The 41,320-nt window shown below is 46.6% G+C and carries 38 protein-coding genes (1 of these 38 running past the window's edge); 19 read left to right on the forward strand and 19 right to left on the reverse strand.

Annotation, left to right across the window (positions count from 1 at the left end; genetic code table 11):
* The 3 genes from AC5JR3_RS03515 to AC5JR3_RS03525 form a co-directional block, all read left to right on the forward strand.
* Positions 1-249, forward strand: the end of a protein-coding gene (locus AC5JR3_RS03515) for a DUF4350 domain-containing protein (RefSeq protein WP_495843084.1). It extends 1,068 nt beyond the left edge of the window; only the last 249 of its 1,317 coding nucleotides appear in the window; its start codon lies off the left edge, out of view; its stop codon occupies positions 247-249.
* 85 nt (positions 250-334) lie between these two features.
* The gene (locus tag AC5JR3_RS03520; RefSeq protein WP_495843086.1) at positions 335-1,297 is read left to right on the forward strand and encodes an AAA family ATPase; all 963 of its coding nucleotides are present in this window, start codon (positions 335-337) and stop codon (positions 1,295-1,297) included.
* 35 nt (positions 1,298-1,332) lie between these two features.
* Entirely contained in the window at positions 1,333-2,640 is a 1,308-nt protein-coding gene (locus AC5JR3_RS03525; protein WP_495843088.1) for a DUF58 domain-containing protein, read from the forward strand.
* Between the two features lie 19 nt (positions 2,641-2,659).
* Here the strand turns inward: AC5JR3_RS03525 and AC5JR3_RS03530 are convergent, their stop codons facing one another.
* Complete coding sequence (locus tag AC5JR3_RS03530; protein ID WP_495843090.1) at positions 2,660-3,622, reverse strand: stage II sporulation protein M; 963 nt, start codon at positions 3,620-3,622, stop codon at positions 2,660-2,662.
* A 79-nt stretch (positions 3,623-3,701) separates the two neighbouring features.
* Here AC5JR3_RS03530 and AC5JR3_RS03535 point away from each other — a divergent pair, with 79 nt between their 5' ends.
* From AC5JR3_RS03535 to AC5JR3_RS03545, 3 genes are all read left to right on the forward strand, one after another.
* On the forward strand, positions 3,702-4,538 hold the full coding sequence (locus tag AC5JR3_RS03535; protein ID WP_495843092.1) for a DUF975 domain-containing protein: 837 nt from the start codon (positions 3,702-3,704) through the stop codon (positions 4,536-4,538).
* Between the two features lie 134 nt (positions 4,539-4,672).
* On the forward strand, positions 4,673-5,461 hold the full coding sequence (locus tag AC5JR3_RS03540; RefSeq protein WP_495843094.1) for an RDD family protein: 789 nt from the start codon (positions 4,673-4,675) through the stop codon (positions 5,459-5,461).
* A gap of 265 nt (positions 5,462-5,726) precedes the next feature.
* Positions 5,727-7,637, forward strand: coding sequence for an ATP-binding protein (locus AC5JR3_RS03545; RefSeq protein ID WP_495843096.1), 1,911 nt, complete (start codon positions 5,727-5,729; stop codon positions 7,635-7,637).
* A 227-nt stretch (positions 7,638-7,864) separates the two neighbouring features.
* Here the strand turns inward: AC5JR3_RS03545 and AC5JR3_RS03550 are convergent, their stop codons facing one another.
* The 5 genes from AC5JR3_RS03550 to AC5JR3_RS03570 all read right to left on the reverse strand — a co-directional run bounded on the left by AC5JR3_RS03550 (position 7,865) and on the right by AC5JR3_RS03570 (position 12,049).
* The gene (locus AC5JR3_RS03550) at positions 7,865-8,275 is read right to left on the reverse strand and encodes a hypothetical protein (RefSeq protein WP_495843098.1); all 411 of its coding nucleotides are present in this window, start codon (positions 8,273-8,275) and stop codon (positions 7,865-7,867) included.
* Positions 8,276-8,568: 293 nt separating this feature from the next.
* Positions 8,569-8,859: a cell division topological specificity factor MinE gene (minE, locus tag AC5JR3_RS03555; RefSeq protein ID WP_495843100.1), complete on the reverse strand. Its 291-nt coding sequence runs from the start codon at positions 8,857-8,859 to the stop codon at positions 8,569-8,571.
* A gap of 135 nt (positions 8,860-8,994) precedes the next feature.
* Entirely contained in the window at positions 8,995-9,792 is a 798-nt protein-coding gene (minD, locus tag AC5JR3_RS03560; protein WP_495843102.1) for a septum site-determining protein MinD, read from the reverse strand.
* A gap of 57 nt (positions 9,793-9,849) precedes the next feature.
* Complete coding sequence (gene minC, locus AC5JR3_RS03565; protein WP_495843104.1) at positions 9,850-10,635, reverse strand: septum site-determining protein MinC; 786 nt, start codon at positions 10,633-10,635, stop codon at positions 9,850-9,852.
* A 97-nt stretch (positions 10,636-10,732) separates the two neighbouring features.
* The gene (locus AC5JR3_RS03570; protein WP_495843106.1) at positions 10,733-12,049 is read right to left on the reverse strand and encodes a four-carbon acid sugar kinase family protein; all 1,317 of its coding nucleotides are present in this window, start codon (positions 12,047-12,049) and stop codon (positions 10,733-10,735) included.
* A gap of 399 nt (positions 12,050-12,448) precedes the next feature.
* Between AC5JR3_RS03570 and AC5JR3_RS03575 the strand changes: the two genes are divergently transcribed.
* Positions 12,449-13,006 carry a Uma2 family endonuclease gene (locus AC5JR3_RS03575; RefSeq protein WP_495843108.1) on the forward strand — a complete coding sequence of 186 codons (558 nt, stop codon included), beginning with the start codon at positions 12,449-12,451 and terminating at the stop codon, positions 13,004-13,006.
* Positions 13,007-13,126: 120 nt separating this feature from the next.
* Here the strand turns inward: AC5JR3_RS03575 and AC5JR3_RS03580 are convergent, their stop codons facing one another.
* From AC5JR3_RS03580 to crtO, 6 genes are all read right to left on the reverse strand, one after another.
* A complete protein-coding gene (locus AC5JR3_RS03580; RefSeq protein ID WP_495843110.1) occupies positions 13,127-14,332 on the reverse strand; it encodes an ATP-binding protein in 1,206 nt (401 codons plus the stop codon).
* The gene (locus tag AC5JR3_RS03585; protein WP_495843112.1) at positions 14,329-15,795 is read right to left on the reverse strand and encodes a WD40 repeat domain-containing protein; all 1,467 of its coding nucleotides are present in this window, start codon (positions 15,793-15,795) and stop codon (positions 14,329-14,331) included. Before AC5JR3_RS03585 ends, AC5JR3_RS03580 begins: the two co-directional genes overlap by 4 nt.
* 92 nt (positions 15,796-15,887) lie before the next feature.
* Entirely contained in the window at positions 15,888-16,286 is a 399-nt protein-coding gene (locus AC5JR3_RS03590; RefSeq protein ID WP_495843114.1) for a pentapeptide repeat-containing protein, read from the reverse strand.
* A 154-nt stretch (positions 16,287-16,440) separates the two neighbouring features.
* Positions 16,441-16,620, reverse strand: a complete 180-nt coding sequence (locus AC5JR3_RS03595; RefSeq protein ID WP_495843116.1) for a hypothetical protein — start codon at positions 16,618-16,620, stop codon at positions 16,441-16,443.
* Between the two features lie 357 nt (positions 16,621-16,977).
* Complete coding sequence (locus tag AC5JR3_RS03600; RefSeq protein ID WP_495843118.1) at positions 16,978-18,087, reverse strand: saccharopine dehydrogenase family protein; 1,110 nt, start codon at positions 18,085-18,087, stop codon at positions 16,978-16,980.
* Between the two features lie 270 nt (positions 18,088-18,357).
* Complete coding sequence (gene crtO, locus AC5JR3_RS03605) at positions 18,358-20,040, reverse strand: beta-carotene ketolase CrtO (protein ID WP_495843120.1); 1,683 nt, start codon at positions 20,038-20,040, stop codon at positions 18,358-18,360.
* Between the two features lie 103 nt (positions 20,041-20,143).
* On the opposite strand from crtO, the gene AC5JR3_RS03610 reads away from it, so the two are divergent.
* Both AC5JR3_RS03610 and AC5JR3_RS03615 read left to right on the forward strand, forming a co-directional pair.
* Entirely contained in the window at positions 20,144-20,272 is a 129-nt protein-coding gene (locus tag AC5JR3_RS03610; RefSeq protein WP_495843122.1) for a hypothetical protein, read from the forward strand.
* 78 nt (positions 20,273-20,350) lie between these two features.
* On the forward strand, positions 20,351-20,680 hold the full coding sequence (locus AC5JR3_RS03615) for an STAS domain-containing protein (protein WP_495843124.1): 330 nt from the start codon (positions 20,351-20,353) through the stop codon (positions 20,678-20,680).
* A gap of 98 nt (positions 20,681-20,778) precedes the next feature.
* Here the strand turns inward: AC5JR3_RS03615 and AC5JR3_RS03620 are convergent, their stop codons facing one another.
* A complete protein-coding gene (locus tag AC5JR3_RS03620; protein WP_495843126.1) occupies positions 20,779-21,918 on the reverse strand; it encodes a PP2C family protein-serine/threonine phosphatase in 1,140 nt (379 codons plus the stop codon).
* 266 nt (positions 21,919-22,184) lie between these two features.
* Here AC5JR3_RS03620 and AC5JR3_RS03625 point away from each other — a divergent pair, with 266 nt between their 5' ends.
* A complete protein-coding gene (locus AC5JR3_RS03625) occupies positions 22,185-22,637 on the forward strand; it encodes an ATP-binding protein (RefSeq protein WP_495843128.1) in 453 nt (150 codons plus the stop codon).
* Positions 22,638-22,811: 174 nt separating this feature from the next.
* Here AC5JR3_RS03625 and AC5JR3_RS03630 read toward each other — a convergent pair whose 3' ends face one another.
* Both AC5JR3_RS03630 and AC5JR3_RS03635 read right to left on the reverse strand, forming a co-directional pair.
* Entirely contained in the window at positions 22,812-24,170 is a 1,359-nt protein-coding gene (locus AC5JR3_RS03630) for a cytochrome P450 (protein WP_495843130.1), read from the reverse strand.
* A 124-nt stretch (positions 24,171-24,294) separates the two neighbouring features.
* The gene (locus AC5JR3_RS03635; RefSeq protein WP_495843132.1) at positions 24,295-25,737 is read right to left on the reverse strand and encodes a glycosyltransferase family 39 protein; all 1,443 of its coding nucleotides are present in this window, start codon (positions 25,735-25,737) and stop codon (positions 24,295-24,297) included.
* Positions 25,738-25,990: 253 nt separating this feature from the next.
* On the opposite strand from AC5JR3_RS03635, the gene AC5JR3_RS03640 reads away from it, so the two are divergent.
* The 5 genes from AC5JR3_RS03640 (at position 25,991) to AC5JR3_RS03660 (ending at position 30,637) form a co-directional block, all read left to right on the forward strand.
* The gene (locus AC5JR3_RS03640) at positions 25,991-26,185 is read left to right on the forward strand and encodes a hypothetical protein (protein ID WP_495843134.1); all 195 of its coding nucleotides are present in this window, start codon (positions 25,991-25,993) and stop codon (positions 26,183-26,185) included.
* Positions 26,186-26,215: 30 nt separating this feature from the next.
* The gene (locus AC5JR3_RS03645) at positions 26,216-27,007 is read left to right on the forward strand and encodes an SDR family NAD(P)-dependent oxidoreductase (protein WP_495843136.1); all 792 of its coding nucleotides are present in this window, start codon (positions 26,216-26,218) and stop codon (positions 27,005-27,007) included.
* Positions 27,008-27,447: 440 nt separating this feature from the next.
* The gene (locus AC5JR3_RS03650) at positions 27,448-28,470 is read left to right on the forward strand and encodes a chemotaxis protein CheB (protein WP_495843138.1); all 1,023 of its coding nucleotides are present in this window, start codon (positions 27,448-27,450) and stop codon (positions 28,468-28,470) included.
* 420 nt (positions 28,471-28,890) lie between these two features.
* Positions 28,891-29,607 carry a hypothetical protein gene (locus AC5JR3_RS03655; protein ID WP_495843140.1) on the forward strand — a complete coding sequence of 239 codons (717 nt, stop codon included), beginning with the start codon at positions 28,891-28,893 and terminating at the stop codon, positions 29,605-29,607.
* A 301-nt stretch (positions 29,608-29,908) separates the two neighbouring features.
* On the forward strand, positions 29,909-30,637 hold the full coding sequence (locus AC5JR3_RS03660; RefSeq protein WP_495843142.1) for a hypothetical protein: 729 nt from the start codon (positions 29,909-29,911) through the stop codon (positions 30,635-30,637).
* A gap of 112 nt (positions 30,638-30,749) precedes the next feature.
* Here the strand turns inward: AC5JR3_RS03660 and AC5JR3_RS03665 are convergent, their stop codons facing one another.
* Both AC5JR3_RS03665 and AC5JR3_RS03670 read right to left on the reverse strand, forming a co-directional pair.
* Positions 30,750-31,352, reverse strand: coding sequence for a Uma2 family endonuclease (locus AC5JR3_RS03665; protein WP_495843143.1), 603 nt, complete (start codon positions 31,350-31,352; stop codon positions 30,750-30,752).
* A gap of 116 nt (positions 31,353-31,468) precedes the next feature.
* Entirely contained in the window at positions 31,469-32,815 is a 1,347-nt protein-coding gene (locus AC5JR3_RS03670) for a cytochrome P450 (protein WP_495843146.1), read from the reverse strand.
* Between the two features lie 246 nt (positions 32,816-33,061).
* On the opposite strand from AC5JR3_RS03670, the gene AC5JR3_RS03675 reads away from it, so the two are divergent.
* The 3 genes from AC5JR3_RS03675 (at position 33,062) to AC5JR3_RS03685 (ending at position 37,413) form a co-directional block, all read left to right on the forward strand.
* Complete coding sequence (locus tag AC5JR3_RS03675; protein WP_495843147.1) at positions 33,062-35,263, forward strand: phosphoketolase family protein; 2,202 nt, start codon at positions 33,062-33,064, stop codon at positions 35,261-35,263.
* A 206-nt stretch (positions 35,264-35,469) separates the two neighbouring features.
* Entirely contained in the window at positions 35,470-36,333 is an 864-nt protein-coding gene (locus AC5JR3_RS03680) for an NgoPII family restriction endonuclease (protein ID WP_495843149.1), read from the forward strand.
* A gap of 15 nt (positions 36,334-36,348) precedes the next feature.
* A complete protein-coding gene (locus AC5JR3_RS03685; RefSeq protein WP_495843151.1) occupies positions 36,349-37,413 on the forward strand; it encodes a DNA cytosine methyltransferase in 1,065 nt (354 codons plus the stop codon).
* Between the two features lie 228 nt (positions 37,414-37,641).
* Here AC5JR3_RS03685 and AC5JR3_RS03690 read toward each other — a convergent pair whose 3' ends face one another.
* Positions 37,642-38,106 carry a hypothetical protein gene (locus AC5JR3_RS03690; protein WP_495843154.1) on the reverse strand — a complete coding sequence of 155 codons (465 nt, stop codon included), beginning with the start codon at positions 38,104-38,106 and terminating at the stop codon, positions 37,642-37,644.
* Positions 38,103-39,347, reverse strand: coding sequence for a cation:proton antiporter (locus AC5JR3_RS03695; protein WP_495843156.1), 1,245 nt, complete (start codon positions 39,345-39,347; stop codon positions 38,103-38,105). Before AC5JR3_RS03695 ends, AC5JR3_RS03690 begins: the two co-directional genes overlap by 4 nt.
* A gap of 380 nt (positions 39,348-39,727) precedes the next feature.
* Between AC5JR3_RS03695 and AC5JR3_RS03700 the strand changes: the two genes are divergently transcribed.
* Positions 39,728-40,825: a glycosyltransferase family 4 protein gene (locus tag AC5JR3_RS03700; protein WP_495843158.1), complete on the forward strand. Its 1,098-nt coding sequence runs from the start codon at positions 39,728-39,730 to the stop codon at positions 40,823-40,825.
* Positions 40,826-41,320 lie beyond the last annotated feature (495 nt).

The raw sequence follows: 41,320 nt of genomic DNA on the forward strand, positions 1-41,320 counted from the left end.
TTTGTTGTCGAAGTCGTAGGCAAAGAAGAACAATTGCAACTGCAAGCGCAACTGGGATTAGGTCAAACATTACTGGATGAGCAAACCCTGGTAGATGCTTGGGTGCAGCAAACTGGACGTTCGGGTGCGGAACTCAAACAACTACTACAAGTGGGGCGAAAGCGAAGATTGAGCGATACAGACTTGCTAAGGTGGTTGGATAAATGGCAGCACCATCGTCATCCTTTTAGAAGAAAGAGTGAAGGATGAAAGAAAAGATATTCGGCGTTTGCGATCGCAGCAAAGCCGTTGCTGTTCGTGCAGCGTTCTCCACAGGGGTAGTTAGGGAGCAAGGATGAAAGATGCAATTGATATAGATAACACGCTGTTTAACCGCCTGAGCCAAACTCTTAGCAAAGTTATTGTCGGTCAATCTTCCTTGGTGCAACAGTTGCTAGTCGCCCTATTGAGTGGCGGACATGTGATTATTGAAGGCGTACCAGGAACGGGAAAAACTCTGACGGTGAAGGTGCTGGCACAGTTGATTCAAGCTGATTTTCGACGGGTTCAACTCACCCCAGATATTTTGCCTTCGGATATCCTGGGGACGAATATTTTTGACATGGGTACCCGTGGCTTTACGTTAAAAAAGGGCCCTGTTTTTACAGAAATTCTCCTCGCTGACGAAATTAACCGCACGCCACCCAAAACTCAAGCCGCATTGTTGGAAGCGATGGAGGAGCAGCAGGTAACGCTTGATGGCGAGACATTGCCGTTGTCAGAATTATTTTGGGCGATCGCCACGCAAAATTCCCTGGAATTTGAAGGAACTTACCCGCTACCAGAGGCGCAGTTAGACCGCTTTTTGTTCAAGCTGGTGGTGGATTACCCCAATGCAGCCGCCGAAAAGCAAATGTTGCTCAATAGTCAGGCAGGATTTCGCCCTAAACGGCTCGATTTAGTGCGAATTAAACCCTTAGCCACGGTAGAGCAGATTTTGAGCGCTCGTAAAGCAGTGCAGGCGGTAAAGGTGGAAGACAAGGTAATTGATTACGTGTTGGCGTTAGTGCAGCGCACGCGACAGCATCCCGATCTCGCCTTAGGTGCTTCGCCGCGTTCGGCGGTGGCTTGGCTACAAAGCACTAAAGCTCAAGCTTGGCTAGCAGGACGCGATTATGTGACGCCGGATGATGTGAAGGATATTGCACTACCGCTTTTACGCCACCGCTTGATCCTAAAACCGGAAGCGCAGTTCGATTATTTACAGATTGACGCGGTGATTGCGTCGTTACTTAAGCAAGTAGCAGTACCCAGGTGAGTGCTGAGGGGGAATAATATAGGAGACTTAAACAAATGATTCCTACCGTTCGCCTTTATTTGCTGCTGCTGCTAGGGGTGGCGATCGCTGCTATAACTGCCCTGATCTGGAATACTCAAGTAAGTATCCTGACCACGCTGCTATTTGATGGCTTAATTCTCGCTTTAGCATTCTGGGATGGACGACGGGTAAAAGCTAACCGGGTGGAAGTAACGCGCCTTCCCTTACAGCGTCTTTCCATTGGGCGAGATAATCCAGTTGTGCTGTCGGTGCGATCGCCTAATCAAGTTGCAAAACTTCACCTGCGCGACTACTACCCGTTGGAATTTGCGGTTTCTTCACCCACACTAACGGCATCTCTGCAACCAAATAGCAGCGCTGAACTCACTTACACCGTCCACCCCAATCAGCGCGGTGAGTTTCCGTGGGGAGACATTCAGGTGCGACAACTCGGACAGTGGGGTCTAGCATGGCATGATTGGAAAATCCCCGCTAGTAAGACGGTGGCGGTTTATCCAGATTTGATTGGGTTGCGAGAACTTTCGATTCGCCTGGCGCTGCAAAATACGGGTACGATGCGCCAAGCCCGACGTTTAGGAGGGGGTACAGAATTTGCGGAACTGCGGGACTATAGCATTGGTGACGATACGCGCCTAATTAATTGGAAAGCGACGGCGCGACGCAATCGTCCTTTAGTGCGGGTGTTAGAACCCGAACGGGAGCAAACTCTGATTATCTTACTCGACCAAGGTCGCTTGATGACGGCACAGGTGCAGGGGTTGAAACGATTTGATTGGGGTTTGAATGCCACGTTGTCCCTAGCATTAGCGGGATTGAATCGCGGCGATAAAGTAGGCGTTGGCGTTTTTGATCGAGAAGTCACCACATGGATTCCTCCAGAACGGGGACAGCATCAACTCTCGAAATTAATTGAACGTCTGACTCCGATTCAGCCAGTGTTGTTAGAACCTGACTATGTAGGTGCTGTAACCAAATTCGTCAATCAGCAAACTAGGCGATCGCTAGTGGTTCTGATTACAGACTTGGTTGATATTACCGCTTCGTCGGAACTGCTGTCTGCACTCGCACGCCTGACGCCTCGCTACTTACCCTTTTGCGTAACGCTACGCGATCCGCAAGTTGATAAATTGGCGCACGCTCCCACTGAAACCGTTGAAACAACTTACACTCGTGCAGTTGCTTTGGATTTACTTGCTCAACGTCAAGTGGCGTTTGCCCAGCTTAAGCAAAAAGGTGTTTTAGTTTTAGATGCACCAGCCAATCAGATTAGCGAACAACTAGTTGAGCGTTATTTGCAACTCAAGGCGCGGAATTTGCTTTGAATTTTTCTAATTTATTGATTTATGCTCGGCTGGGTACTTTACAACTGCAATATATTATTAAAAGCGTAAATAATACTATTCCAACTAAATACTTAATTGGAGCTGGAACTACTGGACTCGGTGAGAAAAAGCCCTCAATTGTACCTGCGATAATTAGCATCGGCACAATGCCAAAAACTAATTGTGCGGCTTGGGAACCGTAGAGTTTCAACGCATCGGCACGGCGATATTTACCAGGAAATAAAATTGCTCTGCCAATTAGTAAACCTGCACCACCTGCTAAGAAGATAGCGGGCAATTCTAAAGAACCGTGAGGAAAGACAAACGCCCAGAAGGGGTAGGCTAAGTTATTTTGACCAACTAAAGTGGCGATCGCGCCGATATGCAATCCGTTGTAAGCCAGGATAAATGTAGTATATGCCCCCGCTGTTATTCCACCCGCGATCGCTGCAAAAGATACCTTCAAGTTATTGATCGTAATGTTGCTAGAAGCGAGGGGTTCAATCCCGACAATCGATCCCATCCACAATTCCCCCTTGTCGCGCACTTTCACAATTAAATCTTCCGGAACCACCAGCGACATAAACACCGGATCGCTCCAAGCGAACCACCAAGCCACCAGCGCCCCCAGTGCGAAAATCGCCGTCGCCAGCGCGATGTAGCCAAAGGTTTCTTGCACCACCGCCGGAAAACCCCAGCGATAAAACTGCACCGCTCCTTGCCATTCCGTGCGGCGCGAACCCTGATAGATCTGGCTGTAGCTGCGCGATGTCAGTCTTTGCAAGTCTTGTACCAGCGTGTTTCCCAGAGAATTTGTCCGCGCCCGCGCTAAATCTGCGGAAACTGAGCGATAAAGACTCGCGAGTTCCCTAATTTCTGAAGCTGGCAAGGATTTAAGCCCTTTTTTCTCCACTTGCTGCAAAAGCGCCTCCAATCTTCGCCAGTTTGGTTCTCGCCGCGCAATCCAACGTTGAACATTCATGACAGTTTCCGGAAATTCTACTAAATCTGGCTAAGATCTCGGCAAACTTTATTCTCTCTATAAACGGAGAAGTCTAGCCGTGTCTGGAAACCTAAGTTCTACCCAATCCATGGGGCCGCTCAGTGTGGGCAATGTTGTCAGTGCTGCTTTGCGGATTTATCGCGATCGCTTCAAGTTGTATTATCGTTTAGCATTCATCGCTTATCTATGGATATTAGTGCCAGTTTATGGCTGGGCAAAATTTACGGCAATCTCTGCGCTGATCTCGCGTCTAGTATTTGGTGAAATCACCGACCGTCCAGAACCCGTGAATGAAGCCCGTCGCCCTGTAGAGCGCAAGCTATGGAGTTTTTTAGGGGCGGGACTTTTAGTATGTTTGATCTTGATCGGGGTATGGTTGGGTTTCTCTATCGTTTTTGGTATTCTGGCAGGACTGCTAGGTACAATCTTGGGGCAGAATCCTACAGTGCTTCCTGTTTTGGCTCTCTTGGGAGTTGTTGCGTTCATTGCCTTTGTTATAGGATTCATCCGGCTTATCTCCCGCTTGTTTCTTGTTGAGGTGCCGCTAGCGATTGAGAACGATCTAGGTGCCACGTCAGCCATTAATCGCAGTTGGCAGTTAACTAAAGGTTATGTCTCGCGCTTGCAGTGGATAGTCTTTGTCGCCTTTTTGCTCACCCTTCCCGTATCGATTGCTATTCAAATTTTTCTTACCATCGTTCAGGTTGTCTTAGGGGCTGTATTATCAACTGAATCTGGCATTTTTGGCTTTCTCTATTTTGTGCTAGTTCTGGGATTGAGTTTGGCTAGTGGTGCGCTTGTGGTTCCCTTTTGGCAAGCCATTAAAGCCATCGTCTACTACGACCTTCGCAATCGTAAAGAAGGTATGGATTTAAAACTACGCAAGTCGAGGTAGTACGGTTCGCCAAGTAGGAGCAGAAACAACACTTGATCAGTGATGGAAGTGGAAATGCGATCGCCACTACTGGTCAACTACTAGTTTTTGGTGTAATAAAAAGGCAATCTCCCCGTTGTTTCTGCTTTACTACCATGCACTTTTTCAATCGAGTCAGGCTGCAAACTCCAGAAAGCGTTGAACTGGAATTTACCCTAGCCGGGATTGGTAACAGGGCTTATGCTCTGTTAATTGACTATATTGTTTTAGGCTTAATCTTAACTGGATTTACAACGGCTTGGGTTTATATTTCTTATCAACTGTCAGATATTATAGAAAATTTAGGCGTTAGCTCTAATACCCTGGGACTTTGGCTATTGGCCAGTTGGCTGTTAATTACCTTTTTTATATATGCCGGGTACTTTGTTTTTTTTGAAGCAATATGGCAAGGTCAAACCCCTGGTAAACGCTACACCAAAATCCGTGTTATTCGTGACGATGGTAGACTAATTGGATTACAACAATCTACTCTCCGGGCTTTGCTGCGTGCTGTAGATGAGCTTTTATTTATTGGCGTATTTTTTATTATCTTCAGTAAACGCGAGAAACGTTTAGGCGATTGGCTAGCAGGAACTATTGTTGTTCAAGAAGAACAGTCTATTAATTCAGAAAAATTACAAGTTTCTGACCAAGCAAAAGCCTTAGCAAAACAGTTACAAATAGAGGCAGATTTGTCTCGTTTGTTGCCAGAAGACTTTGCGGTGATTCGAGAGTATTTGCAGCGACGCCAGACAATGACCCTGGAGGCAAAAGTGGAGTTGAGCCGACAACTGGCTAATCAAGTTAAAGCGATCATTGCCTTAGAAAAAGTACCGAAAGATGTCACCCCCAATTTATTTTTAGAAGCAGTGTACTTCGCTTATCAGCAACAGTCTCTATACTGATGACTAAGCACCCGCTGTCCTAACCTGCGATGCTGCAAAGCGTTGAATTATCAACATGCAGCGATCGCTACATCTGTCAACAAGACTTTGATAGATGATAGAAAGGCGTTAATAAACCGCTGAAAGTGGGAGCCTGCGTCTCTAGGAGAGGCGAATGGCTCAACATCCAATACCCTCAGATAGAGGAAAATTCGCTGGAATTAACGCTAAATTCGACTACGGCAAGGCTGGGCTTTGGTGATACAAGTGAAGGGTTATATCTGAAATGATTGTAGATACAAGCACTGATGCATCTCGCGTCAATGCCAGAACTAGTGATGCCTTTGATATTTTTAATCTCAAGCATTATATGGGGCCAAACCCCTATTTAAATACGGCGGCGTTAGTATTTGACTTCGCTTTGACGGGATATCTAGCGCCTCGCCCACTGGAGGATTATATCTCCGCCGTTAGCGATCGCTATCCCCATATGGGTGAAGAGAAGTACGATTCTTACGTTCAGCTTTTTGCCCGCACCGTGTCAGAGATGGGAAAGCTGGATATGGGACTACACCTGAATCGCTGGAGTCTCAAACCCTATGAAGATTGCGTCCGAGTCAGCGTGCAAACACTTCATGCTCGTACACAGCGAACCGTAGCTTACGCCGTTTGGGACTGGTTTGAATGCATTACCCAAGACAAACCCTACGCCTTTGATGCCCAACTCAAATCCCTTCAGGATACCTTCCGGCGTTCTGTCTATGGCGGGCCTACGGTTTATGCCTTACTACGAACGGCTTACGACAAAGGCATTCCCAGCTTTTATTTGTGGGACGAAGGGTTGATGCAATACGGCTATGGGAAAAACCAAGTTCGTGGTGTGGCGACAACCTTTGACGGTGACAGTCATCTTGATTCTGATTTTACAACTCGCAAGGACGACTGTAAGGCGTTCTTGAATAAGCTAGGTTTTCCAGTCCCCAGAGGCGGAGTCGTCGTCTCCCGCGACGAAGCCTTGAGAGTCGCTGAAAAAATTGGCTACCCAGTCGCCGTTAAGCCCGTAGTGGGACATAAAGGCATTGGGGTGACAGCAGACGTACAAAATGAGGAGGAATTGAGCTTTGCCTATGGTAAAGCAGTAGAAGCGATCGCTGAAGATCAGCTGATCAGCATCATTGTCGAAAAAAGCATCAAGGGAGTCGATTTTCGCCTGCTATGTGTTAACGGCAGATTTGTCGCCGCCACAGAACGCCGTCCGGCGTCGGTTACGGGTGACGGACAATCCACCATTACGGAGTTGATTGACCGAGAAAATCGGACACCTGCTCGGATTGATAGCCCCGTGTCGCCCCTCGGCAAAATACAGTCTGATGAATCCCTACAGATGTACCTAGCAGAGCAAGGCTTATCCTTAGACGATGTGCTGGAACAAGGGCGCACCATCTCCCTCCGCAAAGTTGCGAATCTTTCCGCTGGCGGCTTGAGCATTGATGCGACGCGTATGGTTCACCCGGATAACATCATCTTGGCGCAAGACGTTGCTCAGCACTTCCGGCTGACTTGTCTCGGCATTGATGTCATTACTCAAAATCTTTCTCAATCCTGGAAATCTGGCAATTTTGGCATTTTGGAAATCAATGCAGCGCCAGGTATTTCCATGCATCTAAGACCAGCGGTTGGTGAAAGCGTCGATGTCCCCTCCCATATCCTAGAAACCTTTTACGAGCAGGGTACAGACGCTAGGATACCGATTATCACCTTTAATCGAATTTCGGTGCAAGAACTGCAAGAAACAATTGACCACATCTTGCTGCAACATCCCGATTGGGTGATTGGTGCTGTTTGCCGTGAGGCGATCTTTGTCAATCGTTCCGAAAAAATCCTCAACAAGGATTACAACAGTAATATCCAAAATTTGCTGCGTAATCCCAAGCTTGACCTATTGATTGTTGAGTATGGCTCAGAGGTTTTAGCCAGAGAAGGGATGTTTTATGAAGGTAGCAATATGGTTGTTTTGGAGAATCCTACAGAAACTGAGACAATCCTCCTCCGGGATATCTTTGATGACTCTACTATTGTTGTCAAGGAAGGAAACGATGTTTCTATCCGACGTAAGGGCTTGATGGAGCAATACACCCTTGGCTCAAATGAACCCTTCACACGGGTTTATTTGAAGGAAGTGGGGACAATTTTGTAATTCAGTAAACACCTCATGCGGTGGGTTAAGCTTCGTTAACTCACCCTTGTAGGGTGGCGCATAGCTAAAGCTAGAAAATTAGTCGGGCAATTTGCCAAATTTCAATGCCATTGATCTTAATAGACGAAGTGGTTTTTTCTGCTTATCTTTATAACTCCTCCAGAGCTTACGCCTACTCTGTAGTAATTCTAAAAAATTGTGCTACTAAAAACTAGGTTTTAGTGATTTTAATTATTAATAATTTTGTATGGAATTCCCCAAAAATTCTTACCGAGAATTTTTTTGAGCGAATCACAATCGTTTTCGCTAGGATGGCTAATCAAAATTATGCCTTTTCCCGCACAGTTGTTACTTTCTTGTACCTCTACAGTAATAAAGTTGGGGTTGACGTTTTTAATCTGATTGACTTTGCTTTTATGTTCATTCAAAACTTTTTCAGCCCCTGCAATTGTCGGCAACTGTGAACAAGGAGTATTTATAAACCCATAGTCTCCACAAGAACTTTGTGAACGGCTAATTTCACGAAATCCAAATTTAACTAGACCAAATCCAATAATTATAAGAATTATTATAGTAGCCACACTCAATATTTTTTTTCTACTGTTCATTTTTTTTACATTTATTGAGTTACGCAGCATTGCAAATCCGGCCAATTAGCAAGCTGAGTCAGGCTGGTTTTGAGAAAAGAGGAAGTAAGCGTACCGTCTCTTTCATGTGCCAGACAACTGTTAAGTAGAGTATATTAACTCTCATGCTGGTAAATAATTAAAGCTTTGTAGTTAGGGCTAAATTCCTCAAGAGAGAACCCAAACCCTAACTACGAAACAATTTTTAAAATTTACATTGCCACACAAAGTTTGACTTATTCTCAGCTACTCACTTAGCTGCGCCATGGTATTAGGAATTGAACTCGTTGCTGATGCAGCGATCGCTATCCCGTAGAATCCATACTCGTTTCGGTTTTAACGCGGCGGATGGGAAGATTGGCAATCAGTGCCGTTGCTCGTTGGTTGCTTTCTAGGGCAAACTCTAACCCATCGGAGTCGATCTCAACATAGCGAGAGACAACTTCTATGATCTCTCTACGCATTGACTCGATCATTTCCGGCGTCAGATCGGCGCGGTCGTGGGCGATCACTAGTTGCAAACGACGCTTGACTTCCGCCCGACTGTTACTAGGGCTAGTCCAAGGAAAAAGTCGTTCTATGAGTTCCATAATCATAATAGTTGTTAGCTGTGGGAAAAAATTTAATTGTTAGTTGTTAGCTAGGTACTTTCATCACAAACAAAAACCGATCGGTAGTTGCTAGCCAATGAGTGCGGTCTAAAAACTAACAACTAACACCTAACAACTAGATTAACTGCGAAACAATCGTCGAATGCGATTGAGGAGATTATCAGACGATGCCATTAAGTCTAGGAATGGCACCTTGTCCCCTTCCAAGCGCCGAGCGATATTCATCAGCGCGATCGCGGGAAGCGAAGGATTCTCTGCCAAAACCAGAGGTTCCCCCCGATTACTGGCGACAATGATCCGCTGATCATCCGGAACAACGCCGATGATCGGAATGGCAAGAATTTCCTGGACATCCTGCACCGACATCATGTCATTGACTTGTACCATCTCCGGTTTGAGACGGTTGACAATCAGGCGAATGCGCTTGATATTGTGGGCTTCTAGTAAGCCGACAACGCGATCGGCATCGCGCACAGCGGCGATTTCTGGGGTCGTGACGATCAACGCTTCCGATGCAGCCGCGATCGCATTTTGGAACCCCAGCTCAATTCCGGCTGGCGAGTCCACCAAAATGTATTCATACACCTTGGATAATGCCGCTAGCAGTGCCTTCATATGCTCCGGACTGACGGCTTCTTTAGTGCGAGTTTGGGCAGCAGGCAGCAGCACCAATCCCGGTTGGCGCTTATCTTTAACTAAGGCTTGCTCTAAGCGACACTGTTTGGCGATCACATCAATCGCCGTGTAGACGATGCGATTCTCCAGTCCGAGCAGTAAGTCCAAATTCCTCAGACCAAAATCCGCATCCACTAAAGCGACTTTGCGCCCCAATTGCGCCAAAGCCATACCTAAGTTTGCAGTAACGGTAGATTTGCCCACCCCACCTTTACCGGAGGTGACGACAATAATGCGACTCATGTTTGTTGTTCGTAATTAGTGGTTAGTTGCGGGTAGAATGCTTCCAACCTCCAACCTTTAGGAATGAAGAATCGGTTTTGAGAAATCAGCAGATCTAGCGATCCGAATCCCTTCCGGCGTGACATACGCCACTTCCGGATGAAACATTGTTGGTACAGTCTGCGGTGCCCTGGCAACAGCATCAGCAATGCGTAGTTGAGTAGGTTCCATTTGTAGCGCCATGATCCGGCACTCCGAGTTTCCTCTAGCACCCGCATGAGCGATTCCTCGTAGACGACCCCACACCAAAATATCTCCAGCGGCGATGACAACACCACCGGGATTCAAATCTCCCAGGATTACCACTGTACCAGGATGACAAACTTCCACGCCAGAACGCACTGTTGTTTGCAGATACAACGGGTCGGCTAAAGGGGAAGACGGCGGGACAGACTCAGACGCCGCTAGGGAGTGGGCAGGCGCTTCCTGTTCCACCGAGTACCCAGCGGTGGCGGCAGCGACAGCCGTTTGACGGCGGCTAGTGCAAACGCGCTTGAGTTGCAATTGCGACTCACTTAGTATGTCCGCGATCGTCTGAAGCTGGCGTCCATCCAACAAACGGTCTTTGGCGATCAAATGCACCACTGTTGTCGGCTGCCAGAAGCGTTCCCCCGCATTCAGACGATGCTGGAGTTGTTGCCAGAAATCAGACCAATTTGTCGCCGCCGGAGTCTGGGCTTCCGATGGCAACGTTAATGTCAAGTATTCTCCTTCACTTTTCAAGTGAATCTGCCAGTGGCAATCAACTACCGGGAGACTCTCAACAGGAGGAGTTGATAAAGGAAGGGCAGAATCAGAACTCATGCAACAATACGCCTCGCCTCTTGTGGCTACCGACTAACTAATCGACATCGTAATCGTACCCCAACCCACCGACCGTTGCATCCGAGGCTCAGTTTTCTCACCTCAGTCGTTGATAAGCGATCGCCAACGCGTCAGCATCCCCAACATTACCAGGAAACAAAACCACGGGGAGATCGGGGAACTGGGGATGATCGGCGGGAGTTTTCACAATCGAGCATCCCGGCAAAATCTGACCCAGTAACCGCGCTGACCTGAGGGCAAGACCTGTACTCAAAACATCATTCGAGGTGATGCCCCCCTTACTAATCAAAAATCCCAAATCCTCAGGCAATCCCCGGACAATATCCATCAGTAATGCCGAAACCGCTGCCCCAAACCGCAAGCGCGTTTGTACATCCTTAAAGGTCAACTCCTCCCGACTCGTATAAATCGCGGGAGTTTGCCCCTGACTGTGGACTTGATGAATTTTTTCAAGCAGGCTTGCCAGAAGCTGATCCCGCTGCGCGGCGGAGTCTTCTAGTAAGTGGGACACCTCCACCTCCACCCCCACAATATCCGGCTCTTGTAGCAACTGCTCTAACTGAGACGTGGTTTTTTTTACATGGGAACCCACCAACACCGCCCCCGGTTTACCCTCTCGCGTATATGCCGCCATATCCGTTGGGGCAACAGGCTGCTGTCCCAATGCGGCTAATGCCGTTAAGATGCTCGCCGCACTGCGAAATAGAAAGCGCTTCCCCTGACTCGCCACGGCTAAGACATCCGCCGCAAATCGATCCAAATCTGTCTGGGTTTCCCCATCCACCACTCCGCATTGGTTGCCAGAAAGCTGCTGTAAGCGATCGCGGCTCCCGGAACGGATATCCGACAAAACGAAGCGTTCCACCTCGCTGGCTTTGATGCGACCTTTGGTTTTTTCTTCCACGTAATCGGGTAGATAACTATGGTGATAACCAAAGACTGAATCCCGCGCAAACTCCGTTTCATGCACCGGAGTTTCTACCCCATCAATGAGTAAGTAATGCACACTATCGCGGGTAATGCGTCCCCCTTCAAAAAAGGCAGGAACGAGGAAATGGGCATCAAAGGGGCCGAGTTCTTCGGCAATCACATCTGTCTCTACGGGATAATGCCCCCGCAGGGTTGAGTCAGAGCGACTGACGATCAGAAAGTCTGTAATCCCTTCCGCTGCAATTGCCAGTTTGAGGTTGTGGCAAACTTCCCGCGTCACTGTTGCGGCTTCTTCTGGGGTAAGTGCTCTGGTGTTGGTGAGGATGAAGAAAATCGGCGAGTCGTCCGCTAACCCTAAGCGCAAGGTTTCCTCATCCCAGCGCGTCAGCAATAGGCAACTGTGGACGGTCTGGGAGCCTGTGGGGTCATCGTCTAAAACGATGATTTTCGGTTTTGTGGTCATTTTAAATTGGTAGATTTGACTACAAGCCCTAATTTACCGTGCTACAGCAGTTATGAAGAAAATGAACCACACCAGGCACAGAGGGCGCGGAGGAAGGAGAAGAGAGAATTTAGCTATAGTTTTACCCGATCGTTTTTTTAGGGTTGTATAACTGAAATTAAGCAGTTTTTAGTAGAGGTAAAATACAAAATTTTTGCTATTTTTTTTGTTTTTAGGTTTTATCAAATCATTTTTTTGGTATAATTTTATAATGGAAATATAAGTGTTTTTAAAATGATTAAACATATTTCCATTATAAAGTAAGTCTAGCAGAAATATTAATGAATTGGAAGTACTTGCTTTTAAAAAGATTCGTTCTTCTTCGGAATAATTTAAAAAACAGTGGAGGTAGCAAATCTCATGCAATTACTAAGGCGGAAATTCACAGTTGAGCAGTATCACAAAATGGTTGATTCGGGTATCCTTACTGAAGATGACCGGGTGGAACTGATACGGGGAGAGATAGTAGAAATGTCACCGATTGGTACAAGACATGCGGCTTGCGTGAGGCGTTTAAACACTTTATTTTCTAGGAAATTAGATAAACGTGCTCTCATTGATATTCAAAATCCAGTGGAATTAGATGATACTTCTGAACCACAGCCCGATATAGCCTTACTGCAACCTCGTGAAGATTTTTATGAGGAAAGGCATCCTCAGTCCAAGGATATCTTTTTGATTTTAGAAGTGGCAGATACAACGGTTAAATATGACCGGGAAGTGAAAATTCCTCTCTACGCTGAAGACAATATTGTTGAAGTTTGGCTAGTGGATATCAATGGGCGATGCGTGGAAGTGTACCGAGAACCGACGCCGGATGGTTATCAGACTATTCAAAAGTTTGAGCAGGGGCAAAGTTTGTCAATACAGGCGTTTCCTAATGTGAATATTACGGTTAATGAAATTCTCGGATTGTAAACTGTAGAACACTCTCTTCTCTCTTCTCTTTCCTCTGGTTTCTCTGTGCCCTCTGTGGTTCGTTTTTCTTCTGAATTTAAAAAACTTAGTTGGTATTTAGAGAATCTCGCCTCGCCTTCCTTAACCTTTCGGACTCCTCAGCCAGTTGCGGAAGCTGGAATGATAGAGGCTGTAACAGATTTGTCCGGCTATTTTTTCCTGATGTAAAAACTCAATCCAATTTTCCAGCACCTTCTCTACTTCATATTCATCTTGCTCAATTTGGGAAGCAATGAATTCTACTGAAGTAGGTTGATTTTGCTGCACGAGGACTTTCAAAACGGCGATCGCGTTTGACTGCTCTTCCTGTATTTCTGCTGTAAAAAGTGGAGAGGTTAGCTTTGCAGATGGAATCATTTTCTGCAAGTGCTGCTGATAATATGCCTGTAAACTAGGCGGGAGTCGATGGAACTGGAAGGGTTCGGGGTAGAAACCCTGAGCGATCGCCACTAAGATCTGGCTCAGGTACATGAAGTTGTTCTCGCTTTTGGCGGTTAGCTGGGCGATGAAGTCGGGTTGGCTGAGGTGGTGGGTGGTTAGCCAAGATTTGAGAGCCGCCGCCGTCTTTGAGGGAGAAGTGCGATCGCCTAATTCTGCTTCTGTTCTCCCTGGTTCATGGGGGGTTAAGCATTGTAGGTATAGCTGCACGTCTTCTCGGTTTTGTTGGGGGTAGTCTCCTAAATTCAGAATCTGGGAGGGGGTTTCGATTAATAAGCCGGATTTCTCTTTTGCAAAGGGGCGACGGGTGAGGAGGAAGTAGACGTTTTCGGGGAGATATCTGGGGAGGTAGAAGAGATTTGAGCCTGGGGGTTGGCTGTGGCGATCGCACTCCTCCAAGGCGTCAATGGCGAGGATTAGCCGTTGATGGGGTTCTAGGCGATCGCTAATTTTTTGCAGTAACAAGGACAAAAACCAACTCCCTTCTGTAGCGTCGGGGTTTGGGGGGACAGCGATTCCTAGTTGGGGGTAATGGTGGATCAGTTGAGTGCAGATTGTGGCGAGAAATTGGTCAGCTTGATTTTTGCCTGCAATTTGGGCGTTGTAATAGGCGATGGGGGGATTTTGGGTAGCGTAGTGGGCGAGGATGGCACTTTTGCCGCTACCGGGTGCGCCAACAAGGGTGAAGTAGCCGCGATTAGCTTCGCCTCCGTGCAAAAATTCATTGATGGCGGAAAAGACAAATTCACGACCAACAAAGTTCTGGCTTTTTTCCCGAATGACTTGCTGAAATTCTGTTGGGTAGGGGGCGGTGTTGATTGAGGTTGGGGATTGAGGGGGGATATTCATGGTTCTTTCATCCCTTCCCACCGCAGGAAATGCAGCCGTCCTGAGCTATCACCTGCCACAATTGTCAGCCCATCCGGTGCAACTGCACAGCAAAGTAACGGACTCTCCCCAGTGAAACTAGCAATCACCTCCCCAGTTTCCAAATTCCACACCTTGAGCGTGTTGTCATCAGAACCCGAAATCGCCTGCAAGCCATCCGGGGTGACAGCGACAGCATTTACGAAAGAGCTATGACCTTCCAGAGTCAAACCCAACTCCCCAGTTTCCAGATTCCACACCTTGAGCGTGTTGTCCCATGAACCCGAAATCGCCTGCAAACCATCCGGGGTGACAGCGACGGCACTTACCTCACCGATATGACCTTCCAGAGACAAGCGTAACTCCCCAGTTTCCAGATTCCACACCTTGAGCGTGTTGTCCCATGAACCCGAAATCGCCTGCAAACCATCCGGGGTGACAGCGACGGCACTTACCTCACTGATATGACCTTCCAGAGACAAGCGCAACTCCCCAGTTTCCAGATTCCACACCTTGAGGCTGCTGTACCCTGAACCCGAAATCGCCTGCAAACCATCCGGGGTGACAGCGACGGCACTTACCTCACTGATATGACCTTCCAGAGACAAGCGCAACTCCCCAGTTTCCAGATTCCACACCTTGAGGCTGCTGTACCCTGAACCCGAAATCGCCTGCAAACCATCCGGGGTGACAGCGACGGCACTTACCTCACTGATATGACCTTCCAGAGACAAGCGCAACTCCCCGGTTTCCAGATTCCACACCTTGAGCGTCCTGTCCTCTGAACCCGAAATCGCCTGTTTGCCATCCGGGGTGACAGCGACGGCACTTACCCCATAGCTATGACCTTCCAGAGTCAAGCGCAACTCCCCGGTTTCCAGATTCCACACCTTGAGCGTCCTGTCATATGAACCCGAAATCGCCTGCAAGCCATCGGGGGGGACGGCGACGGCACTTACCCCATAGCTATGACCCACCAAGGTGCGTAGTAGCAATCCACCAGGAGGAGTTAAGCTCGCTGTTAAGGGACGCAACCAAGTAGTTTTACTCTGCTTTGCCTGTGACAGCAACCCCTGAATCTCTGGCACATCAAAGCCCTGCATTCGCCCCCACAGTTGCCCAACGAGTTGCGTCTTATCCTCCGCCAAAACATGCGCCGACAGTTGCAGCGCCCCTTGAACCAATTTCAGCGCCTTGACCTTCTCTGGGTTGTACTCTGGGTGAGTTAATAATTCCGAATCAGAAACCAAATCATAATCTTCAATCAGCGCCTGCACCCCAAACTCAGGATGGTTAAGCTTTGCCGCCAGAAAATCAAAATTAGTTAGGGTTTGGTAGTACTCTTCTAAATTCCCTGACTTGACTAGGTTATAAGGAAATCCACCCAGATAAGCGCGTTGGTCGGCGGGACTTTTTGCCGCTAATTTATCCGCCAATTCCCCCATCTCAGCTCATCTCCCTATCTAAATAGTCCACAATTCGTTGATTAACTTCAGCTGCACCTTTGATCGCTGAGCAAGAGACAGCTATAAGTGGCTCATGCCTCCCAGTAAATTCTCTCATCAATAATGTTGCCATCCGGCATGATAGTATTACAGACCAAAACGTTTTCTAACAACCCAGAATAAAAGTTGACAGCACCAGTCAAATTGACATTAGTCAAATCTGTTGTGCGCCATTCAACCTCCAACAAATTAGTCCCGTTGAACTTGCAACCAATGAGCTTGACACCTCGCAGCTTGCTGCACGTCAAATCAGCACCAGTCAAGTTGCATCCACTCAAATCAGCACCAGTCAAATCAGCACCAGTCAAGTTGCATCCACTCAAATCAGCACCAGTCAAATCAGCATCAGTCAAGTTGCATCCACTCAGATTTACTCCACTGAAATCTCTCTCCCCAGCAGCATACCTTCTGAGCAATTTTTCTCTATCCATAATTCAACACCTCAAATATTGCTTGAACGCTTTAAAAACGAACTCACGACCGCAAAAGGTGCGAATTTTTTCTTCAATTAACGATTTAAACTCGTCAGGATAGAGAAATTTTGTATTAGATAATTCAGATAATTTTGCATCAACTGCTGAAAAACTATCTAGTTTCTTGAACTCCTCTAACATAAACCCCATCAAAATCTTTGGGTGGATGTGCCGGATCAAGGTTTAATTCTTTTAAGATTCTGATGACAGTTTCATTACGTTGAGCTTGATTGATGACTGGGTTGGTAGCAAAACGAGCAATACTCGTAATTGCTTTAATTAGGTCGATCATTTGTCATTACTGTGGGGAGGATAGAGATTGAGAGTTGTCCCCTATCCTAACCGCTGATTCAAAGATCATCACTTCACAAAGCCGACCCTGTAGAAAGCCGGAGATCCCCCCCAGCCCCCCTTAAAAAAGGGGGGAGCAAAGATCTTAGTCCCCCTTTCTAAGGGGGATTTAGGGGGATCGGACAACGTTGCTAATCTAATAGATAAAGAGGGGAGCAAATCGCCCCGGAGACCCCCCCAGCCAGGGTTAAAAAAGGGGGGAGCAGAGATGAGATCTTAGTCCCCCTTTTGAAGGGGGATGCAAGGGGTATCAGCGATCGCCACCACATTAAAATACAACACTCAGTACTGCTAAAAGTTACTCAGTAATCCAATCGGCGTGAATTTTCAGTCCGCGACTTTCCATCGCTTGCTCAAACAAATCTGTTGGTAAAGCTTGTTCAACAGGATAAACACCGGGTTTTTGCAGTTTTCCACTCAGGATCAGTTCCGCAATGCTACCTGTCCCCGCACCTGCGGCGATCGCCGTATTATCATGCACCAAAGTTGAGCAATACTGAGCAGGTTCCCCGCCCTTATTCCCCGTCACTTCCGAGCGAATCGCTACCCCAATCCCGCTAAAGCGATCGGTAACATCCGTCATCTTGTGACTCACCTGAGACAAAAACTCCATTCCGCGAGGGTTTTTAATCCAAGACGGCGGAAAAATGTGCGCCGCAATCCAAGTGAGATGGTTGTAAAAATCCGGTACTGAGCCAAATTTAGTCACAACCGTTTTCACCGGAAACGAATCAACCAGAGTAAACGCTTCTGGCATATCAAACCAGTACACCCCCGCATTGTCATAGGGAGGCGGAAACTTCACCGTTTCGCGCTGGCTATAGGGCTTCACCTTTTGCCATTGATTATCCAGCCAAGCATCAAACGGCTGCTGCAAGCCCAAAAACGTTGTCCGCATTACCGTAATCCCAGCCCCACCGGAACCGGACACGACATAACTGAGATGAATTTTGTCTACCTCATCTAGCTGCTCAACGTCGTGACGCACCATACTATTAGAGACGCCCGGAAAAATCCCTGTATTGATAATCGCCGTCACCCCCGCCGCCTCCGCCGCCTGGTGGTGAGACAGAGCTATCCGCGTAAAGCTACGATTATCGCTAACATCCAGGTAATCAACACCCTGTTCAATGCAAGCCTTCAAGACACTACCATCCCGGTAGACAAAAGGGCCAGCGCAATGAATCACTAAATTAGCAGCCGCGATCGCTTTCTTTAGCTTCTCCCCTTGGGCCAGATCCAGAGCTAGAAATTGAATTTTCGGCTCCGCCTCCTGTCTTTCTACTACACCGGGTGTCGTTGGACGACCTGTGACTGTAATCTTTGCCTGCGTGTGGGTAACTAAGTCTTGAGCCACCTGGCTGCCAATTCGTCCTCGTCCACCCAGAATTAAAACCTGGTCTGTCATCGCTCCTGCATCGGTAACGTCGTCCTATCTAGTCTGTAGTTAGCCTGAAAATCATTAGCGGCTAGACTAACGACCTCAGACAACTAACAGACCTAATACTAATCATTGCATCACTTTAAGTGACCTAGTTCATCGGTATCGAGGATGACATCCTTTCTATAAAAAGGTGGATTTTTCCGCGATCGCTTGTCGGATCTTCCCAGAGAAGAGAGTTAATTCTAAGGATTCCGAACCTCTATTAAGAACCTAGAGACGTTGCTTATAACATCTCTACGTATTCTTAAATACTGACATCAGAGAATCACCTGCATCCTTAAACCTCTGGCTAAACGGTTGCTGGGAACTCAATAAGACGCGGGCGCAGTTGCGTCCTGGCATTCCAGAGATAGAACCGCCGGGATGGGTTCCCGCCCCAGTCAGGTACAAGTTCTTAATCGGCGTCTTATAGTTGGCAATTTCCGGTAAGGGGCGGAAAAAGATCATCTGGTCGAGGGTCATATCGATGTGATAGTAGTTCCCCTTATAAGCCCCTAGGCGTTCTCCCAACTCCGCCGGACTCTCCACCCGACGAGCAATAACCGACTTTTTGACATTGGGGGCATACTCTGTCAACTTATCAATTACCCGGTCAGCGACTTTGTTTTTCAGCTCATCTGTCCAGCCTGTGCCATTTAGCCCTGTACCTTCTGCCCCAGCAATGTTGTAGGGTGCAAAGAACTCAATCCACATGGTGTGCTTCCCGTCAGGAGCCATAGAGGGGTCGAGCATCGTTGGCACATCCACGTACATCGAAGGGTCTTCATCCGCGATTTCTCCCATCTGAGCCAAGGCGTGAGACTTCTCAACTTGACGCACCGAGTCAGCAATCAGCACTGAACCAATTAGATACTCATCCTTGTGGTCGTAGGCTTCAAAGCGAGGTGCTTCTGACAAAGCGCAGTCAATCTTGAGGATTGTTTCGTTGTTGTTGACAATCCGACGATCTAGCCGCTCCCGCAGGTTCGGATTAGCCGTATCCAAATCCGTCGGCTCGACCATTCGCAAAAACAAGCGCTTGGCGTCGATATTGGAGATCACCGCTTTATTAGCGCGGTATTCCTTACCTCCCGCCACACGAACGCCCACTGCACGACCATCATCTATCAAGACTTTTTCTACCTGTTGGTCACACAGAACCTCGCCACCTTTACTTTTAACGAGCTTGAGCAAGGATTGAACTAGTGCGCCTGTACCACCACGGGGTCTTGCCATACCAGGGTTGTGGCGCATCGACATCATCATGGCTCCAATTGCCAGAGTTTTCTGGGAAGGTGGCGCGCCCATTTCGGCCGCTAGTCGTGCTAGGGGAGCTTTGACAAACTCAGAATCAAACCACTCGTTGAGGATATCCTCTGGGCTTGTAATCATAGTGCGGATAAAGTCTAGAGTTTTATCAACGCCACCGAGTAGTGAAAAGAGGTCTTGCAGATTTTTCAGCCCGTAGTTTCCAGCAACGTCAAGCAGGGACTTGGGCGGCGCGTTGAATATGGGAGTAATTGCTTTGGTGACGCGCTGCCAGTAATTCGTAAATTCAGCGTATTTTTCGGCATCTCTAGGACTGTAGCGAGCAATCTCGGCACAAGTCTTCTCGATCGAGCGGTGTCCTAAAAAGTACTTTCCGTCCGGATGGGGACAAAAGGCGACTGGATCGCAGAATAAGTATTCCAACCCATACTTCGTCAGTTCTAGTTCTTCAACAACAGGGCCAAGATGAATGAACTCGTGGTCAATCGCACAAAGATTGAACTTAAAGCCTGGTGCTTCTTCCGGGAGGCATTCCTCCGTAGTTGCTGCGCCGCCAGGAACTGAGCGTTTTTCTAAAAGCAGGACGCTATATCCGGCTTTGAGTAGATAGGAGGCACAGACCAATCCATTGTGACCTGCGCCAATGATGACGGCGTCGTATGCTTGCATGAATAATTAATTAAAAATTTGAAGACGGCTAACTCTACGATCTTAAATAAATTAGGTCAGCAAGCTGGTCTATCAAGGGAAATAAATACTCTATTCTTGGAAAATGACATCACAGCTATTGCAAAAAGTAATGACTGGTCAGGAGGCGATCGCTCATCGGCGGCGTAGAAGCTTCGCCTTTTGGCTCTGTTTGCCTACATTCGCCGTTCCTGGTTCTATCTGGAAGGGCTGAGTCTAGCCCAAAGCAGGCGTCACGGCTATACTGACTAAGTCCGGGTAGTAATTAAACTTGTGTTTCCCTAGGATATATATGAGCCCTGTTGTAAAAATTGTTGAACCTTCTGGCATTTTAGATGGCACGAAAGCAGGCCCATTTCGCCAAGAAATTAGTGATTTAATTGACGCAAATGCCGACATCATATTAATAGATTTCCAAAAAATCACCTTTATGGATAGTTCGGGTTTAGGAGCGTTAGTTTTAACTCTAAAAACAGTGCGAGCGGCGGGTGGCAAACTCTTTATCTGTTCAGTAAATGACCAAATAAAAATGTTATTTGAACTGACCAGTATGGATCGGGTTTTTGAAATTTTCTCCAACCGAGAGGAGTTTAATAATGCGATAGCTTCTATCAATAATTAGAGCTAAGACTTCATTTATAAAAAAAATGTCTTCTGCCTCCCCTGTTGTTACAAGTTACGAGGTTTGAACGTAACTCGGTATCAATAGGGGTACAGAGACTAGTCAAAGTTAATTTCCATCAAAGAGACATCATCATCAAAATAATCTTTCGGGTTCAACGCCTCTACAGAGTTAAGTATCTCGTCGAGATTGGCAACGCTGCTATGGCGGCAGTCTCTTAGCTGCTCAATAAAGGGGTCGATTCCCCAAATCGTGTCGTCAGGTTGATTAATTTCATAAATCCCATCACTGAAGATATAGAGGGTACTCCCTGCCTCTATGTCACAGCACTCGTCAACATAGTCCGTGTCAGGAAACATCGCCACAGGCAAGCCAGGAGATTTCAGAGGCGTTACCGTTGGTGTTGTGCCTAATTTTCCAGAAAGCAAGACGGCTGGTGGATGACCAGCACTGGAATAGGTGAGCTGGCGAGTCGTGCGGTTGTAGACGCCGTACCAAATCGTGAAGTATTTATCATTGCGCTGGGTCATTTGAAATGTTTCATTTAACCGACAAAGCACATCACTAGGTTGATAGTAGTTAATTTTTGGCAGAGCACGCGATCGCAATAAATTTAAGACCGATAGCGTCGGTAGAGCCGCCCGCAAACCATGCCCAGAGGCATCAAGCAGATAAAACGCCAAATGCTCCTCATCTAGCCAGTAGTAATCAAAACCATCCCCGCCTAACTGCCGTGAGGGAATAAATCGAGTATCAATCGTCACTGGCGGCTCCGTCATTTGATCCGGCAAAATCGAACGGACATACTCTGCCGCCTCTGCTAGCTCCGTCTCTAGTAACTGTTTTTGCTGCTGTAAGTCACGACTAACCTGGTGTAACCGCAAACCCGCCCTAACTCGTGCCTTCAATTCCGGCATTTCAATCGGCTTGCACAAAAAGTCATCCGCCCCTGCATCCAAGCCCTTTACCCGATCTTCTACCGAGCCTAAAGAAGTCAGCAAAATAAAAATAGTGGTAGACAGTTCTGGTGTCGCCTTGACTTGGGCACAAACCTCCAACCCACTCAGGCGGGGCATGATCCAGTCACAAATCACCAACCCCGGACGTAACTCTTGGGCTAGTGCCAAACCCTCCTCGCCATTACTAGCAACCGCGACCTCATAACCTTGATTGTGGAGCGTTCTTTTCAACAAAATTTGAATAGCAGGGTCATCGTCAATGATCAAAATTTGATTCATGGCAGCTTAGAATTACAAGTCGCTTGAGATTTGGGGCGTATACTTCTCCTCAGACCAACAACACCCTACACTCAAACTGAGTGTAGTCTAATTAAAAACTGATAGGCATTGAGTACTACTCCTCAATCCCCTATCCTACGCCTGGAATCGGCTTCGGGATGGTTCACATGGAGAAGAGGTTAGACATCGGTGCTAGAAGAATAAAATCTATTGCTATTGCTGCGTTATTTTCCCGGCTCGTATCTCCAGCCCTCATCTAAGGTTTTGTGCAATTGAACGTCCTCAAAAAATCTCTTCTACAAGTTTCTACTGACCTAACAATGTTAGACCCGGTTTTATCCTGGTTTAATGGACTAAATCAGCCCTTTATTCCCAAAAAAGTATGGCTTCAGTGCCAACTTGCCCTGGCAGAAGGGCTAACTAATGCCATTCGTCATGCCCATAAAGGTTTACCAACAGAAGCGCCGATTGATATTGAGGTGACTGTGTTTCCCACATCCTTAGAGATGCGAATTTGGGATCAAGGCCCCCCCTTTGATCTGGAACAGCGACTGCCAGATATGCAGCAAAAGGCTGACGAACAGGCAATTGGCGGTAGAGGAATTGCCATTCTACAAAAAATTGCCGACCAACTCAGTTACACCCGCACTGAAGACAACCGGAATTGTCTATTGGTGGTGAAGTCCTTTGAGAGAGAAGAGGAGGGGAATAAAGTATGAAGTATGAAGGGTGAAGTATGAAATAGGCGATTGGAGTAATGGCTAATCGTCGTCAATTATTCTCTCCCCTGCTCCTCATCTCCCCTGCACCCCTGCTCCCCTGCTCCCCTGCTCCTCATCTCCCCCGCTCCTCATCTCCCCTGCACCCTTACTCCCCTACTCAGGACTCAGGACTCAGCACTCAGGACTCAGGCATTTATGAATCACAACAGGTACGCCGCTAGAGGGGACAAAGGTAATGCCTCGGCGTACTGGACGTACTGGGCGATTGTCGGAGAGTGAAAGTTGAAAGCGCGACAAGATGGTGGCGAGAATTAGCTTCATTTCGTACCTCGAAAAGACGGTGCCAATGCAGCCACGAGAACCGCCGCCAAAGGGTAAAAACTCGTAAGGCGACAAGTCGCGGTCTAAAAAGTGCGTGGGGTCAAATTGGGTGGGATTGGGGTAGGCTTGCGGACGGCGATGGGCGAGGTAAATGCAGGGAATGAGAATGGTTCCCGGCTCGAAATCGTATCCCCTGATATTCAGGGTTTCTTTTACCATGCGAGGGACGCAAATCAGCGCAATCGGGTAAGCCCGCAAGGTTTCGGAGCAGACGGCGCTGAGGTAGGGAAGTTGCGCGATCGCTTCTGGAGTGCGATCGCTACCCAAGCCATCTAGTTCCTCCTGTAGCCGCTGCTGTACTGAGGCGGAGGCGTGTATCCAGTGAAATGCCCAGGTGAGAGAGGCGGCGGTGGTTTCATACCCTAGCAGCAGTAGGGAAACCAATTGATCGCGCAGCTCCTGATTAGTCATTTGCTCGCCGTCGGCATCTCGCGCCGCTATCAGCATACTGAGGATATCAGTGCTAGAGCGATCGCTATTAGCACGGCGTTCCTCAATTTCCGCATAAACCAGCTCGTCAATTTGCTGTCGTCGCCGCAGAAAGTTCCCCCACGGACTCCACGCCCCCAAATCTTTCTGCAAGGGGGGAAAGAAGAACTGACTGGAGAAAACAGGGGTGGTTACATCATCAAGAAGCCCACTTAGTAAGGCTTTTACCTGTTCATAGCGCGGCCCTGGTTCCAAGCCAAACACCACGCGTAAGATAATGCTGAGGGTAATATCTGGCATGTACTGGTGGATGAGGACAGAGGCTCCCGGTTTCCAGGATGAAGTAACTTCTTCGGTAATTTCGCAGATGACTTGACCATAGGCTTTCATGCGATCGCCATGAAAGGCTGGCATTAATAACTGACGGGTGCGCTGGTGAGCGCGTCCTTCCTGCAAAATTACCGAGCGATCGCCCATTAGAGGCTGGAAGACGTGGGTGGCGACTTGAAAGTCCAGCTTTTTGGCGGGGAGGGCGAAAATCTCTTGAATTGCTTCGGGTTCGCCAAAAAACACCACAGGTGGGGAATTTAAACCCAGTACCCTGGTTGTAAAGGGATCGCCGTAGCGATCGCGACAGCGATCTAAAAAGTCAGTCGGTTGAGCAACAAGCTGGAGCGTTTGCAACAGCGACGGCGTCCGAGGCCCATCAGGCAGTTTCATCTAAAATTTCTTGAGTCCGGGAATTACTACAAGCCTCGCAAAAAGGCTCTGTTCTATTCCTTATACTCTCAAAACTGACCCCGGAACTGCCAAAGGAAGTAATATCATTCGGGCTACTAAAGTTCTAAAGCCCTATGATTTGCCAAAGCTTGCCACGCTTATTAATATTTTTTAGCTGGTAATCTTTCTCCAAATCCTCTCGCAATTCTTGAGAAGGATTGTATAAAAATACTTCACCGAAGCGATCGGGAATTTCCGGTGTAGTATTACTCTTCGTCAAAATTAACCGCACTTTTTGATCGAGTAGATGACTCAACACTAGTACATCAACTGTGTTAAAAGAATTCGTGTCATTAAGTAGTAGAGGGCTACCTGCTTGATTAATTTGACGAGCAACTTCTGGCATATATTGGCTATGTCCTTTATTCCACCATGCCTCTGCTTGAGAACTGATTAGGCAAGACACGACGCCGCCAGAAATCAGTACTGCCATCACCGCTGACCAGATGCTGCGTTGCCAGAAACTGCGAGAGGTGATTTTCGTAGCCAATAGATAGGCAACAGCTATTTGAATTCCTAAATAACAGGGAATAAAATACCGAGACCTCATCGACCCAGATCCCCCCAAGATCACATCAGGTAAGATCGTCATCGCGGCTGTTGTTCCGATGAAAGTCAAGATAAATAGCCAAATCTTTTCTGAACTATTTTTGTACAGAAAATAAAGAGCATATCCTGCTAATACTAAAATAATAGGAGCTAAAATGTTTCCAAGATTCACATCAATAAAGACTTGTCCCAAATTCCGCCCCCAAGCTACTACTAAACTCGAAAATTCTGCTCTCTGTTGCGCTCCTGATGTTACTGCTTTTACACTGTCTAAGTTAAACAGAATCACCAAAACCCACGGCACGAAAGTAAGAAAACTGATTATCGAAGTAACTAAATAAGTAATAAAAATCTTATTGGATTGAAATCTTTCAATAATAAATACATAAATGGCATGTCCGAAAGCGATAAGCAAAAAGTACAGATGGCTATAAAATCCCACAATTAAGCTAAGGGCGTAAATTAGCCAACTGCGCTTAGTATCAACTCGTAATGCATAAAGAAGTGAAGCACTTGATAGCACGGTAACTACAGTCATTAAACTATACATTCGTGCTTCCTGGGCATACAGGACGTGAAACGGCGAGACGGATACCAGTGCCATTGCTATCCAGGCAACTAAGGGAAGCTCAAATAATTCTCGACATAGCCAATAGAGACAAGGAAAGACTAATAAGCTAGTTACAGCCGAAAAGCTTCGCGTAACAGCGATGGAATTACCAAATAACTGCATCCAAAATCTGGTTAGTAGAAAATAAAGGGGTGGATGGACGTTTCCTACTAAGCTTTTAACTGTACCACTTAAGTTTTTGTCAGAATTTGGCTGTTGATACTTCCGTAGGTTATTAACACTGATAATCTGATCGTTGAAGGATTCTTGAATAAACTCTTCTCTTGTGTAGCCAGAAACTCTTAAAGAAGTAATTGCTTCATCATACCAGTAGACTTTTTTACCCAAATTGACGAATCGAAAACTTATGCCTAATAATAAAGTTATGATCAGAAAAATTCGCAGCCAATTCAATTTACTGGGATAATTTGGATTGACTGTTTGTTTCTGCGGAGGATTTACTATTTGTCTCTGCATAGGTTGAAACCCAAATTTAGGAATTAATTAGATGTCGTTCGCTGCAGGCAAAGCACTAGCCGTTCAAGCCAGCAAAAAAGATTAATTCGGATTACTACGGAATGTTTACACAAACTTTATCCGTATGCCAAGGATTTTTCCGCGAATTTACATAAATTCTCTTTCAGAGACGCTACGCGATCGCTTGGACAATCCCGAAGATTTTGAGCAGATTCAGCAGACGGTGGAAATGTTCAAGGATGTTTTGCCGGAATTGATTGTACAAGATGCCCTATTTCACATGGGTCTGGCAAATCTTCAATCCGTCAGTAAACTTTGATTTAATAGAACAGCACGAAAGGAAAACAACATGGTTGCTACACCATCTCATACAAGCCAAACCTCAGAATCCAAGTTAATGCGCGATCGCGTCGTCCTAATTACAGGTGCGAGTCGCGGCATTGGTGCGGCTACCGCTAAACTCTTAGGACATCACGGTGCCGCCGTTGGAGTTAACTACTACGGCAGTGAAGAGGCGGCTCAACAAGTCGTTGAGGAGATTTCATCAGATGGTGGTCGCGCGATCGCTGTCAAAGCAGACGTCAGAGATTTTCAACAAGTCGATGCAATGGTGCAAAAGGTTTCAGAGGCATTTGGTGCAATTGATACGCTCGTTATCAATGCCCATGCTGGGTTTCCGATGGTTCCCTTTGTGGACTATCGCTGGGAAGATTTTGAAGCGAAATTACTCGGAGAACTCAAAGGTGCCTTTTTTCCTTGCAAGGCAGTTGTTCCATCCATGATTGAACAGAACCGGGGTTGCATCATTGCGGTGAGTAGTAGTTCATCTCGCAATCCTAGCCAGGGGTTCTCTGCCCACAGTACAGCCAAGTCTGGGCTGGATGCCTTTATAAAAAGCCTTGCCTTGGAACTCGGTTCTCACGGGATTCGTGCCAATGTTGTAGCACCCGGATTGACACTAACTGATGCAACAGCAGGTTTGCCGCAGGAGTATAAAGACGCATCCGCTCAAACGGTTCCAATGAAACGAAACGGACTACCGGAAGATGTTGCAAGTGCAATTCTGCTGCTAGCGTCTGAGGAAGCGAGATTTATCACAGGAGCTTATTTGCCTGTCAGTGGTGGTATTCAGATGCTTTAACGGTTGATGACTGGCGTCACCATAGCCCGATACAACCAAAGCTGTCACGCAACCTGGAGTTAGTCGAGTTACTGCGCCAAATTAGAGCACGACAGGGGTGATCGCAGCAGAGAGGTTGCGATCGCTCTATGCTGAGATATCTTGCGATCGCGGGGGCCATTGTCGGCGGACGCAGAACTTTTCCTAGATTGACTGACAAACAATAAGACCGTTGCTCTTAGCGACCATTTTTTCCTCTGCTAGACAAAGGCAAGTTCGTTAAGCTAGAAGAAGAGAACAAGAGCAAGCAGCCTATAAGTTTTTGTGCTTAGCAGTCACAAGATGATACGACCTCCTATTTTTACCATTGACAAAGGACTGGACTTAAGTGCGTAGTACGTTTTACTCTCGCTAAAAACCATTAGTTCTGCAAAGCAATCGCGTTTAGTAAAAAAAGATAAGTGATAAAGCCTGAGATCGTCGTCATTGGAGCATCGGCGGGAGGGATGGAAGCCCTGAAAAAGCTCGTTGCTCAACTCCCCTCCAATTTTCCATGTGCTGTTTTCATTGTTTGGCATATTGCCCCAGCGTATCCAAGTATATTGCCCCAAATCCTGGATCGGGTTTGCTCCCTGCCAGTCGCCCATGCAATTGACAAAGAGGAAATCAAACCGGGACGGGTTTATGTTGCTCCCTCAGATCACCATCTGATTGTCGATTGGGGGCATATTCGAGTCACGAAGGGACCGAAGGAAAATCGCTTTCGTCCCTCGATTGACGTCTTATTCCGCTCCGCCGCCCGGAGCTATGGAAATCAAGTGATCGGGGTCGTTCTAACTGGAATGCTGGATGATGGGGCATCTGGGCTGTACGCAGTGAAGGAGCAAGGCGGGAAAGCGATTGTCCAACACCCTTTTGATGCGCTTCACTCCTCCATGCCTATACAAGCGATGAAAGCGGTAGAGGTCGATCACTGCGTCCCCGTCGCGGAAATGGGCGCTTTATTAGTTCAGATGACAAACGAAGCCGTCGAGAAGAAAGGAGGACATCTAGTGTCTGAGCAGATGGACATTGAAGTCAAAGTGGCGCAGGAAGACAATGCTTTTGAGAGCGGTGTCATGAAGATTGGGAAGCTCTCTCCTTATACCTGTCCTGAGTGCCACGGGATGCTTCTGCAACTGCAAGAAGGCAACCGTATCCGCTTCCGTTGCCATACAGGACATGCCTATTCCCTGAATTCTCTGCTTGTAGAAGTAACGGAGTCTATTGAAGTCTCCCTTTGGAACACACTTCGCGGGATCGAGGAAAGCGAAATGTTAATGAGCCACATGGCTAAACATCTGTACGAAACGAACGATACGGAGATGGCGGAACGATTTTTGCAGAAATCTAAAGAATCAACAAGGCAAGCTAGCCTAGTTAGGCAGGCGGTGATGAGCCACGAAATCCTAAGTCAAGAAAAGATAGCTAACCCGGAGGAGTAGAAGTAGCAACTGACCAAAAACTTAGAATTCGCCTAGCTTTGCCGGAAAAAGAAGTGGGTTAACGCTTCTGAAAACGGTTCAATTTTGAGAGATAAGGGGCGGCGCAAGCTAGGCTGTTTCTCTCCTGCGGTTTTTCCAACTAGATCACGGGAACTGTCATCTGAAAATCGGAGTACCGTGGGTAAACTTTGGGCTTCAAGATTCCCCACCATAGTTGTACTCAGCTTGGTGGTGGGTAGTTTACTACAAGCTTTGGAAGTAGGCTTTGTTCTATTCCTTAGCATCAAGTTTATTAACCTTGCATCTTTTACCTTGCATAAGTGCTGAGGCTCCAGAGATATATGCTCTGCGAACGCTAGGAGTCAATCAATTATGCTAAGGCTAAGAAACAGATACCACGCTCTGCACTGCAATTGTGGAATGATTTATCTGGCTAAAGCCAGCTCCTTAGGTAATAAAATCATTTGTAAAGAATGCGGTCGGACTCCTCAAATAGAAGAACTAGAATCAAAACCATTTTCTTCAAAAACAGTTTTCAACAAATCTCATCATCTGAGCAATTTTCAGCAATCATTAACTTTTTCAAATAGACACATCGTTTTAGCAGCAGTTACCCTTGCCAGCCTACTAGGCATCGTGGTTTATCGCCCTACCATACTACCCCAACAAGCACAGCTACCTACCTTACCAGTATCATTACAGTCTGCACTTAAACCAAGCCGTTCTCCTGTTTCTCTTCCAAACGGCACTGATATCATTCCACCTCAAGATTCAGAGGGTCTGGGAGCGCTAAAGATCGTTAATGGAATGACCGACGATGCTGCTATTAAACTTGTAGATAGTGTCTCCGGTAAGACGCGTCGTTTTGTGTATGTTCAGGCTAATCAAAAAGTGACTATTGAAGGTATTAGCCCTTGTAACTGTATATTAAAATTTACTCTGGGAAAAGATTGGGAGCAAACAAAGCAAAGTTTTTTGCAAAATCCCTCATTTTCCCAATTTAGCAAACCGTTGGATTTTAGAGAAATCGAAAAAGAGTCAGGAGTAGAGTGGATGAAATACGAGGCGACATTACATCCTGTACCTCACGGAAGCGCACGAACAAAGCCAATTAAAGCCAGGGATTTTGAGGATTGATCAGCCGCTCAATAACTGTTATTTCTTAGGAAATTTTCCTGAATAATTTCATGTTTCAATACAAGTTCATGTAGCTAAATGAAGTGAATTACTCATGCTTAAAACCCAAGACCCTACCGTTAAAAAAGTACTTCATGGCTACCCAAACCTAGGGCGTATTAAGGAATCACTCAAAATATTGTACAAACATTTTTCGAGGGAAACCATCTATTCATTCTCAAATAACATTTTGCCTAGCGATGTATCCATACTTCCTGGATAAGATCCTGTCATTGCCTTTCATCGGTTAGCAGGTAAGCTTGTGCGCCATTTAAACCTGCCAGAGGGATCAATTTTAATTAATTTCCGGTGGAACATGGAGAATCTGGGACGGGTTGAACTGACAAGGGAAAATGAGTATCTAGTTGAGTTGCAGGGGCGGTATCGTGAAGACGATCGAGATGTTGCAGCCGTTCTTGCCCATGAGATTACCCATGTTTTTTTATATCGCGCTGGCTTATGGCTTCCTAATACCTACGATAATGAAATTCTTACGGATACAGCCTCTGTGTATCTTGGCATTGGATGGCTTTCTTTAAATGCTTACCGAGTGACTCAGTCTCAACATTGCAGGCTGGAAGAAAGGATAGGATACCTGACACCTGAAGAATTTGGCTACGTGTTGGGTAAACGAGCGATCGCCTTCTCGGAAAAAGTTGATGATTTGATTACCAGTCCGGCGGCAAAGCAGGCATTTAAGGCGGGGTTTAGAAAAGCAAAGTTAGAATATCGCCAGCCGCCACTGCAAGGTTGTAGTCTGGTCAGACGCGGACGGTATTGGTGGAACCGTCAATGGATTCGCACGATTAGTCGCTCCACAGGCTTGAAGGGGCTTTCCCGTTCATTTAATGGCTGTCAATTTGATGTTTCTGATGGGATGAAAGTTGTTTTTGAATGTCCGGCGTGCAGTCAAAAGCTTCGTCTGCCAATCAAGAAAAAAACTGAGGCTCGTTGTGGTATTTGTCAGTCGTTTTTTAAGTGTCAAACGTAATTTGGAATACTAATTTATACGGTTTTAGTGGATAGAAAGGATTTAAGCGATCGCTTATTTCTGCTCAGTTCCAACAGGGTAGGCTCTTCTGCGGCATTCAATTACTTATCAATCACCAGATTTTTGCCATCCACAAGACGAATCCCGATAGCTCTGGATCGCCGCTCACTGCTTCGGGATTCTCCAAAATGTCAGGTTCGTGATGGGGACGGTAGATGTAGACTTTGCGGTTTTTGCGATCAATTAATAAGCCTAGTGATGCACCGTTGTCAATGTATTCCTGCATTTTGTTTTGCAATCCACTGAGAGTATCGCTAGAAGACCGTAATTCAATCACAAAGTCTGGACAAATCGGAGCAAATGAGGATTTTTGTTCTTCAGTTAAGGCATTCCAGCGCTCTAGTTTAATCCACGAGGCATCAGGAGAACGGGTTGCCCCATTAGGCAGGGTAAAGCCTGTACTGGAGTCAAACGTTTCACCTGTGCCATCTTGATCTGCCCAGTTCGCAAGTTGTTGAGCAATTTTAATGTTTCGATTACCTGTATCTGAAAAAGCTGGCGGCATAATAATAACTTCCCCAGTCGCAGTACGCTCAATTCTCAAATCGCGATTGGCTAGACAGAATTCATAGAATTGTTCAACACTCATCGATTTGATCGCAGGGAGATTGACCGTCAGTGGGACGCTCATGCTTTGAATGAGCAGCGTCGTCATTGTTTTGCCTCAATTAAAGTTATTTTTGGACAATGCCCACCCTATAACGATGTTGGGTTTATTTAAGCGCAGCTACTTACTCTGCCCTACACCGCCAAAACAGGCGATCGCTCTTGCTAACGCTTACTTGTGATCACCATTTGCACGCCACCTTGGGGGGCAATGGTTACGCCACGACGCACAGGTTGCACAGGTCGCTTGTCTACCAATGCCAACTGATAGCGAGACAGTACCGTCGCTAAAACCAGCTTCATCTCAAACAGCGCTAGAGCAAAGCCGATACAGCGGCGATTTCCGCCCCCAAAGGGCAAGTACTCGTAAGGAGAAAACTGTCGTTCGAGGAAGCGTTCTGGCTTAAATTGCTGCGGTTCTGGATAGATATCTTCGCGCTGATGGGTCAAATAAATGCAGGGAGCCAGCATGGTCTCAGGCTCAAACAAGTAACCCATAATCTCAATCGGGACTTTGAGGATGCGTGGAGAGACAATGGGCGTAACGGGGTAAATCCGTAAGGTTTCTGAGCAAACGGCGTTGAGATAAGGTAGTCGGGAAATCTCCATCGGGGAAGGATTATCTCCCAGGCTTGCCAGTTCTTGCAGCAACTTTTCTTGCACCGCAGGCAACTTGTGAATCCAGTAAAATGCCCAAGCCAAAGTGGTTGCTGTCGTCTCATGACCCGCTGCCAAAAGGGTGATCAACTCATCGCGTAACTCTTCATCGCTCATCCCTTGCCCTTGCTCGTCCCGTGCGGCAATCAGCAAGGTGAGAATATCTGTAGCGGTGGGATCAACTTGAGCGCGACGTTCGGCAATTTCTGCGCTTAAGAGGGTAGTCATTTCCTGATGGCGCTTTTTGAAGCGTCCCCAGGGACTCCAGCTTCCCCAATCCTTTTGCAAAACATCCAGAAACAGCAAACTGGAGCCTAGGCGAGAACCCGTAAGATTGAGCAAACTCGCTAGGAGTGGCTTGAGTTGCTGGTAGCGATCGCCATCGGCTAAACCAAAGACGGCATGTAAAATCACCTGGAGGGTAATTTCTTGCATCGCGTCACGCGCTCGGAAGGGTTGACCCGGTATCCATTTACTGGCGACTTGCTCGGCAATCTGGCAAATTATCTCACCGTAGGAGCGCATCCGTTCCCCGTGAAAGGGAGGCATCATTAGGTGGCGTTGGAAGGCGTGGCGATCGCCATCGAGTAACAATAAGGAGTTATCCCCCACCAACGGTCGTATCAGTCCATTAGCACGACCAGCATCAAAGGTGTCAGGAGCAGCGGTAAAAATCGCTTGAATCGCTTGCGGGTGGCTGAAAAAGACTAAAGGATTCGATTGGCGCAGTTCGGCTGTGAAGGGATCGCCGTAGCGTTGAGCGCTGCGCTCCATGTAGCCAAACGGATTGGCAATCCACTCCAGTAACTGCAACAAAGGCGGCTGCTGCGAACCATCAGGTAGTACCTGAGACATTTTTCCTCTACCCCATTTTGCTCAGTTAGTTCGATTCTAATGAATTGCCAATGGAGTTAAAAGGATTCAATCCTTAAGTTGTGGGTTGGGAATTCAGCATCAACACGGTACTTGAGTTTAAGAACTTATAACAGTCTTACCAATAACTAATGGCTGATGACTGATGACCAATGACTAATCACTGTAGGATCTACCTAATTGAAGCTAATCCCCATGGGGATATTATTTGAAGAGGTATCTGATCTTATGACCGCTGTTACTCAATCAGCCCCTGGCTTTTGCGAAGGGATTCAGTATTTTGGAGGATCGTTACCGGGATTTGAGAAATTAGGCAAAGAAAGTGCGATCGCCAACGGAAAAAACGCGATCGCCTCTCCTAGCGATCCGGCTGCAGTCTTCCAAACAATGCTGGCTGCCGATGCGTTGCGCTATCTCACCTTGCAGGTAACAGCTAGTAAAGCCTCTGGACATCCGGGAGGATTTGCCAGTATTGCCGATGCCATCGCCGCCCTCGTCATGCTGGGTTACAAAAATATCCTCACAGAAGTGGGACACCACGCCCCTGGGTTTTATAGCAGTATGTTCCTAGACCGCTCCCTGGAAGATATGGGGATTGATACCGTGCAAAAAATGCGCGATCGCTTCCGGGAACACAAAGGCTTGCTAGGACACCTTTCCGGGCAAATTCCCGGACTCCTCAGCCCCGCCGGGCCCCTCGGACAAGGGCAACACTTTGCAATGTCCGGAGCATTACTCCACCGCGACATCCTCTTCCCCGTCACCATTGGCGACGGCGGCATTGGTGAACCGTATGTAATGAGCAGCATGGCGCACTTCCACACCGCCTATCCCGAAGTCACCAACTTCCTCCCGATTCTCGTTTGGAACGGCTACAGCCAAGAACACCACAGCATGGTGTCCACCAAGCCGAACCAAGAAATGATTGAATACTGGGAAGGCAACGGCTTTCAAAACGTCATCTTAATTAATGCCAAAGACTACGACGACGCCAACCAACCCGGCGAATACGTCGATAGCACCGAGTTTTCCCTAGAGAAACGCCTAGAGTTTACCCAAGCCATCCTGGAAGCAACGGATAAAGCCGCTAAGTCTGCCCTCAGCGGCAAACTAACTGTACTCATTGTCAAACAGCTTAAAGGAGCAGGAGTACACGACCGGGGAGCAAAAGCCCACAACCTCTACGGCTACCACACCCTAGACAATGAAGATATCGTCAGCGCCTTAAAACAACGGGCTTTATCCCCCGCCGCTTGGGAACTGGTACGCACAAACTTTGAACGCTCATCTGGCGGCCCCGCCTCCCATCATGTAGTCACGGAAAAAGAATTATCCCTGTCAGATTTAGGAAAATTGCCCCTAGAAGAATTTCCCGTTGCGGGGGAAAAGCAAGTAGCAACGACCACAATGGGAACATTGATTTCCCATGTGGGTAAAAAAGACCCTAGCTTCGTCCTCTCCAACGCTGATGGTAACGCCGCCTCTGGGATTAATAACGTTAACCAAGCCCTGAAAATCCTCCACCCCACCGAGGACGAAGCCTACTACCAAGGGCCAAAGGGTCAGGTTTACGAACCCTTAAGCGAAGATGCTTGTGCAGGCTTGGCAGCAGGCTTGGCATTGTTTGGCGCACGTACCCTCTGGTGTTCCTACGAATCCTTTGCCGTTAATGGTTTACCGATTTGGCAAACGGTGACGCAAGCAATGGCAGAACTGCGTCGTCCTACCCCATCCACCGTTACCCTATTTACCGCCGGAGCATTGGAACAGGGGCGCAACGGCTGGACTCACCAGCGTCCGGAGATTGAAAACTACTTTGCTGCCATGATGCGAAATGGTAATATCTTCCCTCTCTTCCCCCCCGATGCCAACAGCATCCAAGCTTGCTACGAGTGGGCGCTGACGACGAAGAACAAGGGAATTCCGATTATCGCCAGTAAGTCACCCTTGCCCATCCGCACTACCTTCGAGCAAACCCGTCAAGCCTTAAAAGATGGCGGCGTTGTTTTGCACGAAAGTGAAGGCACAAAGAAAGTCGTCTTTGCCGTTATCGGCGACATGACCCTGATTCCAGTCTTTGATGCCGCGACTCACCTAGAAAGCAAAGGCATCGGCGTCCGCATCGTCTCTATCATCAGCCCCCGCCGCCTGTATCGTCCCCACGATACCGCGTCGGACACCTGCTCTCAACCCGATAACCATTTCTTAGATGATGCTGGGTTTGAGAAGATGTTCAGCGGCGATGCCTTAATTGGTGTCACCGGAGGTGCCAGTGCCATGCTAGAACCCCTGATGCTACGCAGCACCGCCAAGCGAGACATCTTCGCCTGGAAACGTGGAGAAACCACCGCCAGCCCTACGGAATTGTTTGCATTTAATGGCTTAACCGCTGAGAATTTGGCAAAACGCGCCGGAGATTTGGCAAGTTAAGTTGAGTTTGATGTAATGGAATGCCCCCACTCAAAATAAACCCAGGTGGGGGCTAACCATAAAAAAGATTTTTTACTGATTAACAGATTGTGAATGATTAAAATCTGCCTAAGAACGAGGTAGCTAAACTTAGATAACGGTCATTGATTCCTATTATTTTAAAAAGAAACTCTCTGCAATATTGATAAATACCACAAAATTAATTCATGTCGAATATTCTCAAAGCTATCAAAACGATTGTTGATAATCCCATGCCAAATCTAGTAAATTACTACGAAAATAAAAACAGAATTAATAGTGTAGGTGATGCTTTAGAATGCTTTGTCAAAGATATATTTGCTGATACTGTATTAGAAACTGATAAAAGTAATAGGTTAGAGAAATATAATCAAGTTTTCTCGTATATAGGCAATTCTAATAACCCACCTGATTTAATTCTAAAAAATGATGATGCAATAGAGGTCAAGAAAATAGAATCTCTAAAAGCGGGTATTGCATTAAATAGTTTTTATCCCAAGTCAAAGTTGTATGTTGACAGCCCTCTACTAACTTCTCAGTGTCGTCAGTGCGAAGATTGGCAAGAAAAAGATATTATTTATGCAATTGGAGTGACTCCAACAAAAAATCTAAAGTTACTGTGGCTTATATATGGTGATTGTTATGCCGCTGATAGAGAAATTTACAAAAGAGTTACTGACAAGATAATCAACGGCGTTTTAGAAATAAAAGACGTTGAATTTTCTGAAACGAGAGAACTAGGTCGAGTCAATCGAGTAGATCCTTTAGGAATAACCTACCTGAGGATAAGAGGAATGTGGGGAATTAAAAATCCTTTAACTGTATATGACTATCTTAACTTTGAAGATAATATCAGTGAAAATGCTCAAGTAATTGCTATTATGAAAAAAAGTAAATACATGGATTTTCCGTTACAAGATAGGCAAGCCATTGAAAATATATTTAAAGATAACTTCAAAATTATAGATGTAAAAATTCAGTCTCCAAATAACCCCGCTAGCCTTATAGAGGCAAAAGTTATAAACTATAAAATCAACGACTCGTTTGTATAAATTAAAAAGTAGGCGATGGATATTGTATCTCTATTTTCAGGTTGTGGCGGACTGGACTTAGGTTTTCATCAAGCTGGTTTCAAAATTATTTGGGCAAATGAATATGATAAATCTATCTGGAATACTTATGAATTTAATCATCCAGAAACAAAACTGGATAAAAGAGACCTAAGAAGCATTAAGCCTTCAGAAATTCCTGATTGTATAGGAATCATTGGCGGCCCTCCCTGTCAAAGTTGGAGCGAAGCTGGTGCAGGGCGCGGAATAAATGATAGCAGAGGTCAACTATTTTACAATTATGTTGAAATCATTAAAGAGAAAAAACCGCTTTTTTTTCTAGCAGAAAATGTGAGTGGAATACTCGCCAAAAAGCACGATCATGCTTTTACAGAGATTTTGTACCAATTTAAAGATGCGGGGTATGAAGTAACTTATAAGTTATTAAATGCTAGCAACTATAAAGTTCCACAGGATAGGAAGCGAGTAATTATTGTAGGATATCAAGAAAGAATGGGAGGGGCGTTTAAATTCCCTGAGGGTAGTAATAGGGTTTTAACGTTGAGAGATGCTATTTATGATCTAAGCAAAATAGAACCTGTACCAGTAGAAAGTGAGGTAAATGAAAATCGCGGAACAATTCCTAATCATGAATATTTGGAAGGCGGATTTTCAAGTATCTATATGTCGAGAAATAGGGTAAGAGGTTGGGATGAACCATCTTTTACAATTCAGGCTGGTGGAAGACATGCTCCCATACATCCTCAAGCAAGAAAAATGATTTGGATAGGAAAGGATCAGTGGAAGTTTGACGAAGATTCGTCTAAACCATCTCGTCGTTTGTCTGTTAGAGAGTGTGCGAGGATTCAGACTTTTTCAGATAATTTTATTTTTAAATACGATCATATTGCCAACGGTTATAAGATGGTAGGAAATGCTGTTCCTGTTAACTTGGCAAAAAGTTTGGCGGAAAAAATGTTAATAGATGTTCAGCAGTATCTAAATTTTGGTATTTGTACAAATTTGCAAACTAAACAACTTGCCACGCAGTTGACGCTGATTAAACCAAGTTTACTTAAATAATTTAACCACTGAAAATTTAACAAAAAAACAGCTAATGTCTTAGAGAATTGTGCGGCTATAGACTCTGCCAATTCATTTAAGCTTGATTGGTTTTGAAGGGCTGCAATAGCTTTCTATCATTAAGATTTAGAGTAGCGATCGCCCTACTGTTATTAGACCCAACGGAGGTAGTGGTGAGCGGCATTCATTACCCCGGCTCTCACAAATCAAGTATCCTCAACAAGCACGCTATTTCCGACGCGGGTTGGAGGGGGCGATCCTTTTCCAGACAAGGCGGCTCAGTACCCCTCCTAGCGCTCCGCCTATGGCTCCGAAGCTCGCTCCCGAAAAGCCGCCAATATAGGCTCCAATAATCGCTAAACCGAGTACAGGCCCTTCTGTAACTTTTCCGGCGATCGCTGCCACTAGAGAACCCGTAAATGCCACAACCAATCCCCAGAAGACTGTGGCAAATAGAGTCATAAGTATTATCCAAAAGATGGCTCCCAGCACGCCTCTAAAGCCGAGCCGCGCCATCATGCTGCTCATTTTTCCAAAAACTGCACCAAATAAAGCTCCTGTGATTGCTCCACCCATCACCCAGGCGATCGCCTTGCCGATTTCTGCCTGGAATAGTCCAAAGAAAAACAAGCAAATAACGACCGCCCAGAAAACTGCCCAAACAGCAGTCCAGAAAACACAGGTGAAACTCATAAATCAGAATCATTTTGCTGTTTAGGCTTCAGACGTTTTTCATACCAGTCCATCAAAGGAGTTGAACTAACACCATGCAAAAGCACCGAGGCGATAACAATCAGGAAAACAATCCAGGTAATTTCTTCCATAACATCTCCTTCAAGCCCCTCAGTCAGACTATAGGTTAAATAGTATAGGGAGCCGACGCCACGAATTCCAAACCAACCCATGAGCCAACGCGTTGCAGGTCGTAAGTTACTCCCCGCCGTGCTTACCCAAGTCCCCAAGGGTCGAATCACAAAGAGCAACAAAACTCCCAGTAACGTCGCATCTCCCAGGTAACGCAGCATTGGTTCAGCGCGGAGAATAGAGCCTAACAGCAAAATTGTCGCCAGTTCCAGTAGTTTTTCAATGCGTTCTGTGAACTCTAACTGAGCCATTCGCTTTTCCTGTTCGCTATAGTAACTTGCCTGTACTGTCACACCTGCAACAAAAACGGCGAGAAACCCATAACCATTGACCACTTCTGTGAGGGAATAGGCGATCAAAATTGTACTGAGGGCAAGAAAATCCTCAATCAACTCATCAGCCGGTCGAATAGCTTGCAGACGCCGCTCAAGCCAGACGATCGCTTTTGCCACCACGATTCCCACGACAATTCCCGCTGCGATCGCCCATAGTAAGTCAACCGCTACCCAGTCTCTAAACCACTGTTGCCAATTATCGTTTTTGAGCAAATAAATCCCAAAATAGACAAAAGGAAACGCCAAAGCATCATTCAATCCGCCTTCAGAGGTCAAACCAAATCGCAGCTCTGTTTTATCTGTAACGCTCTCTAGCTGGACATCGGAGGCTAAAACAGGGTCTGTAGGAGCAAGAATCGCGCCGAGCAAAATCGCGGCTCCCCAGCTTAGTCCCAAAAGCCAATGACTCACAAGCGCGATCGCCACAATCGAAATCGGCATCAAAAACCCAATCAGCCGCGCCGTAATATTCCACGACCACCACTTCAGAGGACGATTCATTTTCAGACCGCAGCTAAACACCGAAATAATTACGACAAGTTCAGTTAGCCGTTCCAGAAAATGAGCATTCGGTTGCACTGTAATCAACCCAGATCCATAGGGTCCCAAGCAAATGCCAACCAGTAAATAGAGCTGAGCGTAGGAAAACGGCAGGCGGGCTATCCAACCTGAACCCAAAGTAACAAAGAGTAAGAGTATACCGATGACCAGTAGGTCGAGGATATAGTAGTCCAAAAGAAATTACGCCTACCTATCAAGATGATGCTGTGAGCTTAACGGTTTTTCCCTGCAGGACAAATCACCTCCCGGCTAGATTTTTGCTCCTTGTCTCCCGGATTAAAGACCAAATAGAGGTCAGAAGCTTTGAGCCGGATAGCTATCCTAAATGAGTTTTAATTTCCAGAGTAGTTTTGCTGAAGAAGATTTATTGCTTGAGGAAGACGTACTTGGGATCAATAAATTTATATTCTGAGAGCGGCTTCAATTAGGTACAAATACCGTGTACCCCAGCACAGTGCAATTGTCCTGCAATCACTAATATCTAGTCAAGTTGTAGAAAATTGCATCAAAGCCTGTTGTCACTGATTTGCATAAACTGTTGGCATTGTAGATATATGAGAATTGCACAAATTGCGCCTTTGTGGGAAAGAGTACCGCCATTTCGCTATGGTGGCATTGAATTAATAGTGAATTTGTTGACAGAAGAATTGGTGCGGCGTGGTCATGAAGTCACGCTGTTCGCCTCTGGAGACTCCCTGACAACGGCTCAACTACACTCAGTTCATGACCGAGCACTGCGGTTGGATGAACAAATCAAAGAGCCAGGAGTATACGAGCAATTAATACTCTCCAGGGTTTATCACCAAGCCGAGCAATTTGATGTGATTCATTCCCACGTTGGCTGCATTGCTCTGCCCTACTGCGAGCTTGTGAAGACTCCCACCCTACACACTCTGCACGGCATCTTCACAGCCGATAGCGAGAAGCTTTTCCAAGAATTTGCCACCCAAGCTTTTGTTAGCATTAGTGACGCCCAACGCCGACCCCAGCCAGGTTTGAACTATATTCACACTGTTTACAACAGTATTGATTTAGACGTTTATCCATTCTTTGAAAAGCCAGCAGAACCTGCTTATCTCGCCTTTGTTGGGCGGATGTCGCCAGAAAAAGGGCCAAAGGAGGCAATCGAAATCGCCCGTGCTACAGGCTATCCCTTAAAAATGGCAGGAAAAATTGACCCGGTAGACCGTTCCTACTACGATGAACAGCTTAAGCCGCTGATTGACGGGAAACAGATTCAGTATCTGGGGGAAGTCTCTCACGAAGAAAAGGCAGAACTCTTAGGAAATGCCAGCGTTACCTTGTTCCCGATCACTTGGCGCGAACCCTTTGGTTTGGTAATGATTGAATCAATGGCAACTGGCACGCCTGTTGTCGCTATGGGCTTGGGTTCTGTTCCAGAAGTCATTGCCCACGGTAAAACCGGGTTTGTCTGTGACTCCTTAGAGCAGCTTGTTGCTGCCGTATCAGATACCATGAAACTCGACCGGACTCTCTGCCGCGACTACGTGGTCAATCGCTTTAGCATCAAGACAATGGTAGACGAGTACGAACGGTGTTATGAAATGCTTCTGGGGAGAGGAACAGATAGTAGTGCTACGGGGCGTAGCCCGGTGACGTACACAAAAAAACTGCTCACTACCCACAACTGATAACGGACGATCTACACTAAAACTTATTGGGCAATAGATTTTTTCTGGCAGCTAGTTGGGGAGATATGCGATCGCGCCAGTTCTCGCAATAAGTTCTAACGTAGAAGCAACGACTCAGGAACGCAAGAGTTCTGTCTTGAGTCGTTTTTGATTTATTAGCATAGCCGATTGTGCAGCGTGCGGACTCCAAATCCCTTGGTGGGGATAATCATTCATCCCTATTCCCCGCTTGCCAGATTGACTAAAGAAGTCTGAAGTATAAAGGATGAAGGATGAAAAGATATTGGTACATGCCTCGCCTCTCGTAGGCAAAAAAAACAAAAAAATTCAATAGTCAAGCCCCATCCCTTTATAAATGGGGTAATTTCATACTTCATACTTCAGTTGACCCGATACACTTTTGTAGTTTGCCGACATACCTAGAGAGGCAATAAGCGTCAGTAAGCAACCCACGGCTAAAAGCGCGTGGGCTTCAGCCCGGATCAAGCCAATCTA

It is taken from the genome of Kastovskya adunca (assembly GCF_059505785.1).

Coding starts and splice junctions, on each gene's coding strand:
- AC5JR3_RS03640 (WP_495843134.1), top strand. CDS start 25,991: ATGCCAAGGATTTTTCCGCGAATTTACATAAATTCTCTTTCAGAGACG.
- AC5JR3_RS03585 (WP_495843112.1), bottom strand. CDS start 15,795: ATGGGGGAATTGGCGGATAAATTAGCGGCAAAAAGTCCCGCCGACCAA.
- AC5JR3_RS03575 (WP_495843108.1), top strand. CDS start 12,449: ATGCAATTACTAAGGCGGAAATTCACAGTTGAGCAGTATCACAAAATG.
- AC5JR3_RS03600 (WP_495843118.1), bottom strand. CDS start 18,087: ATGACAGACCAGGTTTTAATTCTGGGTGGACGAGGACGAATTGGCAGC.
- AC5JR3_RS03630 (WP_495843130.1), bottom strand. CDS start 24,170: ATGAAACTGCCTGATGGGCCTCGGACGCCGTCGCTGTTGCAAACGCTC.
- minC (WP_495843104.1), bottom strand. CDS start 10,635: ATGAGTTCTGATTCTGCCCTTCCTTTATCAACTCCTCCTGTTGAGAGT.
- AC5JR3_RS03540 (WP_495843094.1), top strand. CDS start 4,673: ATGCACTTTTTCAATCGAGTCAGGCTGCAAACTCCAGAAAGCGTTGAA.
- AC5JR3_RS03610 (WP_495843122.1), top strand. CDS start 20,144: ATGACATCACAGCTATTGCAAAAAGTAATGACTGGTCAGGAGGCGATC.
- AC5JR3_RS03645 (WP_495843136.1), top strand. CDS start 26,216: ATGGTTGCTACACCATCTCATACAAGCCAAACCTCAGAATCCAAGTTA.
- AC5JR3_RS03590 (WP_495843114.1), bottom strand. CDS start 16,286: ATGGATAGAGAAAAATTGCTCAGAAGGTATGCTGCTGGGGAGAGAGAT.
- minE (WP_495843100.1), bottom strand. CDS start 8,859: ATGATTATGGAACTCATAGAACGACTTTTTCCTTGGACTAGCCCTAGT.
- minD (WP_495843102.1), bottom strand. CDS start 9,792: ATGAGTCGCATTATTGTCGTCACCTCCGGTAAAGGTGGGGTGGGCAAA.
- AC5JR3_RS03580 (WP_495843110.1), bottom strand. CDS start 14,332: ATGAATATCCCCCCTCAATCCCCAACCTCAATCAACACCGCCCCCTAC.
- AC5JR3_RS03690 (WP_495843154.1), bottom strand. CDS start 38,106: ATGAGTTTCACCTGTGTTTTCTGGACTGCTGTTTGGGCAGTTTTCTGG.
- AC5JR3_RS03545 (WP_495843096.1), top strand. CDS start 5,727: ATGATTGTAGATACAAGCACTGATGCATCTCGCGTCAATGCCAGAACT.
- AC5JR3_RS03550 (WP_495843098.1), bottom strand. CDS start 8,275: ATGCTGCGTAACTCAATAAATGTAAAAAAAATGAACAGTAGAAAAAAA.
- AC5JR3_RS03570 (WP_495843106.1), bottom strand. CDS start 12,049: ATGACCACAAAACCGAAAATCATCGTTTTAGACGATGACCCCACAGGC.
- AC5JR3_RS03525 (WP_495843088.1), top strand. CDS start 1,333: ATGATTCCTACCGTTCGCCTTTATTTGCTGCTGCTGCTAGGGGTGGCG.
- AC5JR3_RS03670 (WP_495843146.1), bottom strand. CDS start 32,815: ATGTCTCAGGTACTACCTGATGGTTCGCAGCAGCCGCCTTTGTTGCAG.
- AC5JR3_RS03675 (WP_495843147.1), top strand. CDS start 33,062: ATGACCGCTGTTACTCAATCAGCCCCTGGCTTTTGCGAAGGGATTCAG.
- AC5JR3_RS03615 (WP_495843124.1), top strand. CDS start 20,351: ATGAGCCCTGTTGTAAAAATTGTTGAACCTTCTGGCATTTTAGATGGC.
- AC5JR3_RS03530 (WP_495843090.1), bottom strand. CDS start 3,622: ATGAATGTTCAACGTTGGATTGCGCGGCGAGAACCAAACTGGCGAAGA.
- AC5JR3_RS03655 (WP_495843140.1), top strand. CDS start 28,891: ATGATTTATCTGGCTAAAGCCAGCTCCTTAGGTAATAAAATCATTTGT.
- AC5JR3_RS03620 (WP_495843126.1), bottom strand. CDS start 21,918: ATGAATCAAATTTTGATCATTGACGATGACCCTGCTATTCAAATTTTG.
- AC5JR3_RS03680 (WP_495843149.1), top strand. CDS start 35,470: ATGTCGAATATTCTCAAAGCTATCAAAACGATTGTTGATAATCCCATG.
- AC5JR3_RS03685 (WP_495843151.1), top strand. CDS start 36,349: ATGGATATTGTATCTCTATTTTCAGGTTGTGGCGGACTGGACTTAGGT.
- AC5JR3_RS03665 (WP_495843143.1), bottom strand. CDS start 31,352: ATGACGACGCTGCTCATTCAAAGCATGAGCGTCCCACTGACGGTCAAT.
- AC5JR3_RS03520 (WP_495843086.1), top strand. CDS start 335: ATGAAAGATGCAATTGATATAGATAACACGCTGTTTAACCGCCTGAGC.
- AC5JR3_RS03700 (WP_495843158.1), top strand. CDS start 39,728: ATGAGAATTGCACAAATTGCGCCTTTGTGGGAAAGAGTACCGCCATTT.
- crtO (WP_495843120.1), bottom strand. CDS start 20,040: ATGCAAGCATACGACGCCGTCATCATTGGCGCAGGTCACAATGGATTG.
- AC5JR3_RS03595 (WP_495843116.1), bottom strand. CDS start 16,620: ATGATCGACCTAATTAAAGCAATTACGAGTATTGCTCGTTTTGCTACC.